Source organism: Streptomyces sp. Wb2n-11 (genome assembly GCF_001049855.1).
Lineage (GTDB): Bacteria > Actinomycetota > Actinomycetes > Streptomycetales > Streptomycetaceae > Streptomyces > Streptomyces altiplanensis.
Window position 1 is genome coordinate 1 of the sequence record NZ_CVPB01000005.1, and the last position, 57,671, is coordinate 57,671.

Genomic DNA, 57,671 nt, shown 5'->3' on the forward strand with positions numbered 1-57,671 from the left:
GTCGATGAACGTAAGGCTGCGGCATCCGCCGTGCCATCGATGTAGAGGCATCGCCCGACTCGCGCCTGCATCTGAAAAACCGTCTCGCGCCTTCGAATTGAACCCATGGTCGCGGCACGGCAGGTGGTCCGCCGGCTGCTACGCGGATATCGCAGCACTCACCCTCTGCAGACGTCGATCCAGTCCTTGCCATCCTTCAGAAACGGAATGAAGACACCACACTCTTCTCCTAGTGTCCTGCGCCGGGAATTCGATCAAGATATGAGGCGAGGCGTTCGAGGATCTCGTCGGCGCTCTTCGTCCAGGCGAAGGGGCGTGGTTCTCGTTCCAGGTCTTGATCCAGTCCCGGATGTCCTTCTCCAGTGCCTGGAGAGACTTGTGGGTACCGCGCCGTATCCGCTGGTCCGTCAGGAGTTCCGAACCATCGCTCGATCTGGTTGAGCCAGGATGAGTAGGTAGGGGTGAAGTGCATGTGGAACCGGGGGTGGGTCTCAGGGTCCCTTGCATGATCAGTTCTGTCTGGAACGTCGGGTTGGTTCGCGGTTGGGGTGGGGTGTCCCGGTCCGGGGGGAGGCGAACGCAGTGCAGGCACGGTCTCGGTGATCATGTGAGTGTCGAAGTCCCATGAACACTTGGTGAGTCCGTGCCTGCTCCTCCATCTTCTCTCATGCCCTCCGCGCTGGATCAACTGGCTCAGGCCACTGCACCGGCCCCGCTGACGGACGCACTGTGTCTGTCGCAGTTCCTGGAGACGATGCCCGACCCGCGAGGTCTTCGCGGACGCCGCTACCTGCTGTCCGCCCTGCTCGCAGCGGCCGCGGCGAGCGTCCTGGCCGGCGCCCGCTCACTGACCGCGATCACGGAATGGGTCACGGATGCCCCGTCCTGGGCCTGCCGGGCCCTCGGTTTCCCCGTCGATCGGCTGACCGGCTCCGTATCGGTCCCGCATCCCCACACCCTGCGCCGTCTCCTGGTCCAGCTCGACGGCGACACCCCGGACCGGGCGATCGGCGCCTTCCTCGCCGCCCGGGCCACCCCGGCCGAGCCCGGGCTGCGGGCGATCGCCGTCGACGGCAAGGCCCTGCGCGGCTCGCGCACCGCCACGGCCACGCACGTCACCCTGCTCGCCGCGATGGACCACAGCGGCAGCGTTCTCGCCCAGTGTCAGATCGCCGACAGGAGCAACGAAATACCCGCCTTCCAGCCCCTGTTGGACAACATCGATCTCACCGGCAGCGTGATCACCGCCGATGCCCTGCACACCCAGCACACCCACGGCACTTACCTCCGCGCCCGCGGCGCCCACTACACCGCCCAGGTCAAGGCCAATCACCCCGGCCTGTTCGATCGCGTCCGCCGCCTGCCCTGGCAGGAGATCACCCTCGACCATTACGAGCGCACCCGCGCCCACCACCGCAAGGAGATCCGGCGTCTCAAGACCGCCTCCTTCGCGCACATCGACTACCCCGACGCCCGCCAGGCCCTCCAGGCCGTGCGCTGGAGGAAGGACCTCACCAGCGGAAAGCTCACCATCGAGCGCGTCCACCTGATCACCAGCCTGCCGCCGGGAGCCGTGAGCGGCACTCAGCTCGCCGCATGGATCAGAGGGCACTGGAAGATCGAAAATCTCCTGCACCACGTCCGGGACCGCACCTTCCACGAAGACGACTCCAAGATCCATATCGGCCGGCTCCCGCGCGTCATGGCCGGTCTGCGCAATCTCGCCATCGGCATCCACCGCCAGGACGGCCACACCAACATCGCCGCCGCGCTACGTCACGCCGCCCGCGATTGCCACCGCCCCCTGACCGCCCTCGGCCTCGCCGGATGAACCCGGACAGAACTGATCATGCAACGGACCCTGCCCTGGAGTGGCGAAGCTGAAAACGCTCATTGATTAAGCGCGCAGGTCAGAGCGTTGCCTTACCGTCCGGCAGAGGCAGCTGCTGGGGCTCCGCCACGCTGCGTCGTGTCGCCCGTGCCCGCGTTGGCGAAGCTGCTGATCGGTCAGCGTGCCCCGCGTTCTTGCCTGGTGCGGTGTCCGTCCTGCACCTGCAGAATCCCGCCGCGGATTGGGCGGCGGGGTTCTGTGCTGAGTACGCGAACTCATGTGCGTTCAGGACGTCGGCTGACAGGATCCGCGGTATGACGAGTAGCAGAGGGGCACTGACGGCCCTGCACCTCTTCCTGGTCTGGGCGACGATGACGGCCGCGGTACCGACGCTCGGCTTCGGTCTGCTGATGATGGCCTGGGGTGGTGGGACCGCTGCGGTGGTGCTGCTCTTCGCGTTGGGTGTGCCGCTGGCGGTGGGCCTGCTGGCCATGGCGGGCATACCGGCGCGGACCGTGGTGCCGCTGTGCGGCTCCGTGCCGCAGCGGCTCGGCTGGGCGATGCTGGTCTTCGTCCTTGGCACGCTTGGCGTCCTGGCAGCTCTGGCCGCTTACCATGAGGACGTCGATCTGGGGAGCGCCAGTACCCGGATCGTGCTGACGGGGACTCCGTACGGCGTGGCCGCGGCGTTCTTCGTGCCGAACCGGTGGGTGCGGCTGGGCGCGGTGGCCGCGCTGGCGGCCGGGACGGCCTATGGGGGCTTCATCGGCCCGGCCCAGGCGCAGCAGCGCCAGCACGATGCGGAGGTCGCGCGGTACCAGGAGCATCCGGAGTTGCTGTACCTGGGCGCTGCCCCGCCCGGCATGCGGGTGTCCCGCGCCGAGGTCGGCCCCGCCTCCTTCATCGTCGACTACCGCGGCGTCCGGGAGGACGAGTTCGCGTACGTGAGCCTCACGGTGCGCTCGCCGCTCACGCCGGCACCCCGATGCCGCGAACTCGTGGGGAAGGACGTGACCTGCACGGTAGACGAGCACGGCGAAATGCGCGTGGTCCGCACCTTCCCCGGCGGCGAACGCGCCGTGACCCTCATCCGCCGCCACCGGAACGCGGTGGCCGAGGTCACCAGCCAGACCCTCGACGAACCCGGGCTACGCCGCATCCTGAACACTCTGCACCCACTGTCGAACACAGAGCTGGAAAAACTGATGCGGGAAAAGAAAATCGACCACAGGCTCTGAACCATGCGCGCCCCGGACCTCTGACACCAAAACCTGACACGCTTGACCACCGGTGAGAAATGCGCCACCCACCGGCCTCCGCTGCGAGAGACCAGGTGCGGCGCACAACTCGGTGACGATCGTGAACCAGGTGGTCACCATCCCCGCCGCCATGGCCGGCGGCACCATCACGTACGTGGTCTGGCCGTGCGCCATGCCGTTGCGGATCTACTGGCCGCAGCCGAAGTATTCCGCCTGCCGGGCCGTCAGGATCCCAGCATCGGCGCCCTGCCTGATGAACTTCTGCAACGGCTTGCTGCCCGAGCCTGGGATGCGGTCGCGCAGCATGACCTCCACCGCGATCAGGGAGTGCATGACCGCCACGGTGGAGAACTCGTAGCAGTAGTACGACTGGCGCAGCAGCTCGCGCGCCGTACGCAGGACCGCCGCCGCCTCGGGCACGCCGTCGGGCACGACCAGGTCCCAGGCGAGGTCGTGCATGCCGGCGTAGCTGCCGACGAAGTCGTGGGCGAGTTCGTCCGGGACCGGGAACGGCAGCCGCTACGTGTCATCCCCGCGGCCCCAGCGGCATACTCCGGACGGCAACGCCTTTCCACTTCGCCCTCCACCAGATGGAACTGCTGGACCCACACCTGCCGCAAGACCTCCACCTGCGGCAGTACCCGCAGCATCGAAGGCGCGTCATCCGTCCAGATCATGCTCAGCAGACACATGCCGTCCGCCCCGATCCGGCGGCCTACTTCGTCCCGCTTGGTGCGGGGCTTGGGGAAGCGGGACTCCTCGATCCGGGTCGCGTAATGCGTGAACCAGTCCGGCAGAGCGCGGGCGCGGAGCCAGTCCGGCTCGGCGCGGGCCACCGCGTTCAGTGCCGTCCGCAAGGTCTCGCCGACCAGCTCCAGCCAGTTGAGTTCGCGCGCGGAGGAGAGCACATGCGTGGAGTCCGTCCGTGCCTTCCCGCCGGCCGCGACCAGCCCCCGTTCCTGGGCCGCGACCAGGATCGCGCCTAGGACGCACCGTCCGGCACCCCCGCCGATCAGACGGTCTCTGAATTCCGAGAGCACCGAGAAGTTGAAGCCTGGATCGGTCAATTCCAGCCCCAGCGCGAACTTCCAGTCGATCCGGGCCCGCACTGCCTCAGCGGCTTGCCGGTCGGTCAGCCCCTCGACGAACTGCAACACCAGCACCATCGCCAGACGCCCCGGTGACCAGGCCGGCTTCCCCCGCGCCGGGAACAGATCCGCGAACTGCTCGTCTGTGAACAGAACACCCAGCTCATCCCGGACCCGGATCGCCAGGCTGCCCTTGGAGAAGGCCGCGCGGGCCACCCGCTCAGTCTCCACCGGAACTTCTGCCGACCCCCACAGCTGCAACGACACCGACACCCTCCCCATACGCCGACGTCGGCCTTCAAGACCACAACCAGGTCTTGAAGGCCGACGTCACGCAGGGAGCCGGATTAACCAACAGCGTCGGGCGATCCTGTCCGGCCCCGCTGGTGTGTGGTCAGCCGAAGTCGAGCGTCTCCTGTGTGAAGTCGGCCGGGACCGGACGGGGCCAGGGCGGCGGTGCGCCGTCCTGGCGTGCGGCCTTCCAGCGCTCGGTCAGCTCGTCCTTCCACCCCTTCGGCGGAGGCCATGGGACGCCCCAGGCGACGAGCTGGGCTCTGCTGTAGCCGCCCTTGTGTGAGCGGGCGGCTTCGATCTCTTCAGGTGATGGGAGTTCCGCCATGGACAGTGAAGGCTCCGTGTTCAGAAGTTGTCCCGCGAAGCGGTGTTGGAAAAGCGAAAGGTCCGTTGCCTTGCTCAGCGGGAGCCACCCCTCAGGCATCGGGACGCTCGCAAGCGTTGGGGGTTCTGCCCCGACGGGAGCGTAGAACACCTCGGCAGGCTCCTCCCACACGGTCGACTTCAAGGCGGCCCGCTCGTCGAAGACCGCCGGCCGGGGCATTCCTGGCGCGATGCGCGAGGTGCGGGGAGGACACGGCGAAGCTGGTCGAGCAGGGTCGGACAGCACTTCCTCGGACCGCTCGGCAGTCAGTGGCCACGACAGACCGAACGCACGCGGTACGTCGTAGACGGGATACCAGAGCGAGTCCTTCCCAAGGCCGCTGCGCTCGGCCAACATCGTGCGCAGGTCGTCCTCGCTCACCGAAGCAGCAGTTGCCACGCGGATTCCCGTCTCCCCCAACTACGCACCAGCGGCGCAGCTCCGACGGGAGCCTACTCACCGGTCTGCCCCGGCGTCCTTCCCTCAGGAGAATGACGATCTGGCGGGCCTGACCGCATACAGGAAGCCTGGCGGGCGTCATTCACCGCGCGCACCGGGCGGGTTGCGGCGTACCGGCCGGACACGCGATCGACGTCAGCAAGCAGGACCCGCTGGACGCCGTGCCGCTCTTCGGCTGATCCCTGGAGGAACGAAACGATCAATAAATATGCAGGTCAGCGATCCAGCGCACCTTCGGTGCGCGCCGGGGGCGTGGTAAATCCCGTGGCGCGCGCCGGAGGTGCTTCTGTCTGCCCTGACGCGGGCTGGTCTCGGTTCGGGATCGTGGTGGGGTTCGTTCCGGCCGAAACCGATGCCTCTGTGATGCCCCTGAGCTCGCAGGTCAGCGTGGTGCTGGGGGCCGTCCACGGGAACCGTGGAGTGTTGCTGCGAAGCACGTGCGTCAGAATTCCTGATTCACCCTGGCCCTCCCGGAACGGCATACGACGGGTCCGTCAGCCAGGGAGGGAGCAAGTGCCGTGGACGTGCTGCACGAACGCTGCGCCGGCCTCGACATCAGCAAGAAAGACGCCAAGGCTTGTGTCCGTACCCCGAGTACGAAGCGGCGGGGGTCTTTCACAACGGAGACCACGACGTGGGGATCGACGACCAACGCGGTCCTGGATCTGCGGGACCATCTGCTCGCCGCACGGGTGACGCTGGTGGTGATCGAGGCGACGTCGGACTACTGGAAGCCCTTCTACTACGTGCTGGCCGAGGGCTTGAACGTGATCCTGGTCAACGCCCGGCAGGTCAAGAACCTGCCCGGCCGCAAGACGGACGTCTCGGACGCGGCCTGGCTGGCCCAACTCGGCGCCCACGGCCTGGTCCGGCCCTCCTTCGTGCCGCCCGAACCGGTCCGTGAACTACGGGACCTCACTCGCGCCCGGACCACCGCCACCCGCGAACGGAGCCGTGTGGTCCAGCGGCTGGAGAAGCTGCTGGAAGACACCGGCATCAAACTCTCCGCGGTCGCCGCCGACATCATGGGCGTCTCCGGCCGGGCCATGCTCGAAGCCCTCATCCGCGGCGAAGCCGACCCGCACGTCCTCGCGGACCTGGCCAAACGCAAGCTCCGCAACAAGATCCCCGAACTCACCGAGGCCCTGACCGGACGCTTCCGCGAGCACCACGCGTTCCTGGCCCGCCTCCACCTGGACCAGTACGACCAGCTCACCGTCATGATCGACCAGCTCACCGGGCGCATCGAGGAGGCGATGGCACCCTTTCGTGGCGCCCTCGACCTGCTCGACACCGTCCCTGGCATCAATCAGCACGTCGCCGAGGTGATCATCGCGGAGACCGGCGGGGACATGACCCGGTTCGCGACGGCCAAGCACCTCGCTTCCTGGGCCGGAGTCTGCCCCGGCCACCACGAGTCCGCCGGCCGCACCAAGAACACCAAGGTCCGGCCCGGCAACCCCTACCTCAAAGGCGCCCTCGGCCTCGCCGCGTTCGGCGCGGTCAAGAACCAAGGACACCTACCTCGCCGCCCGCTACAAACGGCTCACCGCCCGCCGCGGCCCCCTGCGGGCCCTCGTCGCCGTCGAACACTCGATCATCACCGCGATCTGGCACATGCTCACCGACAACGTCGCCTATCAAGAGCTCGGCGGCGACTACTTCACCCGCCGCGACCCCGAACGCGCCACCCGCCGGGCCATCACCCAGCTCAACCAGCTCGGCTACACCGTCACTCTCAACCCAAGGGAGACCGCAGCCTGACCGGCAGACCCGGACACCCGCCAGCCCTCAACGGCCAGCGGGCACCCAGTCCTGCCCACACCCACCCTGACCTGCTGCTATTTACGCGTCAGAGCGATATCTGGCGCGAGGTAGTCACAGTGGTATGCCAGGCGGCATACTCGAACCATGGCAGACACCAGCGTCAAGATCGACGACATCACCAGGGACCGGCTGAAGGCTCTGGCCGACGGTGCGGGCATGTCCATGAAGGACTATCTCGCCAAGGTGGCCGCGGAGAAGGAGCACGAGAAGCTGCTCGACACCGCCACGGCTGTGTTCCGCCGCGTCATCGGCGAGCCTGGCATCCTGGACCGGTTCGACGCCGACTTCGGCGGGCTCCCGCCGGCGGCCGCGCATGAGACCCCGCGGGCGGCCTGAACCTGTGGAACTGCTCGTCGACTACCGGTGGCTCCTGGCACGCCAGGAAGACATCCTGCGCACCGACCTCACCGTCAACGACCTCTCCGTACTCGTCGGCATGGCGGCCAGGCACCGGGTGAACACCCCGCGCCTGGACCACACCGACCCGGACGCCTTCTGGCGGGCCGCCGTGTTCCTGCAGGAGTGCGTACTGCTGCGCCCGCTTCCCGCCCGCAACGAGGCCTACGGCTACGGCGTCGCCATCGCCTACCTGGAGGCCTCTGGCAAGCGGGTGGATGCGACGTACGAACGGTGGCGCGACCTGGTCTATGAAATCCGCGCGCTGCGCGTGGACGTGTACGACATCGCGGCCCGCCTGCGGTCCTGGGCGTAGGTCAGGCGGCACTCGAACCGAGGGCTGCGGCCAGCTCGCGTACTCCAGTTACCTGGGCGTGCCGCGAGCGCAGGTCGGTAACGATCTTCCGGATCGCGGGCCGGTCGCGGACTTCGCCCGGCGAGATGCGCAGGGCGGACAGCAACTCGGTGGCCGTCTGCTCCGGCTTGCCCCACTGCCACCATGCCCGGCCGAGGTCGGTGTGCATGCGTCCCTTGCGTTCGGCCGTCTTGAACTGGGCCGCACGCAGGCCGCGGCCGGCTTCGAGGGCGGCGCCCGCGTCACCGAGCGCCCAGTTGACGCCGACGGCGTACAAATCGACGGCGGCCGGGGTGATGGGGAACAGCCGGCCCTCGGGTGGATCCTGCGGGAGGTCGCGGGCGGCCCGGGTGGCTTCTTGGATCATTGTCAGAGCCTGGTCCCGGTCGCCGGCCCGCGCCGCGGTGTATGAGGTGGTGCACAGCATCTGCGCGTACGCCGAAGCCTGCGCCCCGGTCTTCAGCCCGGTTCCTTCCATTCTGGAGACCGCGTCGAGGATATGCCGTTGGGCGGCGGCCGGCTGGTCCTGGTGGCGGAGCACGATGCTCAGTTCCCGGGCCGCCGCCGCGGCGACGAGGGGGGAGCCGGACAGCTCGGCGTAGATGGTCGCCCGGTCGGCGCTGAGCCGCGACTGGTCATAGTTGCCGATCTTCGTCAGTACCTGGGAGGTCAGGCTGTAGCACGCCGACAGGCGGGCGAGATCGACCTCCTGACGGCTCTGGGCGGCGCTGCGCGCATCAGCCAGCAGGCCGGGCAGCGCCTTGAGGAGCTTGCTGTGCTGACCGGCGTCGAAATAGCCGCGGGCAGCGGTGATGCGCCTCTCCAGGGGAATGGGCGAGCCCGTGGGGTCCGGCGTGCTGGCGAGCGCGTCCTGAACGCCGGCCAGGAGAGCGGCGGGGGCCGTGAGGCCAGCGGCAGCGAGCAAAGTGCGGCGACGCAAGGGGTCCTCCTCGGCACAGCGTGGCCCGTCCGCCACGACTCTAGCGGCTGGCGTCCCGACTAAGAGGATGTCTCATTTGGATTGATTCGGTAATCTGGTGCCGTGGGGATTGTGGAGCGGTTGGTTCCGGATGAGTTGTGGGTGTTGTTCGAGCGGGTGGTGCCGCCTTCTCCGTCGCGGCCGCAGGGTGGTGGCCGTCGGCGGTACGGGGACCGTGAGGTGCTGGCGGCGATCGTCTTCGTGGCCACGTCGGGGTGTACGTGGCGGCAGCTGCCGCCGTCGTTCGGGCCCTCGGGGCCGACCGCTCACCGGCGGTTCACCGAGTGGAGCAAGGCCCGGGTGTGGGCCAAGCTCCACCGTCTGGTGCTGGATGAACTCGGCGCACGCGGGGAGTTGGACTGGTCGAGGTGCGCGATCGACTCGGTGAGCATGCGGGCCCTGAAAGGGGGGATCTGACGGGTCCGAATCCTGTGGACCGAGGCAAGTCTGGGTCGAAGATCCACTTGATCACCGAACGTTCCGGTCTGCCCATCTCCATCGGCATCTCGGGCGCGAACCTGCACGACAGCCAGGCCCTGGAGCCCATGGTGCGGGGTATCCCGCCCATCCGCTCCCGTCGCGGACCCCGCCGCAGGCGGCCGGCCAAGCTCCACGCCGACAAGGCCTACGACAACCGTCACCCGCGCGGATGGCTCCGATCCCGCGGCATCACCCACCGCATCGCCCGCAAAGGCATCGAGCCCTCGAAGCGTCTTGGCCGCCACCGCTGGACCATCGAGCGCACCATGGCCTGGCTCGGAGGGTGCCGCCGCCTCCACCGCCGCTACGAACGCAAAGCCGACCACTTCCTGGCCTTCACCAGCATCGCCTGCACCCCCATCTGCTACCGCAGACTCGCCAAATGAGACGACCTCTAAGACGCCACGCCCACGAGCCCCGGACCAATGCAGTCCAGGGCTCGCGGGCTGTCCGGGGCGCGGCTGCTAGAGGTCGAACTCGAGGTGTTCGATGTCGGTGAAGCGGACCTCTTCCAGGCTTCCGGCGCGGCGGCCGCCGTCCTGGAAGTAGACCTCCTTGAGGGCTTCGGCGGCGATCTCCCGCAGGCGGTCGTCGCCGGCACCTTGCTCCTGGGCCTCGAAGAGGCGGGCGGCGTGGATCGGGGGCAGGGCGACGGTCAGGTGCCGGATACGGTCCTGGTCCGTCGACCCGATCGGGGCCGTGTAGCCCATGCGGGCGCGGGTGTCGATGACGATGCCGCCCGTGGACGCTGCCTTCGCCTTGGCCTTCGCGCGGATCTGCGGCTGCCACCGCTTCTTCACCTCACGCTCCAGGCGCGCGGCGAGTTCGGGCCGGGGCTTCTTGATCTAGTCCTTCACGTACCGCTCGACGGTGCGCTGGGAGACCCGCAGCAACTGGGCGACCGCCTTGGTGCTCTTGAGCTGCTTGACCAGGTACCGCATCTGTGCGCCGGCCGACTTCGCCCCGCTGCTGGACCAGATCGACCTGCGTGGCGTCGTTGTCACCGCCGATGCGATGCATACCCAGCGCGCCCACGCCGAATACGTCATCACCGCCAGCGGCCACTACCTCCTGGTGGTCAAGGGGAACCAGAAGAAACGGCGCAAGCAACTGCGACACCTGCCCTGGCGCCAGATCCAGCTGCAGGCCCGCACCATCGGGGCCGGGCACGGCCGCCGCGAGGTCCGCCGTCTGAAGGACTGCACCGTCCGCCCCGGCCTGCTCTTCCCGCACGCCGTCCAGGCGATGAAGATCAAGCGCCGCCGCACCAACCGCAAGACCGGCAAGGTCGAGACGAAGACCGTCTACGCGGTCACCAGCCTCCCGCCCGACCAGGCCAGCCCGGCGCAACTCGCCGAACTGGTCCAGAATCACTGGCCAGTCGTGGACCTGCACCATGTCAGAGACGTGACGTTCGGCGAGGACGCCTCGCGAGGACGCACCGGCATCGCACCCCGCGCCATGGCCACCCTGCGCAACCTCGCCGTCGGACTCATGCGCCAAGCAGGCTGGACCAACATCGCCGCCGCAACCGATCGCTACCGGTCACGCCCCAGCACGCTACCGCCATGCTCCGACTCACAGCCTGAGAACGCATCGCCCCTGGGCCTGAGCCCTTTGAGACTATTGCCTTGTAGAGCCCGGTGGCCAAATGACGCGAACGTCTACACCTAGCTTACGAGCATAGGCAACGATATCAGCTGTTCCTCCTTTCCCACCCGCCGGTTTACCGTCCCAAACCGCAAGTAGGATGTCGCTCTGATCAGCTACCTTTTGCCCTGCAGCCAAATAAGCGTCTTCGCTAGGTGTGGAGAAGTTTAGCTCTGTATGAGAGGTAGCCAGCTGGAGTAGAGAGTTGTAAGCCAATCGCGATTCGTCGCTCTGGAAGCTGCTTTCGTAGTATCTACTGGGAATGACGGCATGCAATTTTCCTCCGCTAGCTAGCATGGCCAGTGCGAAGGCCTGGTCTGCTCCTTCCGCGAGACAAGTCACTCCCAGAACATCTTCTTCCATGCCGCTCAACTCTGCCACCATGGCTTCGACGACACGTCGCCGTGTGGCAATGCTCATCGTCTGATGTCCAGTGCACCCGATACGTTTCATAGCACCTTCCTCTTGGCCAGTCTCCAAAAATACTGGCCCATAGGAGTCAAGTAAACCTCTCCGCTCTCCATGGCTACCCAGTAATGGTCACGTTTACCGTCCGTGGTCACAAGGCTGGCGTTGCGCAGCCGTCCGAAGTAGTCAAATTGCTGCTGCTCCAGAGTACCGGGATTGCCGGGAGGAAGAGGTCGACCTTCGCCCTCGTGTTCCGGGCTCAAGCGGACCCGGCTGTCTGCTTGAGGGAAGTGATCGGGCAATTTTCGCAGCATTGTGGCGTCCAGCCATGGTGGACCGATACGGAGAACCACGGGCTCGGTCAGATTCGCCTTGAGGACCGGACGCTGCTGCCATGCGTCAAAAGCTGGGCTTATGTATCCGTAGAGGCTGAGCGCAGTGACTTTTCCGAGGTGGTCTGTGGCTCCTCCTTCGAGTCCGTCCAGGAGAACGCGGGTGAAGGCGCCATGTCCTTCGACCTCCTGCGATGTTTCGATTGCGCGGCTTGCGGCCAAGATGGTGACGTTCTCTCGCAGGACGCTTTTGCTCAGGCGGAAGTTTTCTGACACGGCTGCAGCTTGTTGCCCCGGCATGTTACCCAAGTCTCCGCTGAAGCAGCAGTCGAGTATCAAGGTAGCGCTACGGGCCGGGGAGTCGTTGGCCAGGGTGACCAGGTCGTTCATCGATACGCCCAGCGAATAATCTGTAGCGTCCTGCGTAACGAGGTCAGCACCCCATGGAGTCTGAGCCCCGTGACCGGCGAAAAAGAAGAGCAAGTCCATGTCACGGGAATTGGCGAACAGTTGGGTTAGGGCCTGACGTAGACCGTCTCGCGTGACTTCAGAGCCGCCGTTCTCTCCCGTGATCAGTTGCGTGCGCCAGTTCGGACTGTCATCAGCGTTGACAGAAAGAAGCTTTTCGAGGGCTACGGCATCCGCAACGCACCCTTTCAGGGATTGACCTCCCGGATAATGATCGATCCCTACGATGATGGCCCGCTTCACGCGTTCTTACCTTCACCCATCATTTGCTGGACCGCTGCAGCGATGAGGTCCCACCTCCACGCCATGGTGCGGTTTCGTTGCAGGCCGACCGGAAGCGCGCTGGTGATTCCGGCGTCGTCAACGTAGACGCCGAAAACGGGCACCAGTAGTTCTTTGGCCATGGCGATTTCTTTTACTACGCCGGTCGCAGTCGCCATGTGCCGCCCAACCAGAACGATACACATGTGGGTATGCGCCATCTTCTTCTTGATAAGCGCTTCCCACTGGCTCTGGGGCAGCGTGGTCTTGCTCGACCAGTCTTCGACAGTGAACGGCGCAGGTGAGTCCGATACCGCCTGGCCTGCGAACAGCTTCTTGTGCAGTTCGTTGTGGTCAAAGTCGAAGCTGAGGAACGCGCGCGGATATACCATAGTTTCTCCCTGCTCCCGAGCGGGATCGATGGAGCCTCCCACTAGGCCGAAGGCCCGACAGCGTTTTCATGACCGAGCTGCCGGCCTTGTACAGGACAGAGTTGTAGCTCAGTAGACTCCTCAGAGGGAAGATCCTGAACGTTGTCACCGCACCCGCCAGGATGCATATGTCCCAGAAAGGCGCGATATGATCGATTCATCCAATGCGGCCCAGCCGGATGGACAGCCGAAGACGTCGGACTCGTCCGATACCCGTGGTCACAAGCCTACGAGGCAGCCGGGGCGGACCCCTGCGTCGCCGCCGCCCCCGCCGCCTCCGGCTCAGGGCGGGGGTAACTAACAAACATGGTCACGATCCGACGGGCCGAGATGCATGCCGCCCCCCAGGGGAAGGTCTGCACCTCGGTCGCGCCGGGCGCGCGATACTTCAACGGCTCCACCAGCACTAGGTCTCTGTCTGGGGAGTCGTCTGAGCTGACGTTGAACGACGCCTGCCGCCCCTCGATGTAGGAGCCGTCTTCCAGGACACAGCCGACGATGGGGTCTTCTCCGGGGAACCAGCTGTCGAACATGACCCACCATGCCGACATAGCGGATGCATGAGGTCGCTTTCCTATGATGGCTGCGACCACGGCTGCCAGCGTGCATGAGAACAGCAGCAGACCAGAAGCCCACCAGCCAAGTTGGGCATACTGATCGCGGACATAGCTCCATCCTTCGCGCACAAGGCGACCGACGTCTGGCGTCAGGTCGGGCATAAGGGCGCGTGCTGCCGCGAAAAGTCCGAGCGTCACCAATTCGGTGAGAACGCTGCAGAACACCACCGCTCCGGTTTCCCGGAAAGGCGTAGGCCGACGTTCGCTCCCCCGACGTTCACGGATGACCACGAACGTCAATCCAGGTAGCAGCAGAACGACCAGCAGCACGAGACCGGTGAAGGTGGTGGGCACGCCGGGCCTTTCTCGACGGAGGTGAACGAAGACAGTTCGCCACCGTACAAGCCCTCAGACGCTCTGCCGATGCCGCCCCGGTCCTCAGCGGCCGGCCTCGCCAGCAGAGACAGGCGGGCCTATGTACCGTCACGTGGGGGCAGGAGCAACAAGCGGTGCAGGATGCGGGGTCGAGCTCCGTCGGCTGACCAAGCCAGAGCTGGGGTGCGACACGTAGCTCGGATCGGCGGACCGTAGCGGGGCACACGGGGCAGGCCATCGCGCCGACCGTGACCGACACCAGATAGGACCGCCAAGAATCCTCTGCAATGCGGCCAGAAAGCCGCACGCACGCTCATCTCCATGGCCTTGCCAGATGCTCAGCCGCCGGTACCGTGCCGTGCCGCATGAATGCATGCACCCGCGCGCCGGGCTCCGCCCTGCGTGCTCCCTCCCATGCGCCGGTGTTCGGACGACACACTTCACCCCAATCACCGAGCGCTCCCGCGGGAGAGCACATCACGTTGACGGGGAAGAACCATGCTGGACGACAACGGCAGAGCCGACGACACGACACCAGGACTGCGGCGGGCGGTCTTCCTGTCGTACCGGCGCGCGGATTCCTCAGCTGACACCGCACGGCTCGCCAGTGAGTTGCGCAGGTACCTGGGCAAGGACCAGGTCTATCTGGACATCGATAGCAATGTGCCCGCACAGGACTATGTGAAGCAACTAGAGGAAGCCCTCTCAGCTTCCCGCGCAGTAATCGCGGTCATCGGACCCGGATGGCTGGACTGCCGCGACAAAGAGGGCAGGCTGCGGCTGGCCGATCCGCAGGACTGGAACCGGCGGGAACTGGAGACCGCGTTGCGAAGCGGTCTCCCTCTGGTCCCCGTGCTCGTCGGCGGAGCAACCATGCCCACCGCGCAGCAGCTGCCGCCCACCCTGCAGACGCTGGCGACCGTCCAGGCCACCAAACTCTCCCATGAGGACTGGTCATACGGCTTCAAACGGTTGTTGGAAGACCTGGCCGGTTACGGGGTAATTCCAGCTCCGGAACCGGGTTCTGCCCCGCCCGGCCGGCTGACTCCCTTCACCCACACGTCCTACCGACGGACCCTGAAGGGCGCACGGCACGCCGTCTTCAACGCGGTAGCGGGCGCCGTCGAACAGCTGCGATATCCGATCGTCGACACCAGTGAGGAAAGCGCCCAGGTCCGCTTCCACGCCCGCCGTGTCCGCCCCGTTACCGCGGTGGTACTCGACGCCGAACCCGGACACTCCACTGTGGCACTGGAAGTACCCACCATCAAAGCCAGCGCCGTGATCGGAGCTTCGTTCCTCCTCGTCCCCTTTACCGGGGCCGGGTCGCTGGCAACCATGCCCGCCATAGCCGTGCTGCAACGCAACTTCGCCGCAGGCTTCCTCGACAACGTGGAACGAGTCCTTCACGGGCGAGGAGTCGGCCCCGACTCATCACTGCTCCCCGGAGTCAACGCCTGGCGCCAGCGCAGACGCATGTTATAACCCACAAGCCCGGCCCTCAGCCAGGACGGCCGGCGGTCTGGGCGACGAACAAGCAGGCCGTTGGTCCAGGGGCAAGGCGATGGTCAGGCACAACTTCGTCGTCCTGGCCGGTGTAGCGGTCCGCGCAGACACGGGAAGAGAAGCTGCCCGAGACGGCGGCCGAGCTGTACATGAACGACGCCTCCGACGCCGACCTGGCCGCCGACAAGCTGCCGAAGTCCTCCATCGACGCGGAGTTCTACGAGCTGGAGGCCGGCCGCCACGTCCCGCCGGACCGGGTGTGGTCGGCGTGGCTGTGCGGCGACCACCTCGTGTCCGAGCGGCGCGAGGTGCTGCGGCAGTTCGCCAACGGCGTCCCGCATCGGTCCGGGGCTCGCAGGCTGTTCGGGGCGCGGCTGCTACAGGTCGAACTCCAGGTGCTCGATGTCCGTGAAGCGGACCTCTTCCAGGCTGCCGGCGCGGCGGCCGCCGTCCTGGAAGTAGACCTCCTTGAGCGCTTCGGCCGCGATCTCCTGGAGCCGGGCGTTGCTGGCACCCTGCTCCTGGGCCTCGAAGAGGCGGGCGGCGTAGACGGGCGGCAGAGCGACGGTCAGGTGCCGGATGCGGTCCTGGTCGGTCGACCCGATCGGCGCGACGTAGCCCATGCGGGCCCGGGTGTCGATGACGATGCCGCCGGTCGTCCGCCGCCTTCGCCTTGGCCTTCGCCCTGACCTGCGGCTGCCAGCGCTTCTTCACCTCGCCCTCCAGCCGTGCGGCGAGGTCCGGGCGCGGCTTCTTGATCTGGTCCTTCACGTACCGCTCGACGGTGCGCTGGGAGACCCGCAGCAACTGGGCGACCGCCTTCGTGCCCTTGAACTGCTTGACCAGGTACCGCATCTGCGCGCCCGCGCTCTTGGGTGCCGGGCGGGTGAACGCCTTCTGTACCGCTTTCTCCAGGCCGTCCCCGATCAGGCTCATCGTGGCCTTCTCCTACTCTCCGTTGTCGACGTCGGTGACGGTGCCGTCCTTGATGTACCGGGCGAGGTTGAGTTCCGGGGCGTTGAACCGCTCGCGGACTTCCTCGCCCCACAGGACGGTCTGGGTGCCTTCGTGCTTGACCAGGCCGGGGTTGATGCCGAGCTTGAAGCCGCCGGGCAGCGGCTTGCTGTCCCGGTAGGGCAGGAAGTCCAGCGGGCTGGTGCCGTTGGCGGCGTAGACGACGCAGTCGGACAGGACCGCGACCGGGTACTGGCCGGTGAACGCCGCGTGCTTGACGATCTTGCGGTGCAGGTTGATCCGGGTGCGGGAGATGACCGCCGCCCGGATGTCCGGCCGCCAGGTGGGGCGGGACAGGGCGCGCCACGGCTGCCCGGGCTTCCAGCCCTCGCCCCGGGGGCGCTCGCGCAGCTTGCCCAGGCCGCCCTTGACCGTCGCCTTGACCGCCGAGACGACGATCGCCAGTTCCGGGTCGCGCTCCTTGTAGCCGTCCATCGCCGTGAGCAAGTCGGCCGACGACAGGTCCGCGTCGACGCCGAGGTCGGCCATCGTGGCGAGGTAGGCGTCGCGCAGCCGGTTGTACCAGCCGTCCAGGTAACGGCCGCTCTCGTACCGCACCCACGCCTCGGTCGGGCGCACCTCGTAGCCGAGCTCTGCCGCGTAGGCGACGGTGGGCGTCGCGTACCAGGCCGCGCCCTCCGGGCGGTCGCCCTTCGGCGTGAACGGAGAGGGCAGCAGCGAGCCGTCCAGCTCCACCCACTCCTTGCCCACCTTCACGCGGGACAGGTCGACGTGGGACAGGTCGACCAGCCACGAGCCGGGCAGCTTGGAGTCGAACGCGGGGGCCTGGACGTGCGTCGCCTCGCCCAGGCCGACGTTCAGGCCGTTGGCTCCGGCGGTGAAGGCCATGTTGACGTCGATGCCGACCAGGTGGCGCAGGGTGCACTCGGCATCGGTCATCGGCCGTGCCCAGTCGTACGCCTCCTCGAACAGCTTCTCCGCCGGGCCGCGCACGTGGAACCGGGGCAGGTCCTTGAGGACCGAGTGGCCGTCGGGGACCTCGCACGGCGGCCAGTTCATCGGGTCGACGGCGTCCTTCCCCAGCGAGCCGGGGTTGTGCTCGGAGTGCCGCTTGCCGTCGGCGTCCGGCTCTGATGCGCGCGTCGGCGGGTGCAGCGCGGTCATCAGCTCCAGGCCGGTCACGGCCGTGGAGCCGCGCGGGGTCATCACACGGGAGGCGTACACGCCCAGGACGCGGGCGAGTTCCGCCGGCGGGAGCTGCCCGGCCTCGCCCCAGTGCCGGGTGTCCAGCGCGTTCCACGACGGGATGCACAGCTGGACGCAGGCCCGCTCCGAACCGGTGGCGGGGCGGTAGATCCTCGCCCACGGCCCGAAGCCGCGCTTGGTCAGCTTCCACTCCGCGCGGACCAGCTGCTTGATGACCTTGTGGCCCTCCGGGATCCGCCCGGCGTGCTTCTCCTCCTCCGTGAGCGTGACGGGCAGGCCGTAGCGCTCCAGGGCGGCCTCGGTGAGCACGAGCAGCGGGTCGGCGTCCTTGCCCGGCCCGGACAGCTCCCGCCCATCGTCATCGACGCGCGTCTCGGCTCCGAATAGCACACGGGGCTGTCCCAGCCCGGACCTGGAAAGCACAAGGGCCGCCCGGTTTCCCGGGCGGCCCTTGTCTTACGACTTGGTACGCGATTGAGGGCAAGGCGTGCTGGCCTGCTGGCCTGGCTGGTGGGGGATCAGCAGGCGGTCTGTCCGGCGAGCACCAGTTCGGTGCTGGTTCGGCGGTGCGTCGGCCTGCGTGCGGCGCGATCGGAGACCAAGCCAGCGACGGCGGCATGGGTCTCGGTGTAGAGCTCGCGGCGGCCGATGTACCGCTGGAGCGGGCGCCACTTCTCCTGCTCGCCGATGGCGTGCTCCACGCAGATCCGCCGGGAGGACTGCCGTCGACGGGCCTCGCGCCAGGCGTGCTGGTCGCCGAGTGGGGCGTCGTCCTTGGGCTTCTTCGGTGGGGCGCTGACCTGGTCGGGAAACTCGTTGGCCAAGCCCCGGTACCCCTCGTCGGCCTCGGCTGGGACCTGCGGGTGGAGACGGAGCTGTTCGGCGATGCCTTCAGTGCGCATGGCGGTCTGGTCATGCTGGCGGCCGGGCCGGTCGGCCCCCGACGACAGGACACGGCCCCGGCCGTCACAAATGGTGGTCTTGGCGGTGTTCTGCCTTTTCTTGCCGGAGACAAATGCCTTGCGGCCGGGGCGGCCAGCTTACGGGCGACGTACCTGCACCTCGGTGCCGTCGATACGCAGGTCCACCCCTTCCGTGTCGGCGTAGGTGAAGACGTCCGCCAAGGTCCGCAGACGCACGCCGGGCCGGCCGGGGACCGCGAAGCCGCGCCGGGCCAGCAGCGGCCGGATTTCGTGCACCGCCCGGGTAACGGTGGGGCGGCTGACCCGGTAAAGGGCGGCCAGGGCCGCGTGCGGCAACTGGAGGCGCAGTATAGCCAGGGTGACCGGCACCCGGCCGGTGAAGACCATCTGATGGTTCGGGCCGGCGCCGACAGCGCGTCGCCGGGGTCCGGCGCGCCGCTCCTGGAGGGCCGACTCGCACCCAGCGGCCCACGGGACGGCCAATTCCTCGATCAAATCGCTGAGATATACCCGGGACCAGCCGCAGAAACCAGGATGGGACAAGGCCGCGCGGGCCTGGTATGGCATCACAACCTCCCCAATCCGTGCGGCCGTTGTCACGTCACGGCTGACCGCGTCTCTGACCGACTGACTCGCTACTCGGCAGGCTCGGCGATCAAAGCGGTGGCGACACGTCGGAAGCCGAGCCGGGCATAGATCCGGGCGATGTCATCGTCGCCTGCCGACAAGAAGACGGTCTCCACGCCTCGCGATCGAGCGTCGGCCACCAGCGCCGCAGTGACCGCGATCCCAAGACCACGGCGGCGCGCGCTGGGCAGCGTCCCGACACCGACGATCTCACTGACCGCTCCGATCGGCTGATGCTGGCCCGCGCACAGCACCGTCTCACCTTCCACCGCTGCGGCAACCGAAGTCAGACCCGCCCCGATCCGCGCCACCACGCGTTCCACCGTCCCGTCGCCTGCTCGCGCACGCACAGCTTCCGCCAGCTCGGTGACTCCCGCCAAGCCGACACCAGTTCCGGGCTCCGCGAAAGCAAGATGCGGCACGGCCAGCGCGCTCGCCAGCGCCGGGTCGTCCGGCCCTATAGTCCGCACCCGCAATCCGCCGGGCAACTCGTCTGCGGCGGGCACCGGGGTGTCCGGGTCAAGCACCATCAAGGGGTGCTCGTGAACCACAAGCCCCGAGTCCTCGACCGCGGTCCGCAGCGCAGGCGTGGTCTCAGCGACCCACTCGAAACTCTCCGGGATCCCGAGTTCACGCTGCCGGGCGCGGACCCGGGCCACATCGCCAGCGCTCACCGCGCCAGACCGCCCCCGAGCCGGACGTGCGTAGAACGGCCACCCCTGGCCTTCCCGCACGAACAAAGTCAGCGGCCCGAAATCCTCAACCCGGGCACCATGACGCGGCACCGCGTCGTAGTACCACTCAATCCGGTCCAGCAGAACCCGCTCAGGGCGATCATCAAGAACCACAGAAGTCACGCGGAGCATCCAAACACCAGGTCACCGACCACCGCCACCGCATTACGACTCACCCACAACCACCTTCCGCACGGACGATCACGCACAGGACAGCACTATCGCGTACCAAGTCGTTAGGTCTGAACAGGGTGTTCACGCCACCTCACTAGCTGAGGTCTGTTGCTGAAGTGACGCCGGTGCTGGAGCACTGCGAGACCGCTCGGCTCGGGCACGACGTAGTGCGGCGGCCTCGGTCGCCGCGGCCTGGCGGCGGCGCTGGACGCGGGCCTGTTCGATCGGGGCCGGCGCATCGTCCGGAACGACGTCGGGCTCAGGGAACGCCCGGCGGGACAGCTCCCGCATTGCGGCGGTCTGCCGCTCCACGGCCTGGGCGGTACCCGGGTCCACTCGGGACGGCCGGGCGGCGGCACGGTGTGCTTCGACGGCGAGGCGGTAGCCCTCCGGCGGGGCCGGTCGCTGCACAGGCACGGCGGGTGCGGTCGGCTGCGGGGCCGGGGCGGCGGCCGCCGTGCCGGGACCGGCCTTCGCGGGCGCGGGCGCCAGGACGTGAACGGCGCGGACGTTCGCACCCTGCACTCGCTCGTTGGCAGCAGCGATCAGCTTCGGTGCGTTCCAGCGCAGCTGCGTGCCGTACGCGGGAGCGTCGGGGGCGACGTCCAGGCGGCCGGTGTCCGCGTCGAAGCGCACGGCCTGGACGTGACCGGCGAGCTCGGGCGCGGCCGCGGCGAGGATGTCGTCGAACCGGGCGAGGACGCTGCCGCCGGCGGCCGGGGCGACCATGCCGCGCTCGGTCATCATCATGCCGATCGCCGCACCGAGCCCGAGCGGCTCACGGCCGTCACGGCGCAGAGCCGTGCCGGTACGCCGCTTCGGCTTCTTCGTCTGGGTGGCGCCGTTCTTCTTCGCCGCCTCCCGGGCTGCGATCAGCGCCTGGCGTGCGAGGTCGACCCCGCTCGGCTCGGTGCTCACGCGATCACCGCCCCGGCCGTACCGCCGTCCAGCGGGCGCGCGGCGAGCTCCGGCAGCCGGTCCGTCCACGGCGCGGGCGCGGCCGTCTCGGTGCGGGCGGCGATCTGTTCGCGCAGCTGCTCCAGCCGCATCGCGAGCAGGTACTCGGCCACGCGTTCCCGGGCCGTGTCGGCGGCCTTCGTCGCGGCGGCGACGGCGTGCGCGCCGGTCGGGTGGTGCTGGAACCAGGGGCGGCCCTGCTCGACCGTGTACGCCCGCCGGGCCTCGGCTTCGGCCTCCTCGGTCCGGCCCAGCATCTCCAGGGCGTTGTCCTGGTACTCCTGGACGGCCTGCTGTGCGGTCTGGAACGCGGTGAATGCGTACGCGTCCTTCGCTGCCTGTGGATTGGCCTCCAGCATGGCGACGTCGGTGATCTGCAGGAACTTCTGCCATGCGGTGGCGATGCTGTTGCCGATCGCCGTCCGGGCCCCGGCAGTGGCGGCCGCGACGTTGCCCGGGTCGGTCAGGTGGGCGGACCCGGCCGCCGCGATGAGACCGGCCTCACCGATCAGGGTCTCGGGCTGACGCCGGTGGTCGCACGCCTCGCACAGCCCGGCCGCCTGGTCCTGCCCGCAGTCCTCGCACGGCAGGGCCTGGCGCACCGCTTCTGCGGCGGCCGCGGCCTCACGTTCGCGCTCCGCCTGCTCCCGGGCAGCCGCACGGGCGGCATCGCGGCGGGCCTGCTGCGCGCGGGTCTGCTCCCGGCGCCACATGAGGCCCTCCGCCTCGATGGCCGCCTGCTCGCGCAGCCGCTCCTCGAGGACGTGCCGGCGCTTGTCGTCGGACAGGCCGGGCAGCTCCCGGTCGATCTCCGCGCCGATCTGGGCGCGGCGGAGGTGGATCACGTTGTGGCAGTTCTCGCACTCAGCCCCGGTGTCCAGGCGGATCCCGTCGCCGCACCGGCGGTCCGTGCAGGACGGACGCTGCACCAGGCCCCGCCGGATCAGCCACCCGTACGGGCCGGTGACCATGGCCTCGCCGCCGGTCTCCTCCAGGCGGTCGGTGAGCCGGTCGGCCAGCAACCGCGGCCCACCACCCGGCTGCGCCAACAAGCCCCCCAGGCGGGCCAGCTCTGTCTTCGTGGCCGCCTCGACCTGGTCCTGCTGCCAGCCCGACAGCCGCTCCCAGAGCCAGGCCACCGGCCCCAGAGCCACCCGCAGACGAAGATCAACAGGCAGGCCCACCCTCCGCTGCTGCTGCACCTTTCCACCACGCACGGCCTTCGGCCGGCCACCGGTTCCAGCCCCGGCGCGCCCTGACGCCCGTCGAGGATCCGTTGAAGCAGCTTCACAGGCTACGCAACCGGATCGCCCACCACGAAGGCATCTGGGACGGGGTAATCCGCGGCCAGTTACGCAGAATCCAGCTTCGACCCCACCTGAGCGCCGGCTGTCTCACCGCCACCGGCTTGACACTCACCCCACCGTCCCCTGGAAACCTCAGTAACCACCGCGGTGGCGCTCGAAGGTGGCTTCCTCCCACGTGTGACGTGCGATCAAGGGCAGTGGTATGGCGAAGCGGGTCTGCCGCTGCGAGACGTGCTCGCAGCGGCAGACCGTGTTGCTTTCGCGCGAGGTGGCGGCTTACTTGTCGGTCTTGTCCAGGCGCCAAGCAACCATCCCTGTACTGCCTGGCATCCCCTCAGCGTCGATCCGAACCTTGGCCGCTGAGGCTGTGAGGCGCTGGCGAAGCGGGACGCCGTCGCATTCCATGGTCCGGCGGACGGGGTCCTTCAGGGCTATGGAAAGGGTGATCTGGCCTTTTCCGGCGCAGGCGACCGCCAACTTGTACGAGCGCCCTCGTGTCAGTTCCGGTTCAGTGTGGAGCCCGTCGCCAACTCGCTCAAGGCCGGCCTCGACAAACAGTGGATCGCTGTCGCTGACGTCCCGGGTGCCGAGAGCTTCCTCGACCTGCCTACCAAGTCTCTCCTCAGCGCCGTCGGACGTTTCGGAAGGACGCTCCGGTTGAGGCCGTGGGCTGCTCCCCGGAGCGCTCGGGCCGGTGGGCCCGCCGGAGTCGCTCGTGCACCCGGCGACAAGGGCAACGGACAGTACGGAAACGCAACAGAGTGCGAGGCTGCGCCACAAGGGGCGCGTTCGAGGAGTCATGAACTCGTCGACCAGTATCGCCAACCGGTCTCCTTGGTAGGAAGCTTCGCGGTGCCTGAGCCGATCTTCACCTTGCCACATCGGTCGGAGCTGGTTGCATACCTGGTCCAGTTCACCTTGTATCCCCAGGAACCGTACTGCAGGTGACCGTACTTTCTTGCGGGGATGCCGTGCGTGTATGTGTGTCCCACGGTGACCCCAACTTCCGCAACCACCTTGACGCTGTATTCCGCCTTGACTTCAGCGAGGAGGACACTGGCGCTGGCTCCAGCGGTGCCACTGACCTCGACCCCGATCTTGCCCGCCTTCTCGACGCTGACTCTCATACTTCCGCCCGGCCCGTCCTTGAAGCTGGTGCCGTTCCACCAGGACGGAACGTGGGTGGCCTTCTTACCGCTCACCGTGTACCACTTCTTGTACGGGTTGTCGCAGCGCGGGACCACGGATTCACCGTCGTCGCTCACCTCGGGCAGTGCGGAAAGGGCACGGTCGCTAGCAGCGTCGGCGGCCGACTTCGAAGGGCCCTCCACCACACTGTCAGCTGACTCCTGCGTAGCTATTTGGTCGGCGCTGAGAGCTTCAGGTGCTACGTCAACCGAGGCCTCACCTGCGCCGGCAGCGGTAGCGAGTGCGGCAGTGAGAACCAAGGCCGTGGCCGGAGCGAAAACGTACCGCATCGTTGAATGTCGCATTACAATTCCCCCAATGATTGACACCCATTTAACTGGGCGGGTCAGAGCACAACCTACGCAACTCCCACGACTTCATTAGCGGTTATCTGATTTCCTGAGGAAAACTTGAGGGTGCGCGTGGCATCAGTCATCAACGTCCTCGCAAGGACCGGCGCCGATATGGGCTCATAACGCGATCTTGTTGAAGTGCCCTGGCCGGGCGTGACCGGTGGGGTGATTCGGCCGTGCGGGAAGGTGTGAGTGCTCGGCCGTGGATCGTGGACGACGACTTGTGGGCGCTGATCGAGCCGCTGCTGCCTCCGTGGCCGGGGCGGTCGCTGGGGCCTGGGCCGGTGTAGGACCGGTTGTGCCTGCAGGGCGTCCTGTATGTCCTGCACAACGACATAGCCTGGCAACTGCTGGTGCTGGTGCTGGGGTTCGGCTCCGGCCAGACTTGCTGGCGCCGCCTGGAGCGGTGGCAGCAGGCCGGCGTCTTCGACCAGCTGCACCGGGCCTGCTCGCCGAGCTGAACGCGGCGGGTGAGCTCGACTGGTCCAGGGCGTGTGCGGACGGCTCCCCCATCCGCGCGAAAAAAGGGGGTGCCGACACCGGCCCGTCGCCGGTCGACCGGCGCAAGACGGGCAGCAAGCACCACCTGATCTGCGACGGACGCGGCACACCGCTCAAAGTCATCACCACCGCGGCAAACGTCAACGACGTCACCCAGACCCTCGCCCTGGCCGACGGCATCCCGCCTGTCGCCGGCCGCCGCGGCCGACCCCGCCGCCGACCCGAGGCCCTGCTCGGGGACAAGGGCTACGGCTCCCACCCCAACCGCGGCGAGCTGCGCAGACGCCGGATCCTGCCGGCCATCTCCCGCAAGGGAGCCCCGAACATCAAAGGCCTGGGCAAACTCCGCTACGTCGTCGAGCAGACCTTCGCCCTGCTCCACCAGTTCAAGCGGCTCTCCGTGCGATGGGAACGCCGCGCCGAACTCCACGCCGCGTTCGTCTCCCTCGCCTGCAGCCTCATCTGCTGGAGGCGGCTCAAGAAGCACCGATCATGATCGTGTTACGAGCTCGTAGGTGGCGAGGCCAAGACGCTTTTCCGTGGAAGCTTTTCTGGCCCTGATCTCGTGGATTTAAGCCATATGTGACCAGCAAGCGGGACTGTCATGTCCAATTCACTAGTTGGTCATCTGCTGTCGTGAGTCTCGCCCAAGCACGTCGATCACAGGGAACGCAGTCCAGCTTCGACAAGCAGGGGGGCATACATGCGAAGACGTCATCACGCGTACCGAGGGATAGTAACGGCGGCGGTTGGCGGGGTTCTCACGCTGACCACACTTACCGCCGCTCAGGCAGCGCCAGCACCGCTCACCGATCCGGCAGAGGTAGCAGCGATCGCCGATCAGCTGGGCAACAAGCGCACAGCCGGCCTCTACTACCAGGACGAACGACTCGTTATCGCCGTTACCGATCAGGCCGCGGCAGAAACCGTGCGAAGCGCTGGGGCGGCAGCGGAAATCGTCCCGCACAGCGCGGCCGAGCTCAGCTCCGCCAAGGCGGAACTGGATCAACTGGCGGGGATACCCAACACTGCCTGGAGTATCGACCAGAGCAGCAACCGGGTGAACGTAAAGATTTACGACGGGGTCTCCGGCGCCGACAGGTCTCGAATCGAGGAGGCCGTTGCCGGATTCGGGGACGCGGTCGACATAACCGAACACTCCGGCAAGATCGAATCGACCGCGTACGCCATGCGCGGCGGCCTAGGCATAGTGTCGAATTACACGTCAGGCGGGACGAACTGGACCAAGACCTGCTCGGCCGGATTCAACGTGCAGAATTCCGGCGGTAAGAAGTACCTGCTTACCGCCGGCCATTGCATGCAGGGAGGCGCCGTCACCTGGCGTCGCAAGAGCGGAGACATTCCCCTCGGAAGGGCCATCGACTGGGCCTACGGCAACGACGTGAACCAGTCCGACTACGGGCTGGTGGAGTACAGCAACAGCGACGTCGCGCCGTACGGAACGATCCAGTACAGGGACGGCTCGGAAGGGCAGATCTCGCGTGCCGCCTCCGCGTTCGATGGGGAGAAGGTGAAGCGCGTAGGGACCATGAGCCAGGACCTCGTGGGAATGGTGCTGGCGACGAACGCGACGGTCACCTACACCGACGGCACCACCCTCACCAACATGATCGAGGCGAGCAACTGCACCGTGAATGGTGACAGTGGAGGACCTCTCTTCAGCGGTGAGACGGCGCTGGGCATCAATTCGGGCGGCAGTTATGCCGACCAGCCGTGTGGGGATTCCGACAGCCAAGCGGACCGTTCCAGCTTCTACGAGCCGGTCTCCAAGGTGCTCCACTGGGAAGGCCTGAAGGTCTACTAGGCCACGGATGACCTCTCGCTGCCTGCGGCCCTGCGGCCCTGCGGCACCAACGCAGATGCAGCAGGCGGCGAGAGGCCGTGAGTGAACCCGAATGCGCCCCTCCGCGTCGAAGGTGTGGGAGTGGGTCAGCGCTGGACGCTGAAGACTCCCCGCGCCCTTGTGTTCCGTAGCTAACCCCTCGTCGACCGCCGCAGAGGACTCCATGAATACGCAACTGAAGCGCTCCGTCAGTCTGCTGCTGGTATCACTTCTGAGCACGAGCCTCCTTGCTGGTTGCGGCAATGATCAGCGTACGGACGATGGTCATGCGAACGGTCAGTCGCTGCGTATGCAGGAGGAGCGTGCCCGTCAAGTAGCCGATGCCTGGCGGGCATCTGCGACCGCCGCTGCCTGGGCGCAGGGCTACTACCCGATGGCCGACGCGGTGCAGAAGCCGGAATCCGGCTGGCACAGTAAGGCAGACGAGCTGGCCTATGAAACGAAGAACTTCGTCCTGGGTGGCGATCTGCCCAGCACTGCCCCCGCGCTCGGGAAGGTGGACTGGGGAAACGGAAAAGATCTCACCCGCCCACTGATCGGGGCGAAGAAGGCATACCAGTCGTTTGCCCTTAACCGCAGTGACGGACCCCAACTGACCGTGACTGGGGCCCGGCTCGGAACAACGACCATCGTGACAAGCCGCGGCAACGCGACCGTTCCCGCCTGGCTGTTCACGCTGGAGAGCTACGACACCCCGCTCAAGCGTGTCGCCGTAACCCCCTCAAAGCTTCCCAAGCCGCCGATCGGACAAGCCCGGCAAGGGGCTAGTGGCGGTCTCAGGAGCATCACCCGGCTGGCCGGGACGGCAGCAGATGGTCGCTCCATAACTGTGAAGGCCACTCACGGATCCTGCGACGACGGCCCCATCGCCAAAGCACTGGAGACAGATGAGAGCGTAGTACTGTACGCCTCCATCACGGGGGCCGAAAGCGGCACATGCCCCGCCGACATGATCGAACAGAGCGTGAAGGTCGTACTGTCGCAGCCGCTCGGTGACCGCATCCTCCTGGACGCCCTCACCGGCCGACCAGTGCCATTCGGAGATCCCAAAGGGATGGCACCGAGTTGGACGTAGGCGCAACATCATCCAGCCCTCCACGGACGCCGTCCGCTCGGGAGCAGTGTCCGCCGAGCGGAAGCTTGAGCGAAACGCGGCCCAGCACAAGATCTACGTCCACGCCGACCATGCGCTCAATGCCGGGGTCGTGCTTGTCGTTGATGCCTACCAGGATGGGCCTTCCCCCGTCATGGTGGGCACGCGGTTATTGGTCACGCGGCGAGCGTGAGTTTAGCGGTGTGTCGGCGTTCGTAGGTGTCGGGGCTGAGGTGGCCGTTGGCGGAGTGTCGGCGGCGGGTGTTGTAGCGGGTCAGCCAGGCGAAGACGGTGCGGCGGCAGGTGGTGGCGTCGCCGTAGTCGTGGGCGCCCTGGAGGGTCTCGCGTTTCAGGGAGGCGTGGAAGCTTTCGCAGGCGGCGTTGTCGGCGCTGGTGCCGACCGCGCCCATCGACCGGGTCACCCCGAGCTGGTCGCAGAGGCCGGCGTAGGCCCTGGATCCGTATTGGGCGCCGTGGTCGGAGTGGAAGACCGCGCCGTCCAGTGAACCGCGGGTGCGGGCGGCCATCCGCAGGGCGTCGGAGACCAGGTCGGTGCGCATGTGGTCGGCGATGGACCAGCCGACGATCTTGCGGCTGAAGCAGTCCAGCACGGTCGCGAGATAAAGGAACTTTCCGCCCGTAAGTGGGAGATACGTGATGTCGCCCATGAGCTTGCGCCCGGGGTCGGTGGCGGTGAAGTCCCGCTGGAACAGGTCCTCGACCGGTGAGGCCGCCGGGTCGGGGACGGTGGTGCGCACGCGTCTGCGCAGGCGGATCCCGGTGATGCGACATGCCCGCATGATCCTGGCGACCCGCTTCTCATTGACTACGTGTCCCTTCTCGCGGAGCTCGGCGGTCACCCGGGGGGAGCCGTAGGCACCGCCGGACTCGCCGTGGACCTCGCGGATCTCCTCGGCCAGGACCTGGTCCTTGTGCCGGCGGGCGGCCCTTGCCTCGGCGCCGGCGAGCCACTTGTAGTAGCTGGACCGGTTGACGTCCAGGACCTGGCACAGCCGCTTCACCTCAAAGGTGGCCCGGTGGTCGCAGGCGAACTGGAAGCGGCTGGTCACCAGTTCGTCTCTCCGGCGAAATACTTGGCCGCCTTGCGGAGGATGTCCCGCTCCGTCGCGAGCTTGCGCTCACTCGCCTCGAGCTCGGCCACCCTCGCCTCCAACCGGCGGACCCGCTCGTCCGGATCGTCGGACACGACCGCTGCCGGCCGGGCCGACGGCCGCGCAGCCGCAGCGGTGACGCCACGGCGTTCGCGGTCCCGCAGCACCCACTCACGCAGGGTCGCCCGGTTGATGCCCAGGTCAGCGGCGATGTTCTTGTATGTCGCCCCGGGTGTGGACTCGTACAGGGCCACAGCATCGGCCTTGAATTCGTCCGAATAGTCCTTCATCGCCATCGGCGGTTTTCTCGCTTCCTCCGGATCAAGCAGATCCAGTATCAGCGTGTCCACCACTCAGGGGGAGGCCCCATGTACTGCGTCAAGCAGTGGCGCAACGGCCCCGATCAGGTGTGGTCGTCGAAGTGGAAGGCGCTGGCGGGGGCCCTGGTGGTGACAGCCTTCCCGATGATGGCAACGGGTCGGCTGGTGCCGCCTGCCGCAGGGGCCTTCCTCGAGATGCTCGCCGGGCTGCTGCTTTTGGGCTCTGCCGGTTCCGCAGTGGCGGGATGGGTGGCTGCACGCCGCAGTACTGCCCAGACGCGGGTGGTGCGAAGCGGGCTGGGGCTGCCCGTCGAGCGGAATCTATGGAGCCCGTGGGTCGTGGGGGTGTTGTGAAGCGCGGCCGGGTTCGCCGTCACCGCTGTCGAGGTGGTCGTCATCGCCTGGTACGTCGAGGGGCACTCCGAACCGGCTGCCGACGGCGTCTGGACCGAGGCGGACATGCTCGCCTGGCTGGCGGTCCTGACCATCACCGCCTTTGTCGTCGTCGGCTGTTTGCACGGCTTCGTCCAGCATCAGCGCCGTGTCCGGGAACAGCAGCGCGTCCGTCACGCCGAGCAGCAGTACCTGTTCCAGGCCGCGGACTGACCCGAGCTCCTCCTTCGCCTTGCCTGCCGCGGAGCCCGGCAGCAGCGTTGACCACCCCCTGCCGTGAAGGGTTGGATGGCGCTCCCACCGATCAAGGGGGGCGTTCATGGCTCACGTATTCGTCCAACGCAGCAACGACCTGCCGTCCTGCTCCCGCTGCAGTGGCCCGCTCATCCTCGCAGCACAGATGCCCCAGCTCAACGCCTTCGGTAAGCCGATCACCCTGGAGCTGTGTGGGGCCTGCGACGCTGGAGGCACCGCAGCCGGCGCCCTCGTCCGCTTCTTCGCCTCCAAAGCGGGCAACGACACCTCCCGGGCCAAGGAGGGAGCGGACCTGCTCCTGGCCTTCCAAAAGGAGATCATGGCAACACACGGATACGCGCTCGTCGACCATCCCGGGCCTGCAGCGGCGTTCCCCCCGCACACTGGCACACCGCCCAAGGGAGTGGGTTGACCCAGCTGTCCCGTCGTACGCCAAGGGGCTTGCTGCTCAGAACTCCCCCGCGTCTACCTTCGGCGACCAGCGGGGCCTGATCCAGGCCCGGCAGGGACACCGTCTGGTGCTGGTCGGGGGCCATCATCGTCGATGTAGGCCGGGCTCCGGGCCGGGAGAGGATTAGCCAGCGTCGGGCCGCCGCCCCACGAGCTGGGTAAGCAGCTCGATGATCTGGGCCTGGTTGCGGTCGATCTTCTTGTCGAGAGCCTCGACCTTCTGGTCCAGGTTGCCGATCTGGAGACGTACCGCGGTGAGGTCGGACTTGATGATCCCGAACTCGCGGTCGTGCTTCTCCGCGACTTCTTCAAAACGGCGGGTCAGGGCAGCGAGCTCGCTGTGAGCGATGGGGTCCTCGGGCACGCGGGTACTCCTGCCAGATCACAAAAACCGCAGATAAGAGGACTCCACGATAGCGCGCCCGAACCGCGCCCCGTCCCGTTCCAGGGGTGCCGCTGCCGCCCGCCGTCAGCCCTCCCCCGCCGCACGCTGGCTGATCATCTCGCTGACACGGCATCACCCTGCGTGGCAAGGTCAGCGGTGATCGGTTACGGCAGGGGGCGCCGCCTGGTGCCGCCGCCACTGCCGTTCAGCGGGATCAGGCTCTCCATGTGAGCGCCTTTGACCCAGGAGCCCAGCAGGTCGCGGTGCAGGGCCACGATGTCCTGGCGCAGCGCCAGGCCCAGCGCGTCTCTCGTGAACGCGCGGCAGGTGGTGACGAACAGGGCGACATCCGCGCCGTGCTCGAGGCGGGCGGTGCCGACGAACTTCTGCATGTCCTGCGAGGACACGCTCCGATGCGCCGGACCCCGCTGCGGCGGATCGCGGCCGGCACCTGGTAGCCGGTCAGCAGGACGACCGGACTCTTCTTGCTCACGTTCAGCGCGCGCTCCAACGCAGGGAAGAACTCCAGAAGTTGCGCCCGCAGCCGATTGCCTGACGGGTTCGGTCGTTGACCAGATCGAAGCGGCGGGCGGTCAGGGTGCGCAGGTCGACCGCTATCTCGTCGCCGGGCCGCAGGAGACCGAGGTCCTGGCGCATGCGTGCCTGGTCGGCGGTGACGAACGCGTCCTTCTCGCCCGTCTTGCCCTGGCCGCGGTAGGCCGTCGACGCCTGGTGCACGGCCAGGCCGGTGATGTAGACCATCGGTTGCTCGTGGCTGAGCAGGAGGCCGATGAGCAGGGCGGCACCGCCATGGTTGATGTCCACCGCCCACAAGGCGTCCTCGGAGAGCGCTAGCTGTATTGCCCTGTGAGGTTGGGGACGCGGCTGGTGGGTGGTTGGCCTTTGAGCGCGGTGTGTCCGCGGTGGTGATTGTAGGTGTGCAGCCAGGCGGGGAAGGCGTCGCGTCGTTCCTGTTCTGAGCGGTAGGGCTTTGCGTAGGCCCACTCGTCGAGCAGGGTGCGGTTGAAGCGTTCGACCTTGCCGTTGGTCTGCGGCCGGTAGGGCCGGGTTCGCTTGTGGGCGATCCCGGCTGCCGCGAGAGCATCGCGCCAGTCGCGTGAGCGGTAGCAGGAGCCGTTGTCGGTCAGCACCCGCTCGACGGTGATCCCGGCCTGTGTGAAGAACGCCTGGGCACGGGTCCAGAAGCCGGTGGCGGTCTCTTTCTTCTCGTCGGTGAGGATCTCGCTGTAGGCGAGGCGGGAGTGGTCGTCGACGGCGGTGTGCAGGTAGCTGTAGCCGGCGTTCTTGCGGGTCTTGCGGCCTGCTTGGCGGCCCAGGACCTTGTGTCCGCCGCCGTCGGGGATGTTGCCGAGCTTCTTGATGTCGACGTGGACCAGTTCGCCGGGCTTCTCGCGTTCGTAGCGGCGTATGACGCGGCCGGTGGCCCGGTCCAGGTGCGTGAGGCGGGCCAGGCCGTAGCGGGTCAGCACACGGTGCACGGTCGAGGGCACCAGCCGCAGCAAGTGTGCGATGCGGGCCGGCCCCCAGCGGCGCAGGACACGGACCTTGATGATGCGCCGCTCGGTGCGGGTCGGGGTCCTGCGCGGGCTGGTGCGCGGGCGACTGGAGCGGTCACTCATGCCTGCTTCGCCGAACGTCCGGTAGCGGTCGGCCCAGCGCTGAGCGGTGGTCGGTGAGACCTGGAAGCGCTCGGCGGCCCGGCGCAGGGGCCAGCCGTCCTCGACCACGCAGCGGGCCAGGCGCAGTCGTCCGGTCTCGGTCAGGGGTGCATTACGGTGGGGCATGAGGGCCTTTCGTCGTTCGGTGCAGATGTCGCAATCCACACCGAACCCGGAAGGCCCTCACTCGTTCAAGTTCACTCTTCAGTGATCGCTGTCACCAACCTCCGTGGACAGAACAGCTAGCACGTCTGCGATCAGCTCCAGCAAGCCCGGTTCGTCGTTGAAGACTCGGCGTGAAAGGAGGCGTTCACCGCGCTCGTCGACCACCACGCAGTGATGGCGTTCCTTGCCCATGTCCACTCCGGCCCAGATCTGGGGCACGGTCACCTCCGCCAGCTCGTCGTCAGGCTCGGTGGGGTCGGTGCAGGGGGCCCGCCAGTCAGAACTGGTGGGCCCCCTGGCCGTACGTCGGCACCCCGTGGCCACCGATCGGGTGATGACCTAGGTGCCCGCAACGGACAGGGCGTCCGTGTCGTTGGGTGAGGTGTCCGAAGTCTCAATCTGCCAGCCAGGAGCAGACTCCTTCATGAGTTCTTCCCAAACACAGTCAAACACGTTCGCCTGTATGGCAAGCCGAACCAGATCTAAGAGAAGGACGGCAGCAGATACGGGCGCGATCAAACTGACGCCGTCCTCTGTCGTCGCTGCCAGGTGCTTCCGGTGAACGCATCCTTGGAGCCGACGCCGTCCGATTACCAGTATTACCCCAGAGAGGGAGTCGTAACGTCATATAGCGAGAACGAAGTCTTCAAGGTAAACCATCGCATTCGATGGGAAACCCGGGGCGGCCGTACTTACTTCAGAATTTTCGCCGAGGCTTACTACAAGGAATCGGGTCTCTGGCGGCCTGAAAAGAAGGATGTGGGGGTGTTCGGGTGGGCAAGAGCCAAGGACGTATTCTTCACTCTTACAGCTCCGGACGGAACGACAATTTTTACTAACGATAAGCCGGAATACGGTACCTATTCACTGCACAATGGAATTGCCGAAATCGATTGCGGTTGGGTGGAGCTAGCTGAAGGTACTGCTTACAAGGCTTCGTACTGCTTCCGAAAGCAGGGCTCTTATCTCTGCAGGCAGGGCATCGGCGGCCCCACTTCAGTCACGGACCCGTCCTGTGTTGACGGCGCGGGATTCGTGCCTTGCCGAGCCGACTTCGATATCGAGGCTGACTAGCGGGCAGGTACTGCAAATCGGTCTTCATCTGATCCTGTACTCCGTCACAGAGTGGATCAGCGCGAAGGCCGTGGTCGTGAGTTTGGTGCATCGGGACGTCCTGCGGGATGCGTTCGCGGAAGTCTCAAACTTCCGGTCGGAGCTTTACGCATGTCTGACCGCAATGACCCTGACCGACTTGCATTCACCTCAGGGACGGCTGGATGTCGCCGCCAGCCTTCTTGTGTAGCGGCACCTTGGTGATGTTGGAGGCGGGTTGCCGACGAATGGCACAAAGCCATCGGACCTGGCCGAATACCGCGCGGCCTGTCGCCGCGTCCAGCTTGGTGTGGCCAGGCGGGGGCGCTCTTCACCACCAAGGTCGGGAAAGCGCAAGGGCCGCCCGGCTTCCCGGGCGGCCCTTGCTGAGGTCTGAACCCTGGGGGTATGGCCTGCCCACTTTCGAGGGCTACCAGGGACGATTCCAGGGTCTTCACCGCCCAGCGTACCTACGAGTGCTCCACCATGCCCATCACGCGGGTCGCCACTCAATGACACCGTCACGGGTGACGCTGAGCCACTGAGGTTTTCTCAGTGAAGTGCGGCGTCGGGCCCTCTGTGAGCCGAAGCACGATGGTTGTCACATAGGCAGGCTGGTTGTCACCGACGGCGTTGTGGGCGGTTGAGCCTGAGCGCGACAGGTCGACAAGTGTGGTCATCCGTGTCCGGCCTCCTACATCCCGCACGCGATTCCCGGGCGGGCCGACCGGGTCCGCAAACGGGCCCGGCGAGGCAGCCGCGGAGGCCGCCCGCCGGCCCTCGACCGCGAGGTCTACAAGCACCGCAACGTAGTGGCACGGTCCTTCAACCGCCTCAAGCAGTGGCGCGGCATCGCCACTCGCTACGACAAGACCGCCCAGTCCTACGAAGCAGCCGTCACCCTCGCCTCAGTCCTGATGTGGGCGTGACATTCGAAGAGGCCCTGTTGGTCACAGTCGCGTGAGAGGGACGGCCTGGGCCATGCGGTGGTACCCGGTGTCGTTGGGGTGGACGTGGTCGCCGCTGTCGTAGGCGGGACGCAGCGTGTTGGGCCGGTTGGGGTTGGCCAGGGCACGGTCGAAGTCGGCCAGGGCGTCGTAGCCGCTGCTGGTGCCGGCGGTGCGACGGATCCACTGGTTGAGCTGCGTGCGGATGGTCTCGTTGGACCCGATGCAGCTGCAGGGCGGAAGGGTGGCGCCGACGGCTTTCAGGCCCCGCTCGTGAGCCCACCTGATCAGGTAGCGGTGGCCGTCGATCAGCCGCTGGGCGGTGATCCTGGGCGCGCCCTGGGCACACCGAGTGGACCCTGCTTGCTGGCGGATGTCGTTGGTGCCCACGAGCACGATCACCGTCCGTGTGCCGGGCTGGAGGACGACGTCCCGCCGGAAGCGTGCCGTGGCCGATTCCCCCCCGCAGGGGGACTTGGTCAGCAGCCGGTTGGAGCTGATGCCGGCGTTGAGGACAGGGCGCGGGGTGCCGTTGTTGATCAGGCGTTCGGCGAGCTGGTCGGGGTAGCGATTGTCCGCGTTGCGGGTCGAGCGAGCTCCGTCGGTGAGGGAGTCGCCCAGGGCGACGACGCCGTTGCGTGGCTGTGCTTGGACGCCGCGGACGTCGATCCGGGTCAGGTAGTACCAGTTCGCTGCGGTGCGTGTGTACGCTCCGCCGCCGGGGTCGACGCGGTGGTCGCCCTCAGCCCGGTAGCTGTGGGCCATGGCCTGGCTGTGGTAGGTCGTCGGTCCGGTGCGTCGGGCGAAGTACAAGGTGACGGTCAGCTTCTCCTTCGCCGTGGTGCTCATGCGCAGCGGGTCGCTGTCCAGTTCCCTGCCTGCGGGGATCTGTGCCCACTGCCGGCTGGTGAAGGTGAGGTTGCGCTGGGAGCCGCGTTTGACGGCTGCACCGGATGCGGTGCGGGCGATGGTGGCGCCGGTCAGCCGCAGGGGTGTGGAGCCGTACAGGTTGGACAGCCGGACCCGTACCATCGTGCCGCCCACGGTGAGCCGGACGACTTGGCGCACCGACTGGTTGGCGAAGCCCTGGCGCGCCCAGCCGGGAACGTTCGGGTTGAGGGGCTGCTGCGCAGCAGCCCAGCTGCCCCGCCAGAACACCGCAGGAGCAGCGCTGAAGCTTTCTGCGGCGCTGGAGGGGGCACGGTCGGGTATCGGTGTGGCTGCCGCTGGTGAAAGCGGTCCGGCGGTCACGGTGCTTACTGCTGCCGCGCCCGCCAGGAACAGCGCCAGGATTCTCGTCGCTCTCAGTCTCATGCGTCACGTTCCTTCGATCGAGGTGTGCGGGCCGGGGCGGTGCGAGGCAACGTGATGGACCGCTGCGGAGATTCGCCGGTTCTCACGGCTACGTCAGGGCACCCGGTGGCTGAGGGCCGCGGGCGGCGTCGGCCGGCATAGGAAGCCGGTACGAAGGGATGTGCTCCAGCCTGGCGGATGCCGTTGCGAGGCGTCAGAAGGCGGCGTTCTCGCGTGACCACGCGTGCCACTCGTTCCACACGGAGTGGGTCTTCGCCCGGTTCCACTGGTGGTTCTTGGCGCGGGCGTAGCCGTTTCGGCGGTCGACGGTGATGAGGTAGCCCCACAGGTCGGTGCGGGTGGCTCCCTTGTAGGTGAAGGGGAAGTTGAAGAAGTGCCCGTGCCAGCGGTTCTGCTTGACGAGCAGCTTGTGCAGGGCGCGGACGGTGTTGTAGTTCCACCTCGGCTGGTTGTCGAGGGCGGACATGCTGAAGATGCCGTCGCCGATGTCGCCCCAGAACACCACGTGGGTGTGGTGGGGGAACTGGGCCCGGTGGCCGTGCAGGTAGCGTTCGAGGTCGGCCAGACCCATCGTGGTGCGCAGGAAGCGGATCTGCTCGTCGACGGTCTTCTTCGCCTCGTAGCCGACGTTGGTCAGCCACTGGTTGTTCAGCCGGCCGAGCCGGCACACGTTCTCGGGGTGGCTGATCATGTGCTTGTACAGGAAGGCGAAGCGGCCGGTCTGCGCGCGCATCTGCTGCAGCCATGTGGTGCCGCCGTTGTGGATGCCCTTGAAGTACGGGCCCATGCCCGCGCCGGGGACCATCAGGGTGTGGGTCTTGAGCCAGTTGCCGGTGCGGTCGTTGATGCCCCGGGCGATGTACAGAGCGCGGTTGCGGACCTCGGCGCAGTTGTTCAGGTTGGTCTCCACCGGCATCACGCCCTGCAGCGACCCGGCGATCCCCTCGCGCTTCGCGCGCTGGATCAGGGCGCTCATGTCGGCGATGAACTCATCCGCCCCGGGGTGCCGGTTGTAGGCACCCCAGGACCGGTCGCTGCGCTGCAGCCACTGCCGCTTCCACAGGTAGACCTTGATGCCCCGGCGGTTGAGCTCGCCCAGCACCTTGATGATCTCGTCGTTGCGCTGCTTCTTCGTGGTGCCGCGGGGCAGGTCGCTCATGTTCGCAACGCGCAACACCACCGTCTTGAAGTCGTTGTTGAACAGCGACGCGACGGCGGTGCGGTAGGCCAGGCCCTGGGTGTCGAACCGGACGCCGAAGGTGTCGGTGGTGTCACCCGGCTGCGCCGGGCGGCGTACCGTGCGCCACTTGATACCGCGGATGCTGTCGGGGTTCTGCGACACCGGGGCCGCCAGGGGCGCGGCCCCGGCGACCTCGACGCCCAGCGTGCCGCCCGCCACCGCCGCACCGGCCACCGAGATGCCGATTCCCAGGAACCGGCGCCTTGACGTTGTCATAACGGCCTCCTCGCGACCACCTGTTGGGAGCAACGGTGTACCGGCTCAAGCGGAACCGTCGGGCAGATTTTCAGATCAGATCACCCGTATGGCGGTACCGCTTCGCCACGGCAGCCTCACACTGCGCAGACGTCACGCAGCAGCGCTCAACCACTGCCAAACGCGCGCCCCCCACGCTCCGAAACACAACAATGCGCTGCTCACTGTTCGGGGGACGGCCCGCTCCTGGACGGCGCATCAGCCCTTACGGTCCAGGCAGGCGCCAGAATGCAGCGCCAGGCGATCACGAGGAGTCATCACATGCGCAGGATTCTCACCTCGGCCGGAGCACTGGCCGCCGCCGGCCTGCTCACCGTCGGGCTGACCACGTCGGCCAGCGCGGCCACCGGACAGCTGTACGTCGCACAGGACGGCCAGACAAGGGTCTACAACAACCCACCCGCTCGGGCCTGCATCAAGAGCGACCCCGCCAAGGGTGACGTCACCTTCACCAACAGGATCGACGACTACGCCTATTTGACCGACGCCCTGTGCCAGCGCCTCATCGAGGGCCCGGGAGATCCCTACCTGCGCAGGGGCCAGACCCGCACCCTGCCCGCCGGAACCTCGGTAATGATCCGCGCCTGACGGCATATCACGAAACTGCGAGCCACCAGCCGCCAGCAGTGATCTTTTGAAGACACTGCCTAGGGCCGTGGGACGTGCGAGGAGGAGACCTCAAGCGGGCAGTTTTGTGTCGATGACGAAGCTGATTTCGATGACCTGGCCGGGCAAGGTCAGTTCAGTGATGCCCAAGAGCGTGCTGGCCGGGCGGTGGTCACCGAAGTACCCCAGGTTGCCCCCCGCCGTCGCCGCGGCATTCTGCCGCAGGTTCACCACGTACAGGGTCTGCGAGACGACCTGGTTACGGGTGGCGCCGTAGTGGTCCAGGACCTTGTCCATGTTGGCGTAGGTCTGCTTGAGCTGGGCGGCGAAGTCGCCCGCGTAGAGGAACTCGCCTGCCTCATCGAACGAGAGCTGTCCAGAGACGTGGATCAGCTCGCCGGACTTGATCGCCTGTGAGTAGCCGAAGTCGCTCTCGGCCGGCACGTTGTAGTTGAAGACATCAGTGGTGTCCACGGTGCTCACTCTTCCGGTTAGCTCTCTTGTAGTTACTCGGGAACTGTAGGAGAGTGATGGTTGAACTGGAAGAACGCACTTTTCGGTGACTGAGGAACCTGATGGTGACCAAGCAACTACTCAAGGGCCTGCCCGAGGACGCCGACCTGCGGCGCGCAGACTCCCTGGCGCGGGAGATCTTCTCCGACGTCGCCAACAAATGGGCGCTCCTGATCATCGAGACGCTCGGCGAGCGCACCCTGCGCTTCAGCGAGTTGCGAAACGATGTCGAGGGCATCAGCCACAAGATGCTCACCCAGAACCTGCGCATGCTGGAGCGCAATGGCCTGGCCGACCGGAAGGTGTATCCCACCGTGCCGCCGCGGGTCGAGTACACCCTCACCGGGCCGGGCCGGGCCCTGCGCACCGCGGTCAACGCCATATGCGGCTGGACCCACCAGCACCTCGGTCACATCGAGAGTGCACGCGGCCGTTTCGACGCCTGACGGGCACGCAGCGACACCCTCGCGCGTTGCGCGATTCCTTGATCGGTGATCGGTCTCACGTTGGTGGCCACCAACGTGGCCCGCGCTTCGCCTGATCGGGCTGCCGAGCCATCCTGTGCCATAGGTTCAGAAACAGACATCTCGCAGGCGGCGGACCGTCCCATGGACTTGCTGCTATTCCTCGTGAACATCCATGAGCCTCAAGCTCACCAACTGCTGCAACCGGTGAACAAACGCTGCTGTTCGAAGAGTGAACGAAGCCAGAGGACAGCTGCGCTCTCAGCGGGTGGCCTGCAGGTCGCCGGCAGTGTTGTGCCGCTCGTCCCACTCCTGGATTGCCATGCGCAACATGGCGGCGGGCGTTGTCACGTTGTTGGGTGCGTGACTGCCTGACGGTGCGTCGGGGCATGGTGGGCCTGCGGCCCGGGCCTGTCTTCAGGCCGTGGTGGGCAGGTGGGCAGCGCCGGTGACCTGCTTCCAGATCGCGAAGCGGACGGTCGTCTCGGCGCGGTGGCCGGAGGCGGTCATCAAGTGGCGGCGGGGCCGGAAGTGGGGCGAGATACCGCTGAAGGCGGACAGGAACCGCTGTGCCCCGCCGGTACTGCGGAAGCCCTTCATCGCCCGTTCGCGCTGCCTCGTCGGCTGGTGGGAGTTCTCGGCCCGTTTGTTCGGGCCTTTGTGGGAGCGGTGCTCGACCGAGGGCATCACCTCGCGGTGGGCCGCGCGGCAGGAACGAAGCTTGTCCGTGACGATCACCCGCGGCACGGCCCCGGTTCCTCGGAGGAGCCGACGAAAGAAGCGCCTGGCCGCGGCCTTGTTGCGCCGGCTCTGGACGAGGACGTCCAGCACGTTGCCGTCCTGGTCGACCGCGCGCCGGAGGTACTTCCGCTCGCCGTTGACCGTAGGAGAGACCTCGTCCAGGTGCCACTTGTCCCCCGGGCCTCGCACGCCGGCGGCGCAGCGCGTTGGCGTAGGACTGCCCGAACTTCGGACACCACCAGCAAATCGTCTCGTGGGACACGACGACGCCGCGCTGCAGCATCAGCTCCGCCACCTCACGGAAATGACAACGAGAAGCGGAAGTACAGCCACACGCAGTGGGAGATCACCTCCACCGGGAACCGGTGCCCCTTTGTGCGACGGCGGCATACTGCCCACGGACAACCCCCTCCACCATGATCAACCCGAAGATCATTCCACCCCGCCAGCCAACGTGACAGTGCCTCACCACCCAGTATCCCGCCCAGTCCGTTCACGGCATGCTCCTGGTCAGCCTGCACGGCCCCTTCCGCGGGCAGCCGTAGACCACCGCCGCGGCCCGTGGCATGCTGCGCCGGGCCGCAGCCCGTGTGGAGATCGGCCGGATGGTACCGCACGCCTTCTGGCACAGCTTCGCCACCGCGGTGCTGGACGCCGCACGGGGCAACGCGGTGATCGCGGTAGCCGGGCAGAGCAGGTTCCCACCTGGTTGCGGTAACCCCGAGCGCCGTGAGCCAGCGAGGGGAGGCGCACTGCACCCCGAATGCCATCCGTACGCATTGGTACGCAAAACGAACGCTCCACGATACGGTCGGCACATGCGGTGCAGCAGGCCCTAGCTGACTTGACAGCGCCCTTCGGACGAGTGGGTCAGCAGGGTGGGTCGAGCGGTGAGAAAAGGTCGAGGAACGGTTGGGTGGTGACACCTAGTCCCCGGCCGAACGGATCATCGAAGTCCCAGATCAGGAACAGCAGAAAGGCGATCAGCGCGCTGAACGCTCCGGCCAACAGCAGCTCCCGCGCAGACCGGCGGATCTGCAGCGTGAACATCATGCCCACAGTGACCACGGCACCCACTATCAGGCCGAACCACACCAGGCCGGGCATCGTCGGCCCCATGTTCTGCCCACGGATGTTACGGGACTCGTCGGCCGCGGCGACCAGATCGACCATGGACTGGTACGTCTGGCTCTCAAGTTCACCCTGCGGCACGCGGTTCGTTATGTCGCGGCGCACCTGTTCGAGCAGTTCCGTCCCACGCGGGGAAAGGGACTCGTGCTCCCGCATGTGCGTCCACTCGGTGTTGACGACGTACGAGACATAGGCGTCGATGTCAGCCCGGACGCGATCACGCACCGCCGGCGGGTAGACCTGCGCACGTGCGCTCATTTCGTGGAGCGCCTGAGCCTCGTTGAACGCGTTGTCCTGCGCGGTGTTCCTGGCCTCCCACACGCCCGCGATGGCGAGGCCGAGGACAATCGCGTAGATCACACCGATCATCATCGTCATGTACTCGATGACATCCGGCGTCTCGGAGGGGTCCTCATCCTCCCCCACCCGTCGCTGCCGCAGCACCACGACCGCGATGACCATGACGCACGCAGCCGCCATGGCGATGGCGAGTGCCACCCATTCCGACATGGAAAACTCCAGTGAAGGTCTTGACCGATGAAATGCGACACGTGCAAAAGACCCGGCCGGGTCAGGAGCGTCCGGTGCCGCGAGATGAACGTGAACGTGAACGTGGGCGCAGAGCGACGGCGGCGAACAGCGCTGGAACGGTGATCACCAACATCGTGGTGACCATGGACGGTGCTTGGCTCTCGGGAGAAGAAAACGCATGGCGGCCGGGGACGGAGTATGTCTTTGTCGACCGCGGAAACCTGGTCTTTTCAACTGCGGGTGCTGACGCCGTAGTGCGTGTGGTCGGTGCGGCCGTCTTGGCTGAGGCGGATGGCAGCGGTACGAGCGGAGCCGGCGTTGTGGGCGGGCGGGTAGGCGGGCGGCCTGTGCTGGGCGTGGGGACCGGTGTTACGGGGGAGGGCGGCACCGCAGTGGAAGGAGGCGCAGGAGGAGACGGTGCGGGAGGGGGCGGCGACGGTGACGGCGCAGGAGGCGCGGGAGGGGGCGGCGACGGTGACGGCGCGGGAGGCGCGGGAGGCGCGGGAGGGGGCGGCGACGGCGACGGCGCAGGAGGGGGCGGCGACGGTGACGGAGAGGGGCAGTGCGGAGGTGGTGTCGGTCTGGGGCAGCCCGGGTGGTGCGTGGGCGGCCCGCTCAGCGGCAGGTGCAGCGAGGATACGAGGTCCCCCACCGTGCCGAGCAACCTGGGCAGTTCAAGCTGGAGACATATTCGCAGCGGGACACCGGCACGGCCGTTTCCGGGGTCTGCGTCAACGGCCTTGCCTGACGCGCCAACAAGGAAGAAGCAGAGTAGAAAAGTTCCCGCCGTTACCCCGGCAGGCCGAGTCGCCCACCAGGCTGTCCGGCGTCTGCTGGGGCGCAGGGAAGAATCGCATCCGCTCACGCCGAGGATCGTACGGCTTTCCGGACGTTGGTAAGACCACCCACCTGCAAATAGGACCGTATGAAAAGGAGCAGGCTCTTTGAGCAGTGGCGAGGTGAGTGGTTCGCCTGCCGGGTGTCACATGTGGCGATTTGTCGGTTTCTGTGGCCAGTGGTTGCCCGAGCGCAGAACAGGCATGGCCGTTGGTGATCATGCGGGTGTCGAGTCCGTATGAGCACTGAGCCGAGTCCACGCCTGCGAGCTCATCTTTCCGTATGCCCTCATCCTTGCGGGAACTGGGGGACCCCCTCAGTCCAGACGCGTTGGAAACGGTCACTGAACTGCGAAGTTATCTGGTCGAAGTGCCTGATCCGCAGTTCCGTCATGGCATCCGGCACACGTGAACGGCCCGGCTTGTCGCAGCGGCGGCCACCGTTCCGTCCGGCGCCGTCTCGATGCCGGTGATCGGCGAGTGGGTCACCGACGCACCTCAATGCGTACTGGCCTTGCTCGGGTTCCGGCCCGACCCGCTGACCGCTGCATTTGCCCACATCGGCCATCCCCACGTACGCCAAGCCCTTCAAGTCGTGGGCTGGAAACGGAGTATAGGAACCGGCAAGCTGACGATCGAGCGGGTCCACCTGGTCACAAACCTGCCGCCCGGAGCGGCCACCGGTAGCGAATTCGCTGCTGGATCCGCGGGCACCGGCACGTCGAGAACCGGCTCCACCACGTCCGCGACCGCACCTCCCACGAGGACGCCTGCAGAATCCGCACCCGTGACCTGCCCCGCATCATGGCCGGCCGACGCGACCTTGCCATCGGTGTCCACCGCCAGGACGGCCACACCAACATCACCGCCGCCCTCCGCCGTGCCGGTCGCAACCACAAGGGCCCCTCACGCCCTTGAACTGAGCTGACAAACCCGGACCAAAGATCACTTCTCAAAGACCCTGCGAAGAGAAGTGCTGCCAACTGACTTTACCCACTCAAGGGTTGGCGGTGCCATTCAATTGACAGGCCCACCATTGCAGAAGATCATCACCCAGAGGGGATTCACGCGGCGGAAGTCCCGGCCAACTGGGCAGAACCTCCCGGGGCTGTAGTCCGTTCGGCTACAGCCCGTTTTCCTGTGGGCCAGCAGACGAGGGGATGCCGTGACGCAAGCCGATGACGGTGCAAAAGCCGGCCGCGAGAGCGACGCCGTACTGATTGCTGCCGGAGTGGCCGACCTGGCGCTCAGCGGTATCGCGGCGGCCTTGCGGGGAGCGCGGGGACTGCTGGGCCGGTCCGACCTGGCCGAGCTGGCCCAGGACGGTCAGACAGAGATGAAGGAACGCGGGCGACTGGCAATGCAGCGGTATACCTCCGTGCCCGAGCCCCACATGGAGTTGCTTGCCCGGCGGGTCGCCGCTCGTCTCAACCAGAGTGACACCTGAAACAGATGCTTGAAACCGAGGAACAGGTCGCACTCCGAGCGCGCGTCGACGCGGCACTCCGGACGTTCGCACGGCAGGAGACGGACCAGCTCATCGCCATTGATGCTGATCTGCTGCCGGTGGTGGAGCAGTTGACCGTAGCCGTGACCGGTGGCAAACGTCTACGCGCGGCCTTCTGCTACTGGGGGTGGCGGGCAAGCGGGCAACCGGACAGCGACGCGCTGGTGCTAGCTGCCGCCGCGATGGAGTTGGTGCACGCCGCAGCCATCGTCCATGACGATCTCATCGACGAGAGCCCGGTGCGGCACGGCGTGCCCAGCGCCCATATAGCTCTGCGTGCGGCGTTCACGCGCCGTGCGCGCCCTCATGCCGGTGGCAAGGCCTTGGCCATGCTGACCGGTGACCTGCTGATGTCCTGGGCCGGGCAGCTGTTCACCTCCTGCGGCCTGCCGGCGGCCTACCTGGCCCGCGCCCGTGGACTGTGGGCGGTCATGGCCAGGGAGCTGATCGCCGGCGAGTGCCTGGAGATCCTGCGTACGGGGGCCCAGCCCGACACGGGCGACAGCCTGAAAGTGATCCGGTACAAGACAGCCAAGTACACCGTTGAACATCCCTTGCACATCGGCGGCGCACTGGCTGGCGCTCCGGATTCACTGATGAAGACTTTTACCGCTTACGGGCTGCCCCTCGGCGAGGCGTTTCAGCTACGGGACGACCTGCTCGGGCTCTTCGGCGACCCGGAACGTACGGGCAAGTCGAACCTGGACGACATCATCGGCAACCGACCCACCGCCCTACTCGCCGAGACCTGGTCGGCCGCCACTGCCGCCGAGCGCAGAGAACTGCGCGGCCTACTCGGCCGACGTGGCCTGGACAGCGAGGGATTGCTGCAGGTGCGGGCGATCGTGGAACGCACCGGAGCACCCCACCGCATCGAGGAAATGATCAGCCAACGCGTAAGCGCCGCGACGGCCACCCTCACCGGCGCGAACCTACCAGCCGCCCCAGCCCGCGCACTGTCCCAGCTGGTGGCCTCGGCCGCCGCCCGCCAGTCCTGACCCGCCGAAAGGATTCCATGCCTTACACCGACCAGTCCATGAACGCCCTGCGGGACATGGGGGACGAACTCGCTGACGCGACGGTGAACACGCTGTTTGAGCGTGGCGAGATCGGTAAGTTCAACACCCTCATGCGCTACTTCTCCACCGTCGGCCAGGAGCTCCCCGACGGACTGCCCGACGTGGCCCGCGAATATTTGCACGCCACCAGCACGCCACCGACCTGGGTGGACTGGGGCGAGATGGAAAAGTCCCGGCTGTTCTTCATCGACAACAACGTGCACATCTCCACCGCTCTGTCCTTCGCGGCCATGCCGGCCTGCTACACCATTCCGCATGTGGCCAAGCTGCTCAGCGCCAGCCACTCCCTGGAATACCCCTCCCGACGTATGGCCGAGACCGGACAGTTCACCGTCTACCTGATGCAGCCCGACGCCTTCGAAGCAGGCAGCCGGTTCATCCCCGCCGCGCAGAAGGTACGTCTGCTACACGCCTCCATCCGTTACCACCTGCGCCAAGAGGACCGCTGGGACGTAGCCGCCCTCGGCACACCGATCTGTCAGGAGGACATGATCGGCGGGCAGATGATGTTCTCCATCCAGGTCCTGGACGCCCTGCACCGCCTAGGCATCCATATGTCGGTCGATGGGGCTGAGTCCTACTTCTACGCCTGGCGTGTCGTCGGCTCCATGCTCGGCATCAGTCTGGACGACGCACCGGCCGACCTGGACAGCGCCCGGCAGTTTTCCGACCTGTACATGACCCGGCACATGGGCCCCTCCGAAGAAGGAGCGCGGCTGACCCGCCAGCTCATCGACCTATACGAAGAGGTGGTCCCCGGAACCCTCTTCGACCCGGTGGTGTCCGCGCTGATCCGCTACCTCATCGGTGACACCTGTGCCGACTGGCTCGAAGTCCCACGAACGGGCTGGGACACAGCCGTCAAAGCCGCCCCCGCCCTGCTCGGAGTCCTCGAGCGCATCGAAGACAGCTCCCCCCTGGGGGCCTGGGCCCTGGACCGCCTCGGCCACATCACCACCCATCTGGAACTCAGCTCCCTCACTCGCGGCCGGGTCATGCAGTACGCCATTCCCGAACAGCTCAAGAGCGACTACGGCGTCACCTCCACCACCCCCCGTACCAATCGCTGGACACCACCGCCTGTGACAGCCCAGCCCTGAGAGGGCGGAACGAGAGTGCAAGGGTGTTTTGTCGTCATCTAAGCTTGACTCTGTCGGGGATCTTGGAGTCGTCGAGGTCAGGTGTCCAGGGTTCGCCAGGACTTCGGCCGGGGCAGCTCGCGCTGGTCGAGGTATTTCTGGAAGGCAGTCGGTCGGCGGGGCCTGGGTGCTTCCTCGGCCGGTGACAGTCCGCTGAGACGCTCGATGTTGACGGCGATGGCCGTCAGGACGTGCTGGATGTGGGCTTTCCTCTGTCCGCGGTAGCGGCAGCGCCGCATGCCGTGTCCGTGGGCGAACTCGTTGACCGTGCTCTCCACTCCGGAGCGGACCGCGTAGCGGGTCTTCCACTCGGGTGTCTGTTGCTCGGTGCGGACGCGGAGTTGCAGGTCGCGGAGTTCTCGTGGGGGAAAACCCACGGTGCGGGCGCTGTCCGCGGTGGTGGTGCACTTCGTGCGGGCCGGGCAGGGCCGGCACTGGCTCTTGGTGAATCGGGCCACGATCAACGGTGCCGCCGTGGGCGAGGAGGTCGGGTAGGGGCCGTGCCAGCCCGCGCTGACCTGCCCCTGGGGGCAGGTGACCTGCTGCCGGTCGTAGTCGATGTGGAAGTCGTCCCGGGCGAATCCCGCGTTTTGGCGGTGCTGCCGGGTGGGGTTGCTGTTCAGGGGCCCGGAGACGGTGACCTGGTGTTCACGGGCGGCTTGTTCCAGGTGCGGCAGCGAGGTGTAGCCGCCGTCGACCAGGTGCTCGGCGGGCAGGAGTTCGCGGCGGGCGAGGCGGGTGTGGATGCCGGGCAGGACCTGGCTGTCGTGAGTGGTCGCCGCGGTGGTGGCCACGTCCGTGATCACGTTGGCGCCGTCGGGAGCACAGGTCTCGGTCAGGTGAGCGGCGAACCCCTTCCAGCCGATGATGTGCCCGTGCCGCGCGTAGCGGGCCGAGGTGTCGTAGGGCGAGACGACCGCCTGGGACGAGGGCGGCAATCCGGGCCCGCCTTCCTTCTCGGCGGTGCGCCAGCGCAGGTGTCCTGCGGCGTCACGGTGGTAGTTCTGCACCAAGATCTGGCGCAGGGCCTGGACATGCGGTCCGGACGTGCGGTCTGTTCCGTGCCGGTAGAGGTGTTCCAGGAGCCGGACGGCGTCGTTCCCGGTGGCGAGGATTCTGGTCTTGGGCTTGGTGGGGTTCTTGCCCAGGCGGACCGGCCGGCCGTAGCGGCGCCCCCAGTCCTCATCGACCAGCTCGTCGAGTATATGAGGGGAGACAGCGGCGACTTCTTCGAGTGCGGCGCGGACCGCCTCGGTGATCAGTTCCAGTCGGGTCAGGTCCCGCACCGCGGCCAGGACGTGGGTGGAGTCGGTGCGCTGCGTGGTGCGCTCGCGTACCAGTCCAGCCTCTTTGAGACGGGCCAGTGCAAGGTCGAGAAGCCGGTCCGCACGGTCGCCTTCGGCGAGCCGGTCGCGGAAATCGGCCAGCACACTGTGGTGAAAGCCGGGATCGTCCAGCTCCATGGCCATCGCGTACTTGAAGTCGATGCGGCAGCGGACCGCCTCGGCGGCCTGCCGGTCCGACAGGCCGAGCAGGAACTGCAGTACGCAGACGGTGGCGAGTTGAGCTGGCGAGAGACCCGGACGCCCGTCACGCGGGTACCAGTCGGCGAAGTCCTCGTCACACCACAGCCCATCGAGACGGTCGCGTACCCATATCGCCGTCGTACCGTCCGGGTTGCTCGACCGCGCGACGTGCGCAGTCAGAGACGGGACTTGCTCACCGGAACGGGGGCGAAGGGACAACGGGCACCTCGACATCTGCATCGGTCGGCGGAACCACCCGAGCATGCCCGTTGATCATGCTGCCGCACTGGGAAACTCCAAGATCCCCGACAGAGTCAAGCTAAGGGTCTGCCGATCATCAAGGTGTTGCTTCCCGCGGTTCGGCTCGTTGGTGTGGTATGCGCATATCTGGCGAGGTCCGTGGTCAACTTGCGGTGAAGGTCGAGGTGTTGTTCCCACATCTGGACGAGCGGCAGCGGCGTCTGCTGATGGGAGCTGAGGCCCGGCTCCTGGGACACGGCGGGATCCGGGCCGTTGCCCAGGCGGCCGAGGTCAGCGAGACCACCGTCCGCAAAGGCGTGGACGAGTTGGAGGCGGGGGCGGAACCGCTGGGCCGGGTCCGCCGTCCCGGCGGCGGGCGCAAGCGGGCGGCGGAGGTGGATCCGCAACTGCGACCCGCGCTGTCGGCTCTGGTCGAGCCGGATATGCCCGGGGATCCAATGTCGCCGCTGCGATGGACGACGAAGTCCACGCGCAAGCTCGCTGGCGAGCTCACCAGGCAGGGTCACCACGTCTCGGCGGATACCGTCGCTGACCTGCTACGGGAGGAAGGATTCAGCCTCCAGGCCAACGCCAAGACCGCCGAGGGCGTTCAGCATCCCGACCGGGATGCCCAGTTCCGCTACATCAACGATCAGGCCAAGGAGCACATAGACGCTGGCGACCCGGTGATCAGCGTGGACACCAAGAAGAAGGAGTTGGTCGGCCGCTACAAGAACGGGGGCCGTGAGTGGCAGCCGAAAGGAGCGCCGGCCCAGGTCAAATCCCATGACTTCCCTGACCGGCAGGGTCCGGGTAAGGCGATCCCGTACGGGATCTACGACGTCGCCGCGAATACCGGATGGGTCAGCGTCGGCACCGACCACGACACGGCCGCCTTCGCCGTCGCCTCCATCCGTCAGCCTTTTCCCACCTCAGGTTGAGGCGTGGTGAAGGGCGAGGACAGCCTTCAGGATGTCGGTGATGCGGTTGGTGCTGCAGCGGATTTTCCGCAGGAGGCGCCAGCCCTTCAGCGTGGCCATGGCTTGCTCGCCGAGGCAGCGGATCTTGGCGTGAGTGCTGTTGTGCCGTCGCTTCCAGCGCTTGAGCCGTCGGCCGCGGAAGGGGACCCGGACCGGGCGGCCGGCACCTTGGTATGCCTTGTCCGCCCAGCACTTCACGTCCGCGTCGGCAAGGGCGTCGATGATGCCGTGAGCCCGTGCGGCGGTCAGGTCGTGGGTCGAGCCGGACAGTGCGGGCGAGGCCCACAGCAGACGGCCGAACGGATCGGTGAGAACCTGGACGTTCATGCCGTGGCGTTTGTGCTTCCCGGAGTAGTACGGGGTGTCGGCGGCGATGCGGTCGATCGGCAGCAGGGTGCCGTCCAGGATCACGAAGGCCTTCGTCCGGATTGTCTTCATGGCCTCGGCCAGTGTCGGCGCGAGGACGGCCAGCACCTCGACAGCCTCGCGTATGTAGCGGAACACGGTCGCGATTTTGATACCGAATCCTGCGGCGAGCTGGGCGTACGTATCGCCGCACCGCAGGTGGGCCAGGACCAGCAGGGCCTGGCGGCCGGCCGACAGACGGCGCCACCGTGTCCCGATCTCCCGCCGGCGGGCAGCGGGTTGCCTGCTCAGATACCTCAGGGTGCGGGTGGACAGATCGATCGAGGACGGGTAGACAAGCACGCGAAGCTCCTGGCGGACGTGGGTGATCTTGGTCGAGAACCCCTCTACCAGGAGCTTCGTTGTTCCGTACCGCCCTCTCCCACCAACATCTCTGCGCTGCAGCCAGGTTGAAAACAGCTCGCTGATACTGGATCTGCTTGATCCGGAGGAAGCGAGAAGACCGCCGATGCCACGCCAGAGCCGTTCACGCGAATGATCTGGTCCTCGCCACGGGGACCGACTGCGGAAATCTGGTTATTAGATGGAATTACCAGGATTTTCACCTGTTAGGTGGGTTATTTCTTCGAGGTATCGCCGCTGGCACGGATCGGATGCCAGCCTGTAGAAGCAGGACATGCGGTCTACGGGAAGGATCTTCCGTGGTCGACTCTCTGATCGATGTCGAATTGCCTCCCTTCTACTGTCCGCTGGAGTCGCGCTCCCACCCCCGCACCCCGCTCATCGAACAGCGGGCGATGGAATGGATCCGCGCTTCCGGTATGTGCGCGACCGACGAGGAGTATTGGCGGGTCGTCGGTTCGCGGAGTGTGGATTTCTACGGAAGGTTCGCTCCCGCGGCGGACGATGATCGCCTTCTGGCTACGGCGTTGTGGGTGTACTGGGGCTTCGCGTTCGATGACGCGCGATGCGACAAGGGACCACTGAGTAGGCGGCCTGCGGAGTTCAACGTGCTGTCCGGGCGTGTGCAGCGGGCGTTGGAGGCGCCATCGGCCCGTGACGAGGGCGAGCGGTTCGTACCGCCACTGCAGGACATCGCCGGCCGTTTCCGTTCCTTCGGCACCGCCACGCAGTTCCGCCGCTTCACCACGGCTCACCGTGCATGGCTGTCGGGCGTCTGCTGGCAGGTCGGCAATCGCGCGCACGGGCGTATGCCCCCGTTGGACGAATACCTGGCCATGAGGCTGCTCGCTTCCGGTGGGGAACCGACGTTCGCCATGCTGGAGTTGGCCACCGGCGTCCCGGTGGATGCCGCAGAGATGCACCGGCCGGCGGTGCGCGCTCTGACAGAGATGGCCATCACCGTCGCCGCACTCGACAACGACCGGCATTCGGTACGCAAAGAACTCGTCAGTGGCCAGGACATGAACATCTACAGCGTCTTGACACAGAGCGTGGGCATGTCCTTGGCGCAAGCCGTCAGGACAGCTACCGGCCTGCGCGACCGCGTCCTGACGCGGTTTCTGGACCTGCACGAGCAGGTACAGACGCGAGCGAGTGCCGAGCTGAAAACCTATTTGCTCGGCCTGTGCCACGGCATCCGGGGGAACGCCGAGTGGGGACTGCGCGTGCCGCGCTACGTCGATCCGGAGGCGGGCCTGGTCGCTGACGACGAAACGCCGCTGGTGTGGGCCCAGGCGCCGGCCGACAGCAGCAGCGACCCGGTGCCCGCCCCGTCCATCGCCTGGTGGTGGGACGACATCGCGTAGCCGGCGGGGCGCGAGACAAAGGATGAACGCATGAATTCTCTGTCCACGGTTCAGGACGGCAGCATCGGCGAGGTCATCGACCGCTGCCGTCGTCTGGTCCATCCAGCGCTGCGGGCGGTCGCCGATCAGCTCCATCCGCAGACCGGCCTGATGGTCCGCTACTCCTTCGGATGGTGCGGTGCGGACGGAATCCCGCATCCCGACGCCCGCGAAGGAACGGGTAAGGGAGTCCGGCAGGTTCTGGCCATCCTGTCCGCGGAGGCCGTCGGCGGGTGCGGCAGGGACGCCGTGCCGGCCGCAGTGGCAGCCGAACTCGTGCATGCCTTCAGCCTCGTACACGACGACATCATGGACGACGACGAACAACGGCGGCACCGCCCCACCGTGTGGAAGGCGTACGGCATTGGTCCGGCGGTCCTGGCCGGTGACGTACTGCTGACCCTCGCAGTGGAGACCGCGGCCCTCTCCCCCACGGACCGCTCTCCGCAGGCCCTGCGCCTGCTGTGCGGCTGCCTGCGCGCGCTGATGCACGGACAGGCCGAGGACATGATGTTCGAAGAACGTCCATGGCGTGGTCCCGGTGCGGTGACAGCCGCGGAATACCGGACCATGGCGATGAACAAGACCGGCGCTCTGCTCGGCTTTTCGGCCGGCCTGGGCGCCCTGCTGGCCGGTGGCACACCGCAGCATGTCAAAGCCTTTGACGCAGCCGGTCGCGAGATGGGGCTGGCGTTCCAGATCATGGACGACGTACTGGGGATCCGGGGAGAACCGGTCCGCACCGGCAAGCCCGTCGGAAGCGATCTGCGTCGGCGCAAGAAGTCGCTGCCTGTACTCAAGGCCCTGGAGCGAGGCGGCTCGTCGGCTCGTCGGCTGGCCGATCTGTTCGCTGGCCAAGAGAGCCTGGACGATGCGCAGGTGGCGCAGGCCACCGAGCTGATCGAGAGTGCGGGCGGCCCCGCTCTCGCACTCGGAGAGGGACACGCCGCCTTGGCGCGTGCGGAGGAAGCCCTGGCACCCTTCTCACTCCGCCCCCGCGCCCGGAGGGAACTGGCTGCTCTGGCGCACTACCTGATCGAGCGCGTCCGCTGAGACCGCCCCGCGTATTCCCATGGACTGAATTCATAAAAGAATATTTTGCCTCCTGGGCAGAAAAAACCCATCCCCAGGAATTTAGCAGGCATGGCTGGGAATGCTTGAAACAACATCCGCCTCGGCCGAAGTGAGGAATGTCGTGGCCGACATCGATGGAATCGAAATCGAAGTGCTGACCGGCGATGAACCGGACGCGGGCACGGACGCCCTGGTCTATCTGGGTATCGCGGGACGCGAATTCCTGCTCGACAACTATGACGAGGACGACTTCCGACGCGGGGACAGGAACACCTTCAGGCTGGGCCGTGGCAGCACGGTCACGCACCCGTCCACGAACGACCCGTCCTCGCCGCAACTCACCCTCGACGACGTCGACCGGCACCCGGTGTATCTGCGCCTCAACGCGCAAATCCCGAGGGACGCATGGCTGTTGGACAACGTCTGGGTCACCGTCCGTGCCGACGGCCCGGACGTCCGGTACGGCCGTTCCATGCTCGACGGCTCGGGAAGCGACCACACCATCTGGCTGGGTATCCGCGACGGATGCGTCCTACACCTGGAACGCGGACGATAAACCCTCGAATTGACTCCCGAAAGGCGGAGGCGAATGGGTAAAAGCACGAGTGACACTTTCAGGGATCTTCTCGGTGGTATCACGGATGACCTCAAAGAGGCGTTCGACGACATTATCGACTACGACGAATGGGACAGGCGCAGGGGCGGAAGGCGCAGGGGCGGTCGCTGGCGGCGGCGCGACGACGACGGCCGCTGGTACGACCGGGACGACGATCACTGGCGGCAGCGCGAGGACGACGGCCGCTGGTACGACCGGGACGACGATCACTGGCGTGGTCGGGAAAGGGACCGGTTCCCGCGTAGGGCGGCTGCTGACCTTCCCCGTCAGAGCCGGCGGGGCGAGACCGAGCAGGAAGATCTCAAAGAGACCGTTCAGGCCCTCAGATCTGAACTGAACTCGTTCGTAGAGGCGCTGCGGGAGACATCGGTCGCACGCGGATCCTCAAACGGTGAGGAATCGAGGCGCACCTGAGGTCCGGGTCCTGTCTACACTTCGCTGCTCTGTCAATCCTCAAGACGGGACCACAGTGAGCAGAGGCCGTCTGAACCAGGTGTCCCGGGTGTTCGGACAGCTGGCGGCCGAGGAGTTGTCCCGGGCCCTGCGCAACAACCGTCCGGGAAAGAAGGGGTCCCTCGACGAGCAGGCGCAGCAGAAGTCTGAGCGCGCTCAGAGTGTCCGCAGGGCTTTCGAGCAGCTCGGCCCCTTCTACATCAAAGTCGGCCAGATCCTCTCCACCCGCCCGGACGTCGTTCCGGACTATGTGATCCCGGAGCTGGAGAAACTGCACGACAGCGCCGCTGTTCTGCCCTTCTCCGAACTACAGCCGGTACTGCGTGCGGAACTCGGTGCGAACTGGGCCAGGGAACTGAGAGACATCGACACCCAGCAACCACTGGGCGCGGCATCCCTGGCTCAGGTCTACCGTGCCACCCTGGCGGACGGACGGCCCGCCGTGGTCAAAATCCAGCGTCCGGGGGTGCGCGAGACGGTTTGCCAGGACATGTCGATCCTGCGCCGGACGGCGCGCGTGACCGGGCGACTGGCCCCCCGCTTCACCGCCGTGATCGACGTCGAGGCCATGCTCGATGTTCTCTTCGACGCGATGCGGCCGGAACTGGACTTCACCGCCGAAGCACGAAACATGCGCCGGGCCGCCCAGCTCACCTCGTCTTTCAAGCACCTGGCAGTGCCCGAGGTCTTTCTTGCCACCCCCCGGGTCCTGGTACAGAGCCTGGCACCGGGCCAGTCCATCCGCCACGCCGACCACGACGCCTTCTCCACGGACGAACGACTGGGCATCGGAGAGGACCTCCTGGCGTTCGTGTTCCGCGGCTTCTTCATCGACCGCTTCTTCCACGCCGATCTGCACCCCGGGAACGTCTTCGTGGCGCCCGGGGAGAAAGCCACCCTGATCGACTGGGGCATGGTGGGGCGAACCGACCGACGAACCGGCATGCTGCTCATGCTGATCCTCCTGGCACTCGCCCAGAACGACGGTCACTGCCTGGCCAAAGCATGGGTCGAGCTGGGTCACGCCACGCCCTGGGCCCAGGGCGGAGCCTTCGCCTCCGACATGGCCGTCCTGGTGCCGCAGATCGCGGACGCTTCCCTGGAAGAGCTCAACTTCGGGCTGACCCTCACCCGCATCCTGACCTGCTCCACCAAACGGGGCATTCGTACCAGCCCCACGGTCGCCGTGCTGGGTAAGGCATTCGCCAACGTCGAAGGGTCTGTGCGCTACCTGGCACCGGAACTCTCCCTCATCGAGGTCTTCAAGGAGGAAATGCAGCACGTCATGCTGGCCCTGGCGGCCGAGACCGTCTCGAAGGAGCAGATAGCCCGCACCGCACTGGAACTGATGCTCGGCATCGGGGCGGTCGCCGAGCAAGTCCGCGGCCTGGTGGGCAACCAGCAATTCACCTTCCGCACCGGAGACTGACCTCCCACGAGCGCTGCCCGTGGGAGGTCAGATGCCGTCTGTGTAGAGGGGCTTGTTCGGTGTGCCCGGGGAGGCGCCGGTCAGCACGCCCCTTGCCACAACACGTCCCGGCGGCTCGTCAGGCCGTGGTCAAGGGGGTGTGTGATAGAGGGCCCGCTCCGTCGCGCGCACACCTGGTGCGGTGCGGTGATGCGCACGGTGCGGTGGATCTGTCCGGCGGTGGTGCGCACCGATGCGCACCACCGCCGTCCCGGGTGCGCACTACGCGAGGTCCGGGCGCGCCGGGTGCGCATCGAGGGCCTGGCCGAAGCCGACGGCTTCCAACTGGCGCAGGACATCGGCGACGGTTTCACCGCACTCCACCTCGGTGAAGACCTGCGCGACGAAGGTAATGACCGAGTGGGCGATGCCTTCCGCCGCGCCCGGCCCGGCCTGCGCCTAGGACTTGTCCGGCCGATCATGTCGGGCTGCTCTGCTTTATGGCTCGGGGATGACGATCAGCCGAAGGTGATCGACGCCGTCGAAGTCCTCTGCCTGGACTTCGACGGCTGAGGTGTCGAAGCGAAGGGTGAAGCAGGGGTCAAGGCCCGTTTTCGTGTCAGGTGCCGGCACGTTACTGACGGTTCGGGGCGGCAACGGTCAGAGATGGGTGTCTGGGTAGAGCCGAAACTGATGCGTTCGCCGTGTTCGCCGAAGAAAAAGGCATGCACGGGTGATGGCGGCGTGGTGCGCCGGGCTTGCGGACTGCCGGGGTGGTGCTGGCCTGTTGTGCGGGCCGGCCGAGCTCCTCCTACGATCATGGTGAAGGGATGCAAATCCGGCAGGAAAGGGGCGGCTATGGGACCGCTGCCCGGTGTCACGATCCGACCGCTGACCGATCAGTGTTCACGTGTGTACGAGCGGCGGGAGCATGCGCTGTTCGGCATGAGTCCGTGCAACAGCTACTTTTCCAAGGACCGCATCCGGCGCATGCTCCAGTGGGGTCTGCAGGAGTTCGAGTCCGTGCACGTCTTCCTGCCCGACTACGCGACCCGGTTCACCTTTCTCGCCCTGGGCTACGAACAGCGGGCCGCGGAGAAAAAGGCCCGCACGGAGACCAACGCGCTGCGCAACAGGATCAAGCGCGCCCTGCGGTCCCTGGGCGTGGTTGACACCGATGCGCTGATCATCGACTGGAACCGGATCCGGGAGGAGCCGGCCTATCTGACACTGCTGGCACGGGCCGAGGAAACGTTCGAGACCGATACGGCATTCCGACGGGCTTGTCTGGATGCTTCCAGGGAAGTGATCAAGCATCAGCGTCTGCACGGCCGGATGACTGAGGAAGCGCGGCTGCGCATCGCGGTGCGGTACGTGCTGCTGAAGATGCCGACGTTCCTGGACACCGCGGCCATCATCGGTGCTCGCTCCTCCGTGCGCTGCTACCACCGGCCCGCCGCGATGGACAGGGCACTGTTCGCACACCGGTACAGTCTGGTTCCCGCAGCGCATCAGGGTTACCTTCAGGTGGAATTCGATCTGCCCTGACGTGCGTGTCAGTCGAGCACCACCGGGACAGGTCCAGCACTTCCTCGTCGGCAAGCTGATCGCAAACCGCTGGTGCACATCCGCATCCCGGCCCGCGACCAGATCGGGCCGACGGTGCACCGCCGCGACGACGCTCCGCAACACGGTGACAGTGTCCGCCAGGTACACCGGCTCACCAGTACGGTTCATTACTAATGACAACCGGTAGCAGTGAGGTTCCTCCCCTGGAGAGACACCCGCTCACAGACGTATTCGTTGTAATTGTCAGCAACGATCACGGGGACACCAGGATCTCCTCCCGGCACAGGGTCGCATTCCCAGCCGCTAACTGTGAGGCCCTCATCCCGATCTGCCCCAGTGACGGCGATCACGTCGCAGGCGTAGTCAGTTTCGGCTGCGGTGGCGGTGGGAGCGATCACGGCCAGACAGGCCGCTGTGGTGAGAAACAGAGTGGTGGCGGTGGAAACCGTACGGTTCATCGGTCGCTTCATCGGTGTCTCCTCTTCGGCCCGGGTGTTTGATGCTCGCCACTTCGGGCGGTGCACCTTGCGAGCGGGGATAAGGCAGGGATCGGGTCAGGGGACCCGAGGTTCTTGCGCCTGCTCTTTTCAGTGACCCATCCGATACACCACCGTGCACGCTCACACCGCTCCCGGCTCCGCCATATCGGTGACCCGGAGGATCGCAGGACGAGCCCGGTCGCCCCCGAGGGGGCAGGTGCCGATGACTGCCCGGTGCCCAGCCTCTCCGCTGATGAACAAGCCCCCGTGGAGTGCGCAGCTTCGGGGACTTCGAGGTTGCTGCACTGGTTGGCGGGGCTGCCGGCGGACAGCGCCACGGCCAGGCTGTTGAGGCTGCCGGGCTGCCGGGTGGTGGCTGCCCGCGCCGGCAGGGCTGCGCCTGCACCGCTGCGTCGCCTTCAGGCCGCCGGGAGCAAGGGGGTCATCCGAGAAGGGCGGGGTCGTTGTCGCGGTCGTGGACCAGGCGTCCCTGGGCGTAGGTGGCGGCGACGGCCCGCTCGTCGCCGAGGATCATCAGGGCGAAGAGCCGCTCGGTGAAGTCCTTGGCGACGTCCGTGCGCCGGGCGAGGGTGGGGGTGGCGGTGAAGTCCAGGACCGTGAAGTCGGCTTCCTTGCCCACACGGAAGTTGCCGATGACGTGGTCGAGGTCCAGGGCCTGGGCGCCGCCGAGGGTGGCGAGGTAGAAGCCGCGGTAGGGGGACAGGCTGCGGCCGCGCAGGGCGGTGACTTTGTACGCCTCGTTCAGGGTGGCCAGCAGGGAGTAGCTGGTGCCGGCGCCGACGTCGGTGCCCAGCCCGACAGTCACCTTGCTCCCGCGGGCCGCGCGCAGGTCGAACAGACCGCTGCCCAGAAAGAGGTTGGAGGTGGGGCAGAAGGCCACCGACGAGCCGGCCGCGGCCAGGCGCTTGCGGTCGGTTGTGTCGATGTGGATGCAGTGGGCGAACAGGGAACGCTTGGTGAGCAGGCCGTAGCGCTCGTAGACGTCGATGTAGGAGCGGCCGCCGAAGAGTTTCTTCACCAGCGCCACTTCGTCCTTGTTCTCCGCCGCGTGGGTCTGCAGCCACAGGCTGCGGTCCTCCTGCAGCAACCGGCCGGTCATGGCCAGCATCCGCTCGGTCGAGGTCGGCGCGAAGCGCGGGGTGATGCTGTAGCCCAGGCGGTCCTTGCCGTGCCAGCGCTCGATCAGCTCACGGGTCTGCTGCTCGGCCTGGTCCACGCTGCGGTCCCGCAGATAGGCCGGCGCGTAGGGCTCGCGGTCCATCAGCACCTTGCCGCACAGCATGCGCAGGCCCCGCTGCCGGGACTGTTCGAAGAACGCGTCCACCGACGTGGGGTGGATGGTGGGGAACACGGTCGCGGTCGTGGTGCCGGCCGCCAGCAGCCGGTCCAGGAAGAACCCGGCCAGCGCCCTGGCGTGCGCTGCCCGGTCGAACTTCGCCTCCGCGGGGAAGACGTAGGTCTCCAGCCACTCCAGCAGCTGCTTGCCGTAGGAGGCGATCACGTCGACCTGCGCGGCATGGATGTGGGTGTCGACGAAGCCCGGCACGACCAGCCGCCCACGGTGATCGACCCGCTCGGCACCCGCCAGGTGCTGCGGCAGAGCGCGGGCCGGTCCCGCGTAGGCGACCTTCCCGTCAGCTGTGATCGCAAGAGCCCCGTCCTCGAACACCTCCCACGCCGCCGGGTCGGGCACCTCCCCGGGGTCCTTGAGGAAGTGCAGCACCTGGCCGAAGACCACTTTCGGGCGCCCCCGGT

The 57,671-nt window shown here is 66.9% G+C and carries 47 protein-coding genes and 15 pseudogenes (1 of these 62 running past the window's edge); 30 read left to right on the forward strand and 32 right to left on the reverse strand.

The features are described from left to right. Positions 1–229: 229 nt before the first annotated feature. Positions 230–484, reverse strand: a pseudogene (locus BN1555_RS41200) (transposase); the annotation flags it as partial. 183 nt (positions 485–667) lie between these two features. Here BN1555_RS41200 and BN1555_RS36335 point away from each other — a divergent pair. Beyond that, positions 668–1,831, forward strand: a complete 1,164-nt coding sequence (locus BN1555_RS36335) for an ISAs1 family transposase (protein WP_093804205.1) — start codon at positions 668–670, stop codon at positions 1,829–1,831. Positions 1,832–2,145: 314 nt separating this feature from the next. Next, positions 2,146–3,069 carry a hypothetical protein gene (locus tag BN1555_RS36340; protein ID WP_093804206.1) on the forward strand — a complete coding sequence of 308 codons (924 nt, stop codon included), beginning with the start codon at positions 2,146–2,148 and terminating at the stop codon, positions 3,067–3,069. Between the two features lie 207 nt (positions 3,070–3,276). Here BN1555_RS36340 and BN1555_RS41205 read toward each other — a convergent pair whose 3' ends face one another. The 3 genes and pseudogenes from BN1555_RS41205 to BN1555_RS36355 all read right to left on the reverse strand — a co-directional run bounded on the left by BN1555_RS41205 (position 3,277) and on the right by BN1555_RS36355 (position 4,797). Beyond that, complete coding sequence (locus BN1555_RS41205) at positions 3,277–3,549, reverse strand: hypothetical protein (RefSeq protein WP_255306580.1); 273 nt, start codon at positions 3,547–3,549, stop codon at positions 3,277–3,279. Between the two features lie 104 nt (positions 3,550–3,653). Next, a pseudogene (locus BN1555_RS36350) lies at positions 3,654–4,445 on the reverse strand (transposase); the annotation flags it as partial. Positions 4,446–4,572: 127 nt separating this feature from the next. Further along, entirely contained in the window at positions 4,573–4,797 is a 225-nt protein-coding gene (locus BN1555_RS36355; RefSeq protein ID WP_093804207.1) for a hypothetical protein, read from the reverse strand. Between the two features lie 1,016 nt (positions 4,798–5,813). Between BN1555_RS36355 and BN1555_RS36360 the strand changes: the two are divergent. The 3 genes and pseudogenes from BN1555_RS36360 (at position 5,814) to BN1555_RS36370 (ending at position 7,834) form a co-directional block, all read left to right on the forward strand. After that, positions 5,814–7,059: pseudogene (locus BN1555_RS36360) on the forward strand (IS110 family transposase). Between the two features lie 147 nt (positions 7,060–7,206). Further along, positions 7,207–7,458, forward strand: coding sequence for an antitoxin MazE7 (locus BN1555_RS36365; RefSeq protein WP_093804208.1), 252 nt, complete (start codon positions 7,207–7,209; stop codon positions 7,456–7,458). 4 nt (positions 7,459–7,462) lie between these two features. Next, entirely contained in the window at positions 7,463–7,834 is a 372-nt protein-coding gene (locus tag BN1555_RS36370; protein WP_093804209.1) for a toxin Doc, read from the forward strand. A gap of 1 nt (position 7,835) precedes the next feature. Here BN1555_RS36370 and BN1555_RS36375 read toward each other — a convergent pair whose 3' ends face one another. Next, on the reverse strand, positions 7,836–8,813 hold the full coding sequence (locus BN1555_RS36375) for a transcriptional regulator (protein ID WP_093804210.1): 978 nt from the start codon (positions 8,811–8,813) through the stop codon (positions 7,836–7,838). A 108-nt stretch (positions 8,814–8,921) separates the two neighbouring features. Between BN1555_RS36375 and BN1555_RS36380 the strand changes: the two genes are divergently transcribed. Further along, positions 8,922–9,718, forward strand: a protein-coding gene (locus tag BN1555_RS36380) for an IS5 family transposase (RefSeq protein WP_176710390.1) whose coding sequence is annotated in 2 segments (ribosomal slippage) — positions 8,922–9,255 and positions 9,255–9,718 — 798 coding nt in all. Because the reading frame shifts where the segments join, the coding sequence is not laid out codon by codon here. Between the two features lie 78 nt (positions 9,719–9,796). Here BN1555_RS36380 and BN1555_RS36385 read toward each other — a convergent pair. Continuing rightward, positions 9,797–10,273 (reverse strand): annotated as a pseudogene (locus tag BN1555_RS36385) (XRE family transcriptional regulator). Positions 10,274–10,346: 73 nt separating this feature from the next. Here BN1555_RS36385 and BN1555_RS36390 point away from each other — a divergent pair. Then, positions 10,347–11,006: an ISAs1 family transposase gene (locus BN1555_RS36390; protein WP_255306574.1), complete on the forward strand. Its 660-nt coding sequence runs from the start codon at positions 10,347–10,349 to the stop codon at positions 11,004–11,006. 425 nt (positions 11,007–11,431) lie between these two features. Here BN1555_RS36390 and BN1555_RS36395 read toward each other — a convergent pair whose 3' ends face one another. The 3 genes from BN1555_RS36395 to BN1555_RS38670 form a co-directional block, all read right to left on the reverse strand. After that, positions 11,432–12,433 carry a caspase family protein gene (locus tag BN1555_RS36395; protein ID WP_093804213.1) on the reverse strand — a complete coding sequence of 334 codons (1,002 nt, stop codon included), beginning with the start codon at positions 12,431–12,433 and terminating at the stop codon, positions 11,432–11,434. Further along, positions 12,430–12,843: a TIR domain-containing protein gene (locus BN1555_RS36400; RefSeq protein ID WP_093804214.1), complete on the reverse strand. Its 414-nt coding sequence runs from the start codon at positions 12,841–12,843 to the stop codon at positions 12,430–12,432. Before BN1555_RS36400 ends, BN1555_RS36395 begins: the two co-directional genes overlap by 4 nt. Positions 12,844–13,109: 266 nt before the next feature. Next, positions 13,110–13,793, reverse strand: a complete 684-nt coding sequence (locus BN1555_RS38670; RefSeq protein WP_141662982.1) for a DUF6338 family protein — start codon at positions 13,791–13,793, stop codon at positions 13,110–13,112. Positions 13,794–14,312: 519 nt separating this feature from the next. Between BN1555_RS38670 and BN1555_RS36410 the strand changes: the two genes are divergently transcribed. Then, a complete protein-coding gene (locus BN1555_RS36410) occupies positions 14,313–15,299 on the forward strand; it encodes a toll/interleukin-1 receptor domain-containing protein (protein ID WP_093804216.1) in 987 nt (328 codons plus the stop codon). A 137-nt stretch (positions 15,300–15,436) separates the two neighbouring features. Further along, positions 15,437–15,655, forward strand: a pseudogene (locus BN1555_RS41210) (hypothetical protein); the annotation flags it as partial. 42 nt (positions 15,656–15,697) lie between these two features. On the opposite strand, the pseudogene BN1555_RS36425 reads toward BN1555_RS41210, so the two are convergent. The 8 genes and pseudogenes from BN1555_RS36425 to BN1555_RS36465 all read right to left on the reverse strand — a co-directional run bounded on the left by BN1555_RS36425 (position 15,698) and on the right by BN1555_RS36465 (position 23,488). After that, positions 15,698–16,256, reverse strand: a pseudogene (locus tag BN1555_RS36425) (XRE family transcriptional regulator). Between the two features lie 12 nt (positions 16,257–16,268). Further along, a pseudogene (locus BN1555_RS36430) lies at positions 16,269–17,846 on the reverse strand (transcriptional regulator); the annotation flags it as partial. A 173-nt stretch (positions 17,847–18,019) separates the two neighbouring features. Further along, a pseudogene (locus BN1555_RS41850) lies at positions 18,020–18,514 on the reverse strand (transposase family protein); the annotation flags it as partial. A 27-nt stretch (positions 18,515–18,541) separates the two neighbouring features. Then, positions 18,542–18,919, reverse strand: coding sequence for a transposase family protein (locus BN1555_RS41855; protein WP_369689051.1), 378 nt, complete (start codon positions 18,917–18,919; stop codon positions 18,542–18,544). 140 nt (positions 18,920–19,059) lie between these two features. Continuing rightward, a complete protein-coding gene (locus tag BN1555_RS36440; RefSeq protein WP_255306553.1) occupies positions 19,060–19,908 on the reverse strand; it encodes a GNAT family N-acetyltransferase in 849 nt (282 codons plus the stop codon). Positions 19,909–20,040: 132 nt separating this feature from the next. After that, a complete protein-coding gene (locus tag BN1555_RS36445) occupies positions 20,041–20,877 on the reverse strand; it encodes a DciA family protein (RefSeq protein ID WP_093804219.1) in 837 nt (278 codons plus the stop codon). Beyond that, positions 20,874–22,118: a hypothetical protein gene (locus tag BN1555_RS41215; RefSeq protein WP_255306554.1), complete on the reverse strand. Its 1,245-nt coding sequence runs from the start codon at positions 22,116–22,118 to the stop codon at positions 20,874–20,876. Before BN1555_RS41215 ends, BN1555_RS36445 begins: the two co-directional genes overlap by 4 nt. Positions 22,119–23,020: 902 nt before the next feature. Further along, a complete protein-coding gene (locus BN1555_RS36465) occupies positions 23,021–23,488 on the reverse strand; it encodes a hypothetical protein (RefSeq protein WP_255306555.1) in 468 nt (155 codons plus the stop codon). 464 nt (positions 23,489–23,952) lie between these two features. Here BN1555_RS36465 and BN1555_RS36470 point away from each other — a divergent pair. From BN1555_RS36470 to BN1555_RS36480, 3 genes and pseudogenes are all read left to right on the forward strand, one after another. After that, positions 23,953–24,761 (forward strand): annotated as a pseudogene (locus tag BN1555_RS36470) (IS5 family transposase). 207 nt (positions 24,762–24,968) lie between these two features. Further along, positions 24,969–26,090: a S1 family peptidase gene (locus BN1555_RS36475; RefSeq protein WP_093804221.1), complete on the forward strand. Its 1,122-nt coding sequence runs from the start codon at positions 24,969–24,971 to the stop codon at positions 26,088–26,090. Positions 26,091–26,292: 202 nt separating this feature from the next. Beyond that, positions 26,293–27,204, forward strand: coding sequence for a hypothetical protein (locus tag BN1555_RS36480; protein ID WP_093804222.1), 912 nt, complete (start codon positions 26,293–26,295; stop codon positions 27,202–27,204). Between the two features lie 194 nt (positions 27,205–27,398). On the opposite strand, the gene BN1555_RS36485 is transcribed toward BN1555_RS36480, so the two are convergent. After that, positions 27,399–28,630, reverse strand: a protein-coding gene (locus BN1555_RS36485; RefSeq protein WP_255306556.1) for an IS3 family transposase whose coding sequence is annotated in 2 segments (ribosomal slippage) — positions 27,399–28,303 and positions 28,303–28,630 — 1,233 coding nt in all. Because the reading frame shifts where the segments join, the coding sequence is not laid out codon by codon here. 72 nt (positions 28,631–28,702) lie between these two features. Between BN1555_RS36485 and BN1555_RS36490 the strand changes: the two genes are divergently transcribed. The 3 genes from BN1555_RS36490 (at position 28,703) to BN1555_RS36500 (ending at position 29,714) form a co-directional block, all read left to right on the forward strand. Then, positions 28,703–29,008: a hypothetical protein gene (locus BN1555_RS36490; protein ID WP_093804223.1), complete on the forward strand. Its 306-nt coding sequence runs from the start codon at positions 28,703–28,705 to the stop codon at positions 29,006–29,008. Between the two features lie 33 nt (positions 29,009–29,041). Continuing rightward, positions 29,042–29,260, forward strand: coding sequence for a hypothetical protein (locus tag BN1555_RS36495; RefSeq protein ID WP_093804224.1), 219 nt, complete (start codon positions 29,042–29,044; stop codon positions 29,258–29,260). A 106-nt stretch (positions 29,261–29,366) separates the two neighbouring features. Beyond that, positions 29,367–29,714 (forward strand): DUF6300 family protein, encoded by a 348-nt coding sequence (locus tag BN1555_RS36500; RefSeq protein WP_093804225.1) that lies wholly within the window; start codon positions 29,367–29,369, stop codon positions 29,712–29,714. A 162-nt stretch (positions 29,715–29,876) separates the two neighbouring features. Here BN1555_RS36500 and BN1555_RS36505 read toward each other — a convergent pair whose 3' ends face one another. The 5 genes and pseudogenes from BN1555_RS36505 to BN1555_RS36525 all read right to left on the reverse strand — a co-directional run. Continuing rightward, a complete protein-coding gene (locus tag BN1555_RS36505; RefSeq protein WP_093804226.1) occupies positions 29,877–30,116 on the reverse strand; it encodes a hypothetical protein in 240 nt (79 codons plus the stop codon). A gap of 185 nt (positions 30,117–30,301) precedes the next feature. Next, a pseudogene (locus tag BN1555_RS36510) lies at positions 30,302–30,553 on the reverse strand (restriction endonuclease); the annotation flags it as partial. After that, positions 30,550–30,992: pseudogene (locus BN1555_RS36515) on the reverse strand (transposase); the annotation flags it as partial. The pseudogenes BN1555_RS36515 and BN1555_RS36510, both read right to left, overlap by 4 nt. Beyond that, positions 30,989–31,942 carry an IS481 family transposase gene (locus BN1555_RS36520; RefSeq protein WP_093799375.1) on the reverse strand — a complete coding sequence of 318 codons (954 nt, stop codon included), beginning with the start codon at positions 31,940–31,942 and terminating at the stop codon, positions 30,989–30,991. The gene BN1555_RS36520 and the pseudogene BN1555_RS36515, both read right to left, overlap by 4 nt. Positions 31,943–32,068: 126 nt before the next feature. Next, a pseudogene (locus BN1555_RS36525) lies at positions 32,069–32,173 on the reverse strand (transposase); the annotation flags it as partial. A gap of 366 nt (positions 32,174–32,539) precedes the next feature. Here BN1555_RS36525 and BN1555_RS38675 point away from each other — a divergent pair. Further along, entirely contained in the window at positions 32,540–33,055 is a 516-nt protein-coding gene (locus BN1555_RS38675; RefSeq protein ID WP_141662983.1) for a hypothetical protein, read from the forward strand. Between the two features lie 716 nt (positions 33,056–33,771). Then, a pseudogene (locus BN1555_RS36535) lies at positions 33,772–34,002 on the forward strand (transposase); the annotation flags it as partial. A gap of 21 nt (positions 34,003–34,023) precedes the next feature. Here the strand turns inward: BN1555_RS36535 and BN1555_RS36540 are convergent. After that, entirely contained in the window at positions 34,024–35,334 is a 1,311-nt protein-coding gene (locus tag BN1555_RS36540) for an SGNH/GDSL hydrolase family protein (RefSeq protein ID WP_093804229.1), read from the reverse strand. Between the two features lie 193 nt (positions 35,335–35,527). Continuing rightward, positions 35,528–36,790: a hypothetical protein gene (locus BN1555_RS36545; protein ID WP_093804230.1), complete on the reverse strand. Its 1,263-nt coding sequence runs from the start codon at positions 36,788–36,790 to the stop codon at positions 35,528–35,530. A gap of 300 nt (positions 36,791–37,090) precedes the next feature. On the opposite strand from BN1555_RS36545, the gene BN1555_RS36550 reads away from it, so the two are divergent. Continuing rightward, entirely contained in the window at positions 37,091–37,417 is a 327-nt protein-coding gene (locus BN1555_RS36550) for a hypothetical protein (RefSeq protein WP_093804231.1), read from the forward strand. Between the two features lie 90 nt (positions 37,418–37,507). Here BN1555_RS36550 and BN1555_RS36555 read toward each other — a convergent pair whose 3' ends face one another. Then, the gene (locus BN1555_RS36555; RefSeq protein WP_093804400.1) at positions 37,508–37,909 is read right to left on the reverse strand and encodes a RidA family protein; all 402 of its coding nucleotides are present in this window, start codon (positions 37,907–37,909) and stop codon (positions 37,508–37,510) included. Between the two features lie 101 nt (positions 37,910–38,010). On the opposite strand from BN1555_RS36555, the gene BN1555_RS36560 reads away from it, so the two are divergent. Beyond that, the gene (locus BN1555_RS36560) at positions 38,011–38,394 is read left to right on the forward strand and encodes a winged helix-turn-helix transcriptional regulator (RefSeq protein ID WP_093804232.1); all 384 of its coding nucleotides are present in this window, start codon (positions 38,011–38,013) and stop codon (positions 38,392–38,394) included. A 435-nt stretch (positions 38,395–38,829) separates the two neighbouring features. Here BN1555_RS36560 and BN1555_RS36565 read toward each other — a convergent pair. Both BN1555_RS36565 and BN1555_RS36570 read right to left on the reverse strand, forming a co-directional pair. Continuing rightward, positions 38,830–39,509, reverse strand: a pseudogene (locus tag BN1555_RS36565) (IS6 family transposase). Positions 39,510–40,023: 514 nt separating this feature from the next. Then, complete coding sequence (locus BN1555_RS36570) at positions 40,024–40,794, reverse strand: bestrophin-like domain (protein WP_093804233.1); 771 nt, start codon at positions 40,792–40,794, stop codon at positions 40,024–40,026. A gap of 2,022 nt (positions 40,795–42,816) precedes the next feature. Here BN1555_RS36570 and BN1555_RS36585 point away from each other — a divergent pair. The 3 genes from BN1555_RS36585 to BN1555_RS36595 are packed head-to-tail and all read left to right on the forward strand — an operon-like array spanning position 42,817 to position 45,337. Next, positions 42,817–43,098 carry a hypothetical protein gene (locus BN1555_RS36585; protein ID WP_093804234.1) on the forward strand — a complete coding sequence of 94 codons (282 nt, stop codon included), beginning with the start codon at positions 42,817–42,819 and terminating at the stop codon, positions 43,096–43,098. Positions 43,099–43,103: 5 nt separating this feature from the next. Next, positions 43,104–44,156: a polyprenyl synthetase family protein gene (locus BN1555_RS36590; RefSeq protein ID WP_093804235.1), complete on the forward strand. Its 1,053-nt coding sequence runs from the start codon at positions 43,104–43,106 to the stop codon at positions 44,154–44,156. Between the two features lie 17 nt (positions 44,157–44,173). Further along, positions 44,174–45,337, forward strand: coding sequence for an oxygenase MpaB family protein (locus BN1555_RS36595; protein WP_093804236.1), 1,164 nt, complete (start codon positions 44,174–44,176; stop codon positions 45,335–45,337). 77 nt (positions 45,338–45,414) lie between these two features. Here BN1555_RS36595 and BN1555_RS36600 read toward each other — a convergent pair whose 3' ends face one another. Further along, positions 45,415–47,121, reverse strand: a complete 1,707-nt coding sequence (locus tag BN1555_RS36600; RefSeq protein ID WP_255306557.1) for an IS1182 family transposase — start codon at positions 47,119–47,121, stop codon at positions 45,415–45,417. Positions 47,122–47,279: 158 nt separating this feature from the next. On the opposite strand from BN1555_RS36600, the pseudogene BN1555_RS36605 reads away from it, so the two are divergent. Further along, positions 47,280–48,062: pseudogene (locus BN1555_RS36605) on the forward strand (ISAzo13 family transposase); the annotation flags it as partial. A gap of 12 nt (positions 48,063–48,074) precedes the next feature. Here BN1555_RS36605 and BN1555_RS36610 read toward each other — a convergent pair. Further along, positions 48,075–48,830 carry a transposase family protein gene (locus BN1555_RS36610; protein WP_093804237.1) on the reverse strand — a complete coding sequence of 252 codons (756 nt, stop codon included), beginning with the start codon at positions 48,828–48,830 and terminating at the stop codon, positions 48,075–48,077. Positions 48,831–49,189: 359 nt separating this feature from the next. Between BN1555_RS36610 and BN1555_RS36615 the strand changes: the two genes are divergently transcribed. The 7 genes from BN1555_RS36615 (at position 49,190) to BN1555_RS36645 (ending at position 55,395) form a co-directional block, all read left to right on the forward strand. Next, entirely contained in the window at positions 49,190–50,257 is a 1,068-nt protein-coding gene (locus tag BN1555_RS36615) for a terpene synthase family protein (protein WP_218058278.1), read from the forward strand. A gap of 30 nt (positions 50,258–50,287) precedes the next feature. Then, on the forward strand, positions 50,288–51,349 hold the full coding sequence (locus tag BN1555_RS36620) for a polyprenyl synthetase family protein (protein WP_093804238.1): 1,062 nt from the start codon (positions 50,288–50,290) through the stop codon (positions 51,347–51,349). A 142-nt stretch (positions 51,350–51,491) separates the two neighbouring features. Next, positions 51,492–51,926, forward strand: a complete 435-nt coding sequence (locus tag BN1555_RS36625; RefSeq protein ID WP_093804239.1) for a hypothetical protein — start codon at positions 51,492–51,494, stop codon at positions 51,924–51,926. 33 nt (positions 51,927–51,959) lie between these two features. Next, a complete protein-coding gene (locus BN1555_RS36630; RefSeq protein ID WP_176710373.1) occupies positions 51,960–52,400 on the forward strand; it encodes a hypothetical protein in 441 nt (146 codons plus the stop codon). A gap of 88 nt (positions 52,401–52,488) precedes the next feature. After that, positions 52,489–53,868 (forward strand): ABC1 kinase family protein, encoded by a 1,380-nt coding sequence (locus BN1555_RS36635; RefSeq protein ID WP_255306558.1) that lies wholly within the window; start codon positions 52,489–52,491, stop codon positions 53,866–53,868. Positions 53,869–54,057: 189 nt separating this feature from the next. Continuing rightward, complete coding sequence (locus BN1555_RS36640; protein ID WP_141662986.1) at positions 54,058–54,420, forward strand: hypothetical protein; 363 nt, start codon at positions 54,058–54,060, stop codon at positions 54,418–54,420. A gap of 285 nt (positions 54,421–54,705) precedes the next feature. After that, a complete protein-coding gene (locus tag BN1555_RS36645) occupies positions 54,706–55,395 on the forward strand; it encodes a tRNA-dependent cyclodipeptide synthase (protein WP_176710374.1) in 690 nt (229 codons plus the stop codon). A gap of 191 nt (positions 55,396–55,586) precedes the next feature. Here BN1555_RS36645 and BN1555_RS38680 read toward each other — a convergent pair whose 3' ends face one another. Both BN1555_RS38680 and guaD read right to left on the reverse strand, forming a co-directional pair. Then, positions 55,587–55,886: a hypothetical protein gene (locus BN1555_RS38680; RefSeq protein ID WP_141662987.1), complete on the reverse strand. Its 300-nt coding sequence runs from the start codon at positions 55,884–55,886 to the stop codon at positions 55,587–55,589. Between the two features lie 451 nt (positions 55,887–56,337). Beyond that, a protein-coding gene (gene guaD, locus BN1555_RS36650; protein WP_255306559.1) for a guanine deaminase crosses the window boundary here: on the reverse strand, positions 56,338–57,671 show its 3' portion. It continues 22 nt past the right edge of the window; the window shows 1,334 of its 1,356 coding nt (coding positions 23–1,356); its start codon lies off the right edge, out of view — the gene reads right to left on this strand; its stop codon occupies positions 56,338–56,340.

Coding starts and splice junctions, on each gene's coding strand:
- BN1555_RS36335 (WP_093804205.1), top strand. CDS start 668: ATGCCCTCCGCGCTGGATCAACTGGCTCAGGCCACTGCACCGGCCCCG.
- BN1555_RS36340 (WP_093804206.1), top strand. CDS start 2,146: ATGACGAGTAGCAGAGGGGCACTGACGGCCCTGCACCTCTTCCTGGTC.
- BN1555_RS41205 (WP_255306580.1), bottom strand. CDS start 3,549: ATGCACGACCTCGCCTGGGACCTGGTCGTGCCCGACGGCGTGCCCGAG.
- BN1555_RS36355 (WP_093804207.1), bottom strand. CDS start 4,797: ATGGCGGAACTCCCATCACCTGAAGAGATCGAAGCCGCCCGCTCACAC.
- BN1555_RS36365 (WP_093804208.1), top strand. CDS start 7,207: ATGGCAGACACCAGCGTCAAGATCGACGACATCACCAGGGACCGGCTG.
- BN1555_RS36390 (WP_255306574.1), top strand. CDS start 10,347: ATGCATACCCAGCGCGCCCACGCCGAATACGTCATCACCGCCAGCGGC.
- BN1555_RS36400 (WP_093804214.1), bottom strand. CDS start 12,843: ATGGTATATCCGCGCGCGTTCCTCAGCTTCGACTTTGACCACAACGAA.
- BN1555_RS36410 (WP_093804216.1), top strand. CDS start 14,313: ATGCTGGACGACAACGGCAGAGCCGACGACACGACACCAGGACTGCGG.
- BN1555_RS36475 (WP_093804221.1), top strand. CDS start 24,969: ATGCGAAGACGTCATCACGCGTACCGAGGGATAGTAACGGCGGCGGTT.
- BN1555_RS36480 (WP_093804222.1), top strand. CDS start 26,293: ATGAATACGCAACTGAAGCGCTCCGTCAGTCTGCTGCTGGTATCACTT.
- BN1555_RS36490 (WP_093804223.1), top strand. CDS start 28,703: ATGTACTGCGTCAAGCAGTGGCGCAACGGCCCCGATCAGGTGTGGTCG.
- BN1555_RS36500 (WP_093804225.1), top strand. CDS start 29,367: ATGGCTCACGTATTCGTCCAACGCAGCAACGACCTGCCGTCCTGCTCC.
- BN1555_RS36520 (WP_093799375.1), bottom strand. CDS start 31,942: ATGCCCCACCGTAATGCACCCCTGACCGAGACCGGACGACTGCGCCTG.
- BN1555_RS36540 (WP_093804229.1), bottom strand. CDS start 35,334: ATGAGACTGAGAGCGACGAGAATCCTGGCGCTGTTCCTGGCGGGCGCG.
- BN1555_RS36545 (WP_093804230.1), bottom strand. CDS start 36,790: ATGACAACGTCAAGGCGCCGGTTCCTGGGAATCGGCATCTCGGTGGCC.
- BN1555_RS36550 (WP_093804231.1), top strand. CDS start 37,091: ATGCGCAGGATTCTCACCTCGGCCGGAGCACTGGCCGCCGCCGGCCTG.
- BN1555_RS36560 (WP_093804232.1), top strand. CDS start 38,011: ATGGTGACCAAGCAACTACTCAAGGGCCTGCCCGAGGACGCCGACCTG.
- BN1555_RS36570 (WP_093804233.1), bottom strand. CDS start 40,794: ATGTCGGAATGGGTGGCACTCGCCATCGCCATGGCGGCTGCGTGCGTC.
- BN1555_RS36590 (WP_093804235.1), top strand. CDS start 43,104: ATGCTTGAAACCGAGGAACAGGTCGCACTCCGAGCGCGCGTCGACGCG.
- BN1555_RS36595 (WP_093804236.1), top strand. CDS start 44,174: ATGCCTTACACCGACCAGTCCATGAACGCCCTGCGGGACATGGGGGAC.
- BN1555_RS36620 (WP_093804238.1), top strand. CDS start 50,288: ATGAATTCTCTGTCCACGGTTCAGGACGGCAGCATCGGCGAGGTCATC.
- BN1555_RS36630 (WP_176710373.1), top strand. CDS start 51,960: ATGGGTAAAAGCACGAGTGACACTTTCAGGGATCTTCTCGGTGGTATC.
- BN1555_RS36640 (WP_141662986.1), top strand. CDS start 54,058: ATGCGCACGGTGCGGTGGATCTGTCCGGCGGTGGTGCGCACCGATGCG.
- BN1555_RS36645 (WP_176710374.1), top strand. CDS start 54,706: ATGGGACCGCTGCCCGGTGTCACGATCCGACCGCTGACCGATCAGTGT.
- BN1555_RS38680 (WP_141662987.1), bottom strand. CDS start 55,886: ATGAAGCGACCGATGAACCGTACGGTTTCCACCGCCACCACTCTGTTT.